A 57,671-nucleotide genomic window follows, 5' to 3' on the forward strand; every position below is an offset into this window, starting at 1 on the left:
AGCGGACGCAGAGCGTCCATTGAGGCATTCCCACGCAGAGCGTGGGAACGATCAGCAGACCCAGCGCTTGCCTCCCTGCGGCCATCTGTCGCATTAATTTGAATTAAAAGTCTGATTGTCATTTTTCCTGCTGTATCCTGCGCAGGCTTTGTAAAGCTGCGGAGCACCTGATCTATCAACAGACTTAGCGAGGAGCGCAACCATGCACGAGATTCCCAATCTCCCCTTCCCAAGCCTGCACGTACCTGAGCAGACGACCCCGCAACACGCCGGCGCTGAAAAGCCCGAGCCGCAAGAAGCCGCTGACAGCCGCAAAGCTGACAGCGAAGAGTAAGACCCGCCGTACAGACCGTGTGGAAAGCGCTAACATGCGCTTTCCACACTGCCTGAAACCCGAGCTCGCCATGACCGATGAATTCTCCGAAAGCCAAGCTGCCGTGCTGATCGGCGCCACCGAGAAAATGATCGAGATCTGGAATCGCCTCTCACCCGAGAAACAGGCCGCCCTGCTCGAGCGTTTCGGCAGCGAAGAAAACGCCCTCGCCGCCCTCGTCACCACGCAACTGGTCGCTCCGGCAAAATCCTGAAAACGCCACCCGGCAAATAGTTTTACTTTTCCCCGCCCGTGAGCGGTTCACGCCGGTATCATGAGCAGCCTATCTAATCTGCTGCTCCCGTGGATCGTTACCCATGTCGTCTATATCCGAGCCCCAGCGTCCGCTGGCGGTTACGCTGCAAGTAGTTTCCATCGTCCTCTTCACCTTCATCGGTTACCTGAACATCGGCATCCCGCTCGCCGTGTTGCCGGGCTATGTCCACAGTGACCTCGGTTTCGGTGCGGTGATCGCCGGGCTGGTGATCAGCGTGCAATACCTCGCCACCCTGCTCAGCCGCCCGTATGCCGGCAAGATCATCGACAACCAGGGCAGCAAACGCGCGGTGATGATCGGCCTCGCCGGCTGTGGCTTGAGCGGTGTGTTCATGCTGATTTCCGCGTGGACGCCGAACCTGCCGCTGCTGAGCCTGATCAGCCTGCTGATCGGCCGCCTGGTGTTGGGCAGCGCCGAGAGTCTGGTCGGTTCCGGCTCGATTGGCTGGGGCATCGGCAGGGTTGGCGCGGCGAATACAGCGAAAGTGATTTCCTGGAACGGCATCGCCAGTTACGGCGCCCTGGCGATCGGCGCGCCGTTCGGTGTCTGGCTGGTAAGCAGGCTGGGGCTGTGGAGCATGGGCGTGAGCATCATCCTTCTCGCCCTGCTCGGTCTGGCGCTGGCATGGCCGAAGACCGCCGCGCCGATCGTCGCCGGTGAACGCCTGCCGTTCATGCATGTGCTGGGCAAAGTCTTCCCCCACGGCTGCGGACTGGCGCTGGGCTCGATCGGTTTTGGCACCATCGCCACGTTCATTACCCTGTATTACGCGACCCAGCACTGGGACAACGCGGTGCTGTGCCTGAGCCTGTTCGGCGCCAGCTTCATCGGCGCGCGGCTGCTGTTCGGCAATCTGATCAACCGCCTCGGCGGCTTCCGCGTAGCGATTGCCTGCCTGTCGGTGGAAACGTTGGGTTTGTTGTTGCTGTGGATCGCACCGGATGCACATTGGGCATTGGCCGGTGCGGCGCTGAGCGGCTTTGGCTTCTCGCTGGTATTCCCGGCACTGGGCGTGGAAGCGGTGAATCTGGTGCCGGCCTCAAGCCGTGGCGCGGCGGTCGGTGCCTATTCACTGTTCATTGATTTGTCGCTGGGGATCACCGGGCCGCTGGCCGGGGCGATCGCAGCAGGATTCGGTTTTGCTTCGATCTTCCTGTTCGCCGCATTTGCAGCGTTGAGCGGCCTTGGCTTGAGTGTCTATCTGTACAAGCACACGGCGAAGTATCGCGAGGTTTAGAAGTCCACCTTGCCGCGCCCGGCCTTGATGCTGCCGCGCTTGGTTTTCGACTCCAGCCGACGCTTCTTCGAACCGAGGGTCGGCTTGGTCGGGCGGCGTTTCTTTTCGACTTTGGTGGCGCTGAGAATCAGCTCGACCAGCCGCTCCAGCGCATCGGCGCGGTTGGCTTCCTGGGTGCGATATTGCTGCGCCTTGATGATCAGCACGCCGTCGCTGGTGATACGACTGTCTCGCAGCGCCAGCAGGCGTTCCTTGTAGAACTCCGGCAATGACGAGTTGGGAATGTCGAAGCGCAAGTGCATGGCACTGGAGACCTTGTTGACGTTCTGTCCACCGGCGCCTTGCGCGCGGATGGCAGTCAATTCGATCTCGGCATCCGGAAGATGCACGTTGTTGGAAATCACCAGCATGGAAAAGCGTCCGTAATCAGAGGGTGCAGGATAACCTGATTCACTCAACCTCTGTGGGAGCGAGCCTGCTCGCGAAGGCGGTGTGTCAGTCGATGCAGATGTTTCTGATGGACCGCTTTCGCAAGCAGGCTCGCTCTCACAGGGTTCGGTGTGATGCCAGATTTTTCCATTTCAAAACAACAAACCCGGCACTCTGGCCGGGTTTGTCGTTTCTGCCTGCGAGGTTATTTCGCTGTTGCAGCCACCACCGCCTGCACACTGCGCTTGTTCTTGATCAGGTAGCAGACCCACATGAACACCACCCACACCGGAATCGCATACACCGAGATCTGAATCCCCGGGATCAGCAGCATCACGCTGAGGATGAACACCACGAACGCCAGGCAGACGAAGTTGCCGTACGGGTACCACAGCGCCTTGAACAATGGCGTCTGTTTGGTCTGGTTCATGTGCTGGCGGAACTTGAAGTGCGAGTAGCTGATCATCGCCCAGTTGATCACCAGCGTCGCAACCACCAGCGACATCAGCAGTTCCAGCGCGTGCTGCGGGATCAGGTAATTGAGCAACACGGCAACCAGCGTCACTGCCGCCGACGCCAGAATCGAACGCACCGGCACGCCGCGCTTGTCGATCTTCGCCAGACCTTTCGGCGCATCGCCCTGCTCGGCCATGCCCAGCAGCATGCGGCTGTTGCAGTAGGTGCCGCTGTTGTATACCGACAGCGCAGCGGTCAGCACGACGAAGTTGAGGATGTGCGCGGCGGTGTTGCTGCCGAGCATCGAGAACACTTGTACGAACGGGCTGCCGCTGTAGGAATCGCCCGACGCATTGAGAGTTTCCAGCAGGCTATCCCAAGGAGTCAGCGACAGCAGGATCACCAGTGCGCCAATGTAGAAAATCAGGATGCGGTAGATCACCTGATTGATCGCTTTCGGGATCACGGTTTTCGGCTTGTCCGCTTCAGCGGCGGTGAAACCGAGCATTTCCAGACCGCCGAAGGAGAACATGATGATCGCCATGGCCATCACCAGACCGCTCACCCCGTTGGGAAAGAAACCGCCGTGGGACCACAGGTTGCTCACCGACGCCTGCGGGCCGCCGTGGCCGCTGACCAGCAGGTAGCTGCCCAGCGCGATCATGCCAACGATGGCCACAACCTTAATGATCGCAAACCAGAATTCGGCTTCACCGAAGACTTTGACGTTGGCCAGGTTGATCGCGTTGATCAGCACGAAGAATGCAGCAGCGGAGACCCAGGTCGGGATGTCCGGCGCCCAGTAATGGATGTACTTGCCAACCGCCGTCAGCTCGGACATGCCCACCAGAATGTACAGAATCCAGCAGTTCCAGCCCGAGAGGAAACCGGCGAAACCGCCCCAGTATTTGTGCGCGAAATGACTGAAGGAACCGGCCACCGGCTCTTCGACGATCATTTCGCCGAGCTGGCGCATGATCATGAAGGCGATGAAGCCGCAGATGGCGTAGCCGAGGATCATCGACGGCCCGGCGGATTTCAGGACCCCGGCAGAACCGAGGAACAATCCGGTACCGATCGCGCCACCGAGGGCGATCAGTTGAATATGGCGATTTTTCAGGCCGCGTTTAAGCTCGCCTGATTGCGAGGGTTGTCCACTCATGAAAAAGGTCTCACGCAAGGTTTGATGATGTTCAGTAGACGTTGCTGCAAGGTTGCGATTTCAGGCAGCCCCGATCAAACCCCAGCGCAGGCACCAGGAGTTCAGCTCATTTACAACGGTCATGCGTCACCTGTTTGTTTTTATCTGTGACGAAATCGAACCCGGCACGCTTGTGGCGCGGCGGAGTGAACAAGGCGGATAGCCTCGAGATTTTTGCGATTACGCAGAGGGTCACAGTTAAAACGCGGCGCATTGTACACCGCTAACCCCCTGCTGCCAGACCCGCCTGATCAGCGTGTCGGTTGCCGGGATTGCATGTGTCCGCCTCGACAGTCTCGAGCGGCTGCAAAATGTGAGTCAGGCCTTTGCAGGCCATCGACGGGGACGAGGAGAAAACCGTCCCACGGGGAGAAGTGGAAATCAGTCGCGGCGTACATTGCGCCTCCTTCTTGTTATTCGCCTGCACGACAGGCATGGGGCGCATCACACCCTGCCTGAAGGCTGGAAACAAGCGCGCCAGAGCCCTGCGTGGCGCACGCTGCGTCGGCTTACGGAAGCTTTTCCTTACAACGGAGGGCGAGACGGGAAATCACCGGGTTGGCGGGCCAATATCGTCAGGTTTTCTTTACAACGCGTAACGAATATTTTCCGAATCAGAAATTTCTGTAGGACGTCTGCATATTGACGGTCGCTAGCTTGCTATCAATTTCGCCGACCTAGTTTTTTGTTTTCAAATAAGAAAATTCATCGCGAAAAACAGAATAAAAAGTCTATTTAAAAATTAAATGGATAAATTTTTGCATTCACAAAAACGCTCAACTAGGTTCTTCACGTCTCACCGGCCACCACGACCGGTCAGTCATAAACCGTGAAATTCTCTAGGAGATCGACCATGCAAGCACTGGAAAAAGACTTGGATACCGAACTGCAACTGGACGAATGGTTTGAAGCGCCAACCCATGAGGCCGCTGTGGAAATGATGCAAGCCGACGCGGTGGTTCCGTTCGGCACGGCGATGTGGCCTCTGTAAGACATCCCGGGCAGGCACGGTCCGGCCGGTCGTGCCTGCCGCTTCATTCCCCGGTCAGTCAGGGAGGATTCATGGACAAGCCCCGCGCCATCTCGCATTTCCTTTACTACCTCGAACATCACCCAGCCCTTGCCGGCCTCGACTCGGCGAAGGTCATGCTCGGCCATACCGCCGACTACGAAGCCCTGACCGGCGCCATTGCCGAACAGGCCGGCGAGCATCCGCGCTTTCAGTTCAGCGCCCGGCGCCTGGACCTGGAAAGTACCGCAACGCTGTCCGAGGCAATTGCCGACAGCGATCTGTACATTTTCTTCTACGACTCTTCCACCCTGCCCAACCCGCGCCCCGACGGCCCGGAATTCGTTCGTGCGCTGCAAGCGGTCATGGCGGAAAACTGGAAGAAGTCGCTGCTGTTCAAGGACTACGGCGACTATTTCTACGACACCTTCAGCATCACCCCGCAACGCATCGCCGGGCTCAACAGTCACCTGATCCAGCGCATGTCCCAGGCGACCACGCTGAGTTTCAAGGACGATCACGGCTCATGGTTCGAAACGCCGATGAGCAGCATCAAGAAGTGGACCGACATCAACGGCGTGGGCAATTTCGACTTGGCGCCGGGCGAAATCGCCACCCATAGCGAAGCCATCAATGGCCATGTGAAATTCAAGGGCACCTTCCTCAGCACCATCCCGTTCGCGCGCAAGTACGGCGTGCTGGAATCGCCGCTGGAATTGTGGATCGAGAACTCGACCATCAGCCGCATCGCCACCGACGTGCCGGGGCTGGAACATGATTTCAACAAGTACCTGGATGCCAACCCGTCGAACCGGCGAATTGAGGAGTTGGGGATTGGCACAAACGAAGGCGTGAAGGATCTGTATGCGCGCAATGCCGGGTTCGAGGAGCGGCACTGTGGGCTGCATCTCGGACTGGGCGGTGGCGCCAAGGGCAGTCATCACCTGGACCTGATCTTTTCTGGCGGGGTGTTGGCGCTGGATGACAAGCCGGTTTTCGATGGGCGATTTGTGTTTTAAGCGACTGGCCCCTTCGCGAGCAGGCTCGCTCCCACAGGGGATTTATGTAAGCCGCAGATGATCGTTCCCACGCTCCGCGTGGGAATGCAGCCCGGGACGCTCCGCGTCCCTTCCAAAGCCGAACGCGGAGCGTCCGTTGAGGCATTCCCACGCAGAGCGTGGGAACGATCGGTGTCAGCACAGACTTTCGTCCAGACAAAAAAACGCCAACCCTGAGGTTGGCGTTTTTGCTTCAGCTTGTAGCTTGTAGCTTGTAGCTTGTAGCTTGTAGCTTGCAGCTTGTAGCTTGCAGCTAGTAACTCACAGCTGCCTTATTCCGGTTTCTTGCGTCCAAAACCCGGACGCTGACCGGAACCGGCCGGTGCGCCGCGACGCTTGCCCGAGGGTTTGTCACCGTCGACCAGTTTAATCCCTGGACGCTTCGGCGCCGGTTTGGCCGGGCGCTTGTTGGTGGTATCGGCTGGACGATCCGCTACCGGCGTACCACGACCGGCTGGTGCACGACCTTCGCCACGCTCAGTGCGACCGTTGGCCGGACGCGGTGCGCGCTCGCCGTCACGGGCGACTGGCTTGCGACCTGGACGCTCGCCTTCGATCTGCGGCTCACGGCTCGGGCGCGGTGCGGTTGGTGCGCCAGCGGCTGGACGCAGGGTACGCACGCGCTCGGTCTTGGCCATCGGCCGCGACGATTTGCGCTGCATGCGTTCGAGCTTGTCCTTGCTCTTGGCGTTCAGCTGCGGCATTGCCACCGGGGTCAGGCCGACTTCGGCGCTGAGCACGTCGACTTCGTACTGGCTCATTTCGCGCCAGCGGCCCATCGGCAGGTCGGAGTTGAGGAACACCGGACCGAAACGCACACGCTTCAGACGGCTGACCACCAGACCCTGCGATTCCCACAGACGACGCACTTCACGGTTGCGCCCTTCCATGACCACGCAGTGGTACCAATGGTTGAAGCCTTCACCGCCCGGCGCCTGTTGAATGTCGGTGAAACGCGCCGGGCCGTCTTCCAGCACCACGCCGGCCTTGAGGCGTTCGATCATCTCGTCATCGACTTCACCGCGTACACGCACGGCGTACTCGCGGTCCATCTCGTAGGACGGGTGCATCAGACGGTTGGCCAGCTCACCGTCAGTGGTGAACATCAGCAGACCGGTGGTGTTGATGTCGAGACGGCCGATGTTGATCCAGCGGCCTTCTTTCGGACGCGGCAGCTTGTCGAACACGGTCGGACGGCCTTCCGGGTCGTCACGGGTGCAGATTTCGCCGTCGGGCTTGTTGTACATGATCACGCGGCGCACCGATTCGGCGGCCTCTTCGCGTTTGATCACCTTGCCATCGATGGTAATGGCGTCATGCATGTCGACGCGCAGTCCGAGGGTGGCGTCTTTGCCATTGACCTTGATCCGGCCCTGGCTGATCCAGGATTCCACGTCACGGCGCGAGCCGACGCCGATACGGGCGAGGACCTTCTGCAGCTTTTCGCCTGCTGGGCCGATTTCCTGGTCGTCTTTCTGATTGATGTCACTCATCTGGGCACCTCCCGGTGTGGTCTGTTCAGGCGGCGCCTGAAGTATTGAAAACTGGGTCCAGGCCGAAGGGATCGGCGAAGGGTCGCGAATCATACGCGGATGTGCGCCATCGCGCATCAGAGACTAGCTGATCGATTGCCGGTTATTTCTTTTTCCGCCGACCGGCACCACCGAGTTTGATCAGGCGCAGCGCGGCTTCGGCCAGCACGGTACGCTTGTCGTCCTTGTCGAGTTTCTTCCAGGCCTTGATCTCGCGCTTGCTGCGACCGCAACCCAAGCAGATGTCGTCGGAGAATTTGCAGAGGCTGATGCAGGGGTCTTTGGTTGAGCTCATCGCAATCTCCAGAACGACATTTCACCCTGTGGGAGCGAGCCTGCTCGCGAAGGCGCAGTGTCATTCAGTATTGATGTATCTGACACACCGCCTTCGCGAGCAGGCTCGCTCCCACAAGGGTCTTCACTGGTTTCTCAATAGGCGTCAGTCTTCGAACTCGCGCCGTTCGGCTTCAATCGCCTCAGCCAGTGCGCGGGCTTCGGCTTCTTCTTCGCTGAGTTCCGGTTCCGGCTGTTCGAGGGCGGCGACAGCGGCCAGGAGCTTCTCGCGGGCTTCGGCGACACCGAGAATGTCTTCTTCCGGTTCGGCGTCAGGCGCCGCTTCAAGTTCAACTTCAGCTTCAACAACCGGCTCGATGATCTCAGGCTCGGGCACCGGCGCTTCGCCATCCACCGCATCGCGCAGCAAATCGTCGAAATCGGTTTTGATGCCCTCTTCCATGCTGTCCAGCTCCAGCAGCAGGGAATGGAAACTGGTTTCTTCCTTCTCCTCCTCCGGCTCCGCGCTGGCGTCGGCCAGTTCCTGCAGACTCTGCGGCACCGGCGCGTCGTCGAAGTCGAGCACCGGTTCGGCTTCCATCTCGCGCAGTTCGGCCAGCGGCGGCAGGTCTTCGAGGTTTTTCAGGTTGAAGTGGTCGAGAAACGCCTTGGTCGTGGCGAACATCGCCGGTTTGCCCGGCACGTCGCGATAACCGACGACGCGGATCCACTCACGCTCGAGCAAGGTCTTGACGATGTTGCTGTTGACCGCCACGCCACGCACGTCTTCGATTTCGCCCCGGGTGATCGGCTGGCGATAGGCGATCAACGCGATGGTTTCCAGCAAGGCGCGGGAATAGCGCTGCGGGCGCTCTTCCCAGAGACGGCCGACCCACGGCGAGAACTTCTCGCGGATCTGCAAGCGATAGCCCGACGAGACTTCCTTGAGCTCGAAGGCACGGCCCTCGCAGGATTTGCCGAGCAGGGTCAGGGCTTTCTTGAAGACCGCCGGCTCCGGCCGCTCGCCTTCTTCAAACAGTTCATACAGGCGCTCAAGGGATTGCGGCTTTCCCGAGGCCAACAGAAAGGCTTCAAGCAGGGACGCCAGCTCGCGGGGTTCAGTCAGGTTCATACAGGGACTCGTTATTCGGCTCGGGCTCGCACGTGGATCGCGGCGAACGGCTCATTCTGCACCAGCTCGACCAAGGATTCCTTGACCAGTTCAAGGATCGCCATAAAAGTCACCACCACACCCAGGCGACCTTCTTCAGCGGTGAACAACTCGACAAACGGCACAAAACCGCCGCCCTTGAGCCGTTCCAGCACATCGCTCATGCGCTCGCGGGTGGACAGCGCTTCACGGCTGACCTGGTGGCTTTCGAACATGTCGCCACGGCGCAGCACCTCGGCCATGCACATCAGAATCTCTTCCAGCGCGACGTCGGGCAACAGCTTGCGCGCCCGCGCTTCCGGGGCGTCGAGCTTGGGCACGATCACATCGCGACCGACCCGGCTCAGACCATCAATACCTTCGGCAGCGGCCTTGAAGCGCTCGTATTCCTGCAAGCGGCGGATCAGTTCGGCGCGCGGGTCGTCTTCTTCATCTTCGACGGTTTCGGCGCGCGGCAGAAGCATGCGCGATTTGATCTCGGCGAGCATCGCCGCCATCACCAGATATTCGGCGGCCAGCTCCAGACGCACCGACTGCATCAACTCGACGTAGCCCATGTACTGGCGGGTGATTTCCGCCACCGGGATGTCGAGGATATTGATGTTCTGTTTGCGGATCAGATACAGCAGCAGGTCGAGCGGGCCTTCGAAGGCTTCAAGAAAGACTTCCAGCGCATCGGGCGGGATGTACAGGTCCAGCGGCATTTCCATGACCGCCTGACCATAGACCATTGCGAACGGCAGTTCCTGCTGGGCGCCGGCCTGGGGATCGACCACGGTTTCCACTGCGGACATTCAGGCCTCGACCATGAACGGCGTCGGATCGCCGCAACCAACGCGGACCACTTCCGGGTCGTCGCCGGTCAGGTCAATCACCGTTGAGGCCTTGATGCCGCCAAAACCGCCGTCGATGATCAGATCGACCTGATGCTCAAGCAACTGGCGCATTTCGTAGGGATCGCTGAGCGGGTCTTCATCGCCGGGCATGATCAGCGTCACGCTCATCAGCGGCTCGCCGAGTTCGGCCAGCAGCGCCAGCGCGATCGGATGGCTTGGCACGCGCAGGCCGATGGTGCGTTTTTTCGGATGCAGCAACAGGCGCGGCACTTCGCGGGTGGCGTTGAGAATAAAGGTGTAAGGGCCGGGTAGATGCGCCTTGAGAATGCGGAAGGTGCCGGTGTCGATCTTGGCGTAATTGCCCAGTTGCGACAGGTCGCTGCAGATCAGCGCGAAGTTGTGCTTTTCATCGAGCTGACGCAGACGTCGCACACGCTCGATGGCGGTCTTGTCGCCAATCTGGCAACCAATGGCGTAGGACGAGTCCGTGGGATAAATCACCACCCCGCCCTTGCGGATGATCTCGACCGCCTGTTTGATCAGGCGCGCTTGCGGGTTTTCCGGATGTATCTGGAAAAATTGACTCACATTCTCTACCTGTTCAGACGGCGGCAATATCTGTGTCATGTTTGAACCGACACCACAGGGGTGGAAGGTCCTCGGGAACCGGCCGGTACTGGCCGATCTCGGACCAGCCGCCAGGGCCATGGAAGTCACTGCCGGCGCTGACCAGCAGACCGAACTCACGGGCAAGGATCGCCAGGCTGCCCACCTGTTCTGCGGGCTGATGGCCATTGACCACCTCGATAGCATGCCCGCCTGCTTGAATATAGTCGGCAATCAGCTTTCGGCGCTTGCTACGGGTGAAATCGTAGTGCCATGGATGCGCCAGACTGACCCAGGCACCGGCGGCGCGCAGGGTGGCGACGGTGTCTTCCAGCGTCGGCCAGTGCAGCTTGACGTCGCCGAGCTTGCCGGCGCCGAGCCATTTGCGAAACGCCTCGGCGCGATCCTTTACATAACCTTCACGCACCATCCAGTCGGCGAAATGCGGCCGGGCCGGCGCGTTGCCGCTGTCGCCCAGTTCCTGCTGGATCTGCCGGGCGCCGTCGAGGGCACCGGGCATGCCCTTGAGGGCGAGCTTGCGGCTTATTTCTTCCGACCGCAGCCAGCGGCCATCGTGCAATTTGGCGATTGCTTCGACCAACGGCGCGGCGTTGACGTCGAAACCGTAGCCCAGCACGTGAATAGTCGCCCCGCCCCAGGTGCAGGACAATTCGACGCCGTTGACCAGTTGCATGCCCAACTCGGTGGCGGCAGTACGCGCCTCGGCGAGCCCCTCAAGGGTGTCGTGGTCGGTCAACGCCAGGACTCGCACGCCGTTTTCGAACGCTCGCGCAACCAGAACCGCAGGCGCCAGGGCGCCGTCGGAGGCCGTGCTGTGGCAGTGCAAATCAACATTCACGGGGAGTTGTAACCTCAAATCAGCTGGCGCTATCGCGCGCCCATATGTTTGTTATTATGCCGCCACATCCAGCTTCTGGCTCTCACTGTGAAACAATTCATCGATTTCATCCCGCTTCTGCTGTTCTTCATCGTTTACAAACTTGATCCACGGGTCGTCGACATTGCCGGCCAGCAAGTGACCGTAGGCGGTATCTACAGCGCCACGGCGATGCTGATCATCAGCTCGCTGGTGGTGTACGGCGCGCTGTTCATCAAGCAGCGCAAGCTGGAAAAGAGCCAATGGCTGACGCTGATCGCCTGCCTGGTATTCGGCAGCCTGACGCTGGCCTTCCACAGCGAAACCTTCCTGAAATGGAAAGCGCCGGTGGTCAACTGGCTGTTCGCTGCGGCGTTCATCGGTAGCCATTTCATCGGCGATCGCCTGCTGATCAAACGCATCATGGGCCACGCGCTGACCCTGCCAGACCCGGTCTGGACGCGCCTGAACATCGCCTGGATCGGCTTTTTCCTGTTCTGCGGCGCAGCCAACCTGTTCGTCGCCTTCACCTTCCAGAGCATCTGGGTCGACTTCAAGGTGTTCGGCAGCCTGGGCATGACCGTGCTGTTCCTGGTCGCACAGGGCGTTTACCTGTCGCGCCATCTGCATGACACCGATACCACAACGCCAAAAACCGAGGACTGACATGCTCTACGCCATCATTGCCACCGACGTTGCCAACTCGCTGGAAGCTCGCCTGGCCGCACGACCCGCTCATCTGGAACGCCTGCAAGCGCTCAAGGGCGAAGGCCGCATCGTGCTGGCCGGCCCGCACCCGGCCGTCGACAGCAATGATCCGGGCGCAGCGGGTTTCACCGGCAGCCTGATCGTCGCCGAGTTCGACTCCCTGAGCGCCGCACAGGCCTGGGCCGATGCCGATCCGTACATTGCCGCCGGCGTCTACGCCAATGTGATCGTCAAACCGTTCAAGCAAGTCCTGCCGTAACCGACCTGTTGGAACAGTGAGGGATTAATGTGGCGAGGGGATTTAGCGAAACGTCGCACCGCCCCGCTGGGTGGCGAAGCCGCCCCAAAACCCATCCAACGCGGTGTGTCTGACACACCGCATGCTCCCATTTCAGGACTGCTACGCAGCCCAACGGGGCGGTGCGACGTTTCGCTAAACCCCTCGCCACAGAATATTCATCAGCCACAAATTATTTGTCAGCCACCAACATCACCTCCTGCGCACTGAACCTTCTTGCTTCTCACCCATCTCAATCGCTCATTATTCTCGTTTGCCTGCCGACAACCTGCCCAATATCCATTTGGAAACAGGTGTCGCGATGCGCAAGGGTCCGTTGTGTCTGATGTTGCTCACGTTGTCGATCATGGCCCCCGCCCATGGTGAGGAAACCACCGAAAGCGGCAGCTCCACACCATTGTCATTGAGCGCCGGCAGCCAGATCACCGAGCTGCAACAGCGGCTCAAGGCCAGTGAGCAGCAGCGCGAAGAACTGAACAAACAACTGCAAAATGCCGACAACACTCGCGAAAGCGCCCAGCTCGCCCGGCTGCGCCAGGAGAACCAGCGTCTGAAGCTGCAACTCAAGGAAGCCCAGGCCAGCCCGCTGCCGCGTTTGCTGACCGATCAACAGCAGTGGTTCGTCACTGGCGCCGGGGTAGCGCTATTGGCGCTGCTCTGCGGTATCTTTGCCAGTGGTGCAAGCCGAAAACGTCGGCAATGGCTAAATTGAGTGAGTCATGAGCGAGCTGTTACTGATTGATGATGACCAGGAGTTGTGCGAACTCCTGAGTAGCTGGTTGAGCCAGGAAGGCTTCCAGGTGCGCGCCTGCCACGACGGCCAGAGCGCGCGCAAGGCGTTGGCCGAAACCGCCCCGGCGGCGGTGGTGCTGGACGTGATGCTGCCCGACGGCAGCGGTCTGGAACTGCTCAAGCAATTGCGCAACGACCACGCCGACCTGCCGGTGCTGATGCTGTCAGCGCGTGGCGAACCGCTGGACCGCATCCTCGGCCTCGAACTGGGCGCCGACGATTACCTGGCCAAACCCTGCGACCCCCGCGAACTGACCGCGCGCCTGCGCGCCGTGTTGCGGCGCAGCCATCCCGCCGCTGTGTCAACGCAACTTGAGCTGGGCGACCTGAGTTTCAGCCCGGTGCGCGGCGTGGTCAGCATCGACGAAAAAGAACTGACCCTGACCGTCTCCGAAAGCCGCCTGCTCGAAGCCCTCCTCAAGCAGCCCGGCGAGCCGCTGGACAAACAGGAACTGGCGCAACTGGCCCTCGGCCGCAAGCTGACCCTGTACGACCGCAGCCTCGACATGCACGTCAGCAACCTGCGCAAAAAAATCGGCCCCCACCCCGACGGCCGCCCGCGCATCGTCGCGCTGCGTAGCCGTGGTTACTACTACAGTCTATAAGACCTGCGCCGTGTAGAAGTGAGCCTGCTCGCGATGGCGGTGTGTCAGTCAACACATTCTTTTCTGGCACCGCCATCGCGAGCAGGCTCACTCCTACAGAGGGGTATCTGATCGTTTCCGCGCTCTGTAGGAAATGCAGCCATCGGTGGCTTTGCAGTGGTTAATCGGGCATCGAACGAATAATGTCGGCCAAATCGTCCTTGGTTATCTCGTTGGCCTTAATGGCAGCGGCAATGTCTTTTTTGGAAAGTGGGAAACGCTTGAAAATTTCTTGCAAAGTATTCGCATCAACATTTGCCAGCCAGAGCGGATCAATGAAAGAACCGCCGTACTCAGGCTTCATCGGTACTTCTTCGTGGGCAATCGTACCCTTATGATTGAGATACACCACATAACGATCATGCCCTTCAGGAAAGCTTTTATCGTGATATAGCGTAGTACCCTGCGGCAGCACGTAGTAATTTTCGTCGCCGTTTGGACCCTCGATCAGCAACGGTTCTTTAGTTTTGATCATCTTCTTATCGTGCCCCTGCGAACCATGATCAAAAATCAGGAATGCCAAAAAAATCGCATTGACCGATAAAGCTGCCATCAGCCATGGGCCGAGTTGCCTGGTAAACGTTTTATTAGTCATAGGGAAGCTCGGTATTCGCTTTGTTAAGGCACGCAGCCGTTGTTCTTTCGCTGAGCGACAATGTCGTATAAATGAGGATCACAGCCTGGGCCCGTGCATTATCCAAAAGATCGCAGCCTTCAGCACCTCCTGCACTGGATATGTGTAAGGCCGGGCACGAAGCGTCTTTACCGAAGCTTTACGCTGCGCTGACCGCCGCTGACCTTGATCTGCGTAATCTGCACTCATCCGGAACGTACCGGGAACGAGACAAGGAGATACACCATGCGCAAGACTCTTATCGCTCTGATGTTCGCTGCCGCTCTGCCAACCGTGGCCATGGCCATGCCGCAAGATGGCGGTCCGCTCGGTGGTCCACTGGATGGCCCGCGCCACGGCGGTCAGATGCACGGCGGCATGCACGGCAAAGGCCCGTACAGCCAGCTCGACCTGACCCGCGAACAGCGCGAGCAGATTCGCAAGATCATGGGCGAGCAGATGCACGAGCGTAAGCAGGTGGTCGACAAGTACCTGGAGAAACTCTCGCCGGCCGACCAGAAAGCCATGAAGGACGAGATAGCGGCCAACCACAAGAAAGCCGAGTCCGATGTCCGTGCACTGCTTAAGCCCGAGCAACAGAAGCAGTTCGACGAGATCCAGAAGAAACGCGCCGAACGCCGCGCCGAATGGGCCGAGTTCAAGGCCTGGAAAGCGCAGCAGGCACAAAAGGCGCAATAATGGCTTAACCCTGGGCCCGACGACTTACCTCGTCGGGCCTGTTCCATTCAAATCGAATGTGGGAGCGAGCCTGCTCGCGAAGGCGGTGTATCAACCAGCGATGGTTTGACTGACACTACGTCTTCGCGAGCAGGCTCGCTCCCACATTTGAACGGTGTGATTTTCGAGGAGTTTCTGTGCGTTCACTGTTCTGGCGGATTCTTGCGAGCTTCTGGCTGGCCATCGCTCTGGTAGCCGGGCTGTCGATTCTGCTCGGGCACATGCTCAATCAGGACGCGTGGATTCTCAGCCGCCATCCCGGCCTCAACACGCTGGCGGCAGAATGGACGCAGACTTACGAAACCCAAGGCGAAGAAGCCGCGCAGGACATCCTCGAACAACGCAAACGCCAGTATCACATCGACGTTCAGGTGCTCAACGAAACCGGCGATCCGGTGGTGCGTGGCACTTTCCCGCGCCGCGCCGCAGCATTCGAAGCGCGGCAGAACAACGATGACCGCCGCTTGCCGTGGCGGCGTCTGACCGACGAAATCACCAGCGAAAAAACCGGTGATACCTACCTGTTCATCTACCGCATCCCGCACCCCGAACTCGACGCCTGGCACCGCGAAAGCCTGCTCTGGCCGCTGAGTGCGCTGGGCATCGCGCTGGTGGTGTTGACGCTGTTCAGTTTGCTCGTGACTTTCTCCATCACCCGCCCACTGAGTCGCTTGCGCGGCGCGGTGCATGATCTGGGGCAGACCACATATCAGCAGAACAGTCTGGCGAAACTGGCCAACCGCCGTGACGAATTCGGCGTGCTGGCCACCGATTTCAACCGCATGGGCGCGCGCCTGCAAAGCCTGATCGGCAGTCAGCGCCAGTTGCTGCGCGATGTCTCCCACGAACTGCGCTCACCACTGGCGCGCCTGCGCATCGCGCTGGCTTTGGCCGAGCGCGCCAACCCTAAAGAGCGTGAGAAACTGTGGCCACGGCTGACCCGCGAATGCGACCGGTTGGAGGCGTTGATCAGTGAAATTCTGGTGCTGGCGCGAGTCGATGCCGACAATGCCAGCGCTGAAGAAGTGGACCTGAATGCGTTGCTCGCCACGCTGCAAAAGGATGCGCAGCTCAGCTCCCCCGAGCAGACCGTACGCCTGCAAGCCGAGCCGCAGCTGAATCTCAAAGGCTGGCCAACGATGATCGAACGCGCGGTAGATAATCTGCTGCGCAACGCCCAGCGCTTCAACCCGAGCGATCAGCCGATCGAATTGCACGCTACGCGGCAGGGAGAGCGGATTGTCATCAGCGTGCGCGACCACGGGCCGGGGGTGCAGACCGAACATCTGAGTCAGTTGGGCGAGCCGTTTTATCGCGCGCCGGGGCAGACCGCTGCCGGGCATGGCCTGGGGCTGGCGATTGCCAAACGGGCAGCGGAACGGCATGGCGGCACGCTGACGCTGGCCAATCATCCGCAGGGCGGCTTTGTGGCGAGTCTGGAATTGCCGTTGGTACCGGGAGTCGTGGTCCAGCCCTGAAAAAGCCCCTCACCCCAACCCTCTCCCGGAGGGAGAGGGGGCCGACCGAGTTGTCTGCCGTTGTGCATCGACCTTATGGATTCGCAGAAACTAGACGTCCGGTATCCCGACGCTGGATTCAGCGAAGGTCGCTCAGGTCGGTGTAACTCCAAAGCATCCCCCAATCAGTCCCCTCTCCCTCTGGGAGAGGGTTAGGGTGAGGGGCTTTTGATCTTCAGGCCTTACCGGGCCAGGCGCTGACGAACTCAGCCAGATCAACCTTCTCCGCCACGCGCGGCTCTTTCTGCGGCGTGCCGAGATAGAGAAACGCGATCACCTCCTCGCCTTCCACCAGCCCCAAGCCTTCGGCCACATGCTTTGAGTACGCCAGATCCCCGGTGCGCCACACTGCGCCAATCCCCTGCGCATACGCCGCCAGCAGAATCCCGTGAGCCGCACAGCCGGCCGTAAGCAGTTGCTCGGCCTTCGGATATTTCACGTGTTCCTGCAATTTCGCGATGACCACAACCACCAGCGGCGCGCGCAGTGGGCCGTTGCGCGCCTTGTCGATCATCGCGTCGGTGACTTCGCCGCTCTGCTGGCGGGCCGCCTCGGCCAGCAACTCGCCCATTTGCTCACGCGCTGCGCCTTCGACGGTCAAAAAGCGGTACGGCTGCAAGTGCCCGTGATCCGGGGCACGCAAGGCCGCGCCGAACAGGGCTTCGCGCTGCTCGGCAGTGGGGGCCGGTTCGACCAGTCGGGGAACGGAAACACGGTTGAGCAACGCGTCGAGAGCCTGCATCGGCCACCTCCTTTGAAAAATGTGCGGCTATTCTAGCTTCATCTGCGCAGCGCCTGCCGGTTTACATGCCTTGCCCCACAGGTAGAATGGCGCCCTTCTCCCACCAGCCCGAGCGGATTTCATGGCGTTGCCGACCTTACGGATCATTGGTTTTATCATCGGCATCTTCCTGATCACGCTGGCTGTGGCCATGGTCGTGCCGATGGCCACGCTGGTGATTTTCGAGCGCACCAGCGATCTGCCGTCGTTCCTCTGGGCGAGCATGATCACCTTTGTCGCCGGCCTCGCTCTGGTGATACCCGGCAGACCAGAACACATTCACCTGCGCCCGCGCGACATGTACTTGCTGACGGTCAGCAGCTGGCTGGTGGTGTGCATCTTCGCCGCGCTGCCGTTTCTGCTGACCCAGCACATCAGCTACACCGACTCGTTCTTCGAAAGCATGTCCGGCATCACCGCCACCGGTTCCACCGTGCTCAACGGCCTGGACAACATGTCGCCGGGGATTCTGATGTGGCGGTCGCTGCTGCACTGGATCGGCGGCATCGGCTTCATCGGCATGGCCGTGGCGATTCTGCCGCTGCTGCGCATCGGTGGCATGCGCCTGTTCCAGACCGAATCCTCCGACCGCTCGGAAAAGGTCATGCCGCGCTCGCACATGGTGGCGCGGCTGATCGTGGCGGCCTACGTCGGCATCACCATTCTCGGCAGCCTGGCGTTCTGGTGGGCCGGGATGAGCCCGTTCGATGCGATCAACCACGCGATGTCGGCGATTTCCACCGGTGGCTTCTCGACCTCCGACCAGTCGCTGGCCAAGTGGACGCAACCGGCAGTTCATTGGGTGGCGATTGTCATCATGATCCTCGGCAGCCTGCCGTTCACCCTCTACGTGGCGACGCTGCGCGGCAACCGCCGTGCGTTGATCAGGGATCAACAGGTGCAGGGTTTGCTGGCGATGTTGCTGGTGACCTGGCTGGTGCTCGGCACCTGGTACTGGTGGACCACCAAGCTGCATTGGCTGGAAGCGCTGCGGCATGTGGCGCTGAACGTGACCTCGGTAGTCACTACCACCGGTTTCGCCCTCGGCGACTACAGCCTGTGGGGCAACTTCTCGCTGATGCTGTTTTTCTACCTGGGCTTTGTCGGCGGTTGCTCAGGTTCGACGGCGGGCGGGATCAAGATTTTCCGTTTCCAGGTCGCCTATATCCTGCTCAAGGCCAACCTCAATCAGCTGATCCACCCGCGCGCGGTGATCAAGCAGAAGTACAACGGTCACCGCCTCGACGAAGAGATCGTCCGTTCGATCCTGACCTTCTCGTTCTTCTTCGCCATCACCATCTGCGTAATCGCGCTGCTGCTGTCGCTGCTCGGGGTCGACTGGATGACCGCGCTGACCGGCGCCGCCAGCACCGTGTCCGGCGTCGGCCCGGGCTTGGGCGAAACCATCGGCCCGGCCGGCAACTTCGCCACCCTGCCGGATGCGGCGAAGTGGATTCTGTCGTTCGGCATGCTGCTCGGCCGACTGGAGATCATTACGGTGTTTGTGCTGTGTATTCCGGCGTTCTGGCGTCATTGACCGCGTCCGGCACCTGCGTCAGGCGCAAGCGGTACTCGCCGGGCGTGGTGTCGAACCAGCGGCGAAACGCGCGAAAGAAGTTGCTCGGGTCGGCAAAGCCCAACAGGTAAGCGATTTCCAGCAAGGTCATGCTCGGTTGCGCCAGATATTGCTCGGCCAGCTCGCGCCGGGTGTCGTCGAGCAACTGCTGAAAACTGGTGCCCTCCTCCTGCAAGCGCCGCTGCAAAGTGCGCTGCGACAGGTGCAGCGTCTGCGCCACGGTGTCACGCTTGGGCTCGCCCTGGGGCAATAAACGACACAGCACCTGCCGTGCCCGGTGCGTCACGCGACTTTCGGAAAACCGCGCCAGATATTCCCCGGCAAAGCGATCATGCAACAGCGCCATGGCTTCGTTGGCGGTCGGCAGCGGCGCCTCCATATCGGCACGTTCGAAGATCAACGCATCGTAAGGCGCGTTGAACACCAGCGGCGCGTGAAAGGCTTCTTTATAGGGTTGCAGGTTTGTCGGCTGATCACCCTGAACCAACACTTTGACCGGGTGCAGCGGGCGCCCGGTCAGCCAGCCGCACAGCGCCAACGCGCAGGCCAGTGACGCTTCGGCGCTCTGCCGGGTCGGCGGCAGGTGATCGCCGTGCACGGTGAGAATCAGCGCGTAACCTTCATCGAGCAAGCGAAAGCTCAAGTCGGCGCTTTCGGCAATGATGCGTTGATAGCGCACCAGACGCTGGAAACCTTCGGCCAGGGTATTGCTCGACATCAGCGCGTAGCCGGCGACATGAAACGAGGCCGGGCGCACCACTTTGCCCATGTTCAGGCCGATCGCCGGGTTGCCGGACACCTCGACCGCGCGCTGCCAGAGCCGGGTCATGGAATCCTGCGGGAAACGCGCATCCGGATCTTCCAGGGCAGTGAAATCCAGCCCCAGTTGCTTGAACAGAACCCGGCAATCCAGGCCGTCCATCTCCAGTGCTTTGACAATCCCCATCGCCCAGCTTGCAGAAGTCGTTCGTTCGCTCATGGTTGTTATTCTTTTACATGACGGGCTGCAGATAACCGCCCTATTTGCGAAGGATACTAAAGTGGCGCCGATTGTCACTGGCCCACGCCAATGATCACTCTAGACTCAAATAAGCTCCCCGCCGAACAACTTGTTGCCAGAACAATCACCACAGAGAGCGCGGTCGTGGAAAACATCAAGCAGTTCAACAGCTTCGCCGAGTTCTATCCGTATTACCTCGCCGAGCACAGCAACAGCACCTGCCGTCGTCTGCATTTCATCGGCACTTCTCTGGTCATCTTCATCCTCGCCCTGAGCATCGCCAAAGGCGCCTGGCTGCTGTTGCTGGCATTGCCTGTGGCCGGTTACAGCTTTGCCTGGATCGGCCATTTCTTTTTCGAGAAAAACCGCCCGGCGACGTTTCAGCATCCGCTGTACAGCCTGCTCGGCGATTTCGTCATGTACCGCGACATGATTCTCGGTCGCGTGGCGTTCTGAATGAGGGTCTGCCAATGAATGCCCATGCTCGCTTCACCCATATGAAGGACGGCACCGAGGAAGACTGGGCGATTATCGCCGCCGATTTCAGTGCCTATGCCAGACAGCTGCCATCGCGGATCCTCGCGCATTTGAAGCTGCTTGAGGGCGACTTCGGCGGTTTCCCCGTGGACCGCCTGACCCACTCGTTGCAAACCGCGACCCGCGCCTTTCGCGACGGGCGTGACGAGGAATACGTGGTCTGCGCGCTGTTGCACGACATTGGCGACACCCTCGGTTCCTACAACCATCCGGACATCGCCGCAGCGATTCTCAAGCCGTTCGTGAGTGCGGAAAATCTGTGGATGGTGGAGAAGCACGGCATCTTTCAGGGCTATTACTTCTTTCATCACCTGGGCATGGACCGGCACTTGCGCGAGCAATTCAAGGATCATCCGCAGTTCCAGGCCACTGCCGAATTTTGCGCCAAGTACGATGCGGCGGCGTTTGATCCGGCGTATGACACGCTGCCGCTGAGTTTCTTCGAGCCGATGATGGAAAGGCTGTTTGCGCAACCGAAGAACTCGATTTACAAAGCCGCGATGCAAGAACACAGCCCGGCCTGAGAACACATGTGGGAGCGAGCCTGCTCGCGAAAGCGCGGTATCAGGCACAGAAGTTTTGTCTGACACTACGCCTTCGCGAGCAGGCTCGCTCCCACAGGGTTCTCTTTCGCTCAGGCGATTTCGGCAACTTTGGCAGCTTTCAATTCCGCCTCCCGCGCCTGGGCATCCGCCAATCGATACAACTCGATCGTGCCGTCCCAATGCTCGATCAGCGCTGTGCACGATTCGACCCAGTCGCCGCAATTGAGGTAGTCCACCTCCCCCACCTTGCGAATCTCGGCATGGTGAATATGCCCGCAAACCACGCCATGCAGTTCGCGCTTCACACACTCGTGGGCGATGGCTTCTTCAAAGTCGCTGATGAAACTCACCGCTGTCTTGACCTTGTGCTTCAGGTACGCCGACAGCGACCAGTATCCGTAGCCATAACGGGCACGCCAGTGATTGAGCCAGCGGTTGAGGGTCAGGGTGAATTCATAAGCCGAGTCGCCGAGAAACGCCAGCCAGCGGTGATAACGGGTGATCACATCGAACTGATCGCCGTGGATCACCAGCAAATGCCGGCCATCGGCGGTGACATGCACCGCTTCGTCGACCAACTGGATATTGCCCAGAATCAGCTTCGAATAGCGCCGCAGGAATTCGTCGTGGTTGCCGGTGACGTAGATTACCTCGGTGCCGCGCTTGCTCATGGTCAGCAGGCGGCGGATGACGTTGGTGTGGGCTTGCGGCCAGTACATGCCGCTGCGCAGTTTCCAGCCATCGATGATGTCACCGACCAGATAAACCTTGTCGGCGTGGTAGCCCTTGAGAAATTGCGACAAGTGCTCGGCCTGGCAATCCCGCGTGCCCAGGTGCACATCGGAGATCCACAGGGTTCGCACCCGTTGTTTGCGGCTGGGTCGGGCGAGCTCGGCGCTGGTCATGGGCAACCCTCTGCGATGTTTTCGCCAGCTTGCGCGCGCCCGGTTAATCGACCGTGACAGGCGTGAGTCAGTCGTGTGACAGCGCATCCGGCGTACGGCGGTGTAGACTGACGGCCACTTCGGAGACAACCTGCCATGCGACCGATCCTCACCCTGCGCCAGTACACCCACGACTTGATTGTGCACAGCCACGAGCACGCGCAGTTGGTGTTCGGGCTGTCCGGTGCGCTGGATTTCGAGGTCGAGGGCTGTGGCAGCCAAGTGCGTCAGCAGAGTGTCGTGGTGGTTCCGTCCGGCGCTCATCATGCCTGCGACAGTCCCCAAGGCAGCAGCTGCCTGGTGCTCGACATCCCTGAAGGGCAATGGGCGCAGGACTCGCTGGGCGCGCATGCCGAGGCCAGTCGCCGCTTGCTCGATCATCCGGGGCGGCTGTCGCTGGACTCGGGGCAGAGCCAATTGGTCAACTGGCTGGCGAACAGTCCGGTCAGCGATCCGTTGATAGCGCAGCAAGGCGCAGTGTTGCTGCTGGCCAGTCTCAATCACGCGCAACCTGCCGAACTCCGCGCGCGTCGCCTGCCCTACGCCGCGCTGGATGCGCACATCGAGCAATACGCCGGCTATCCGCTGCAAGTCGCTGACCTGGCGCGCGTGGCCGGGTTGTCCAGCGCGCGCCTGCACGCACGGTTCATGGCCGAATGCGGACAGACGCCGATGGATTACATCCGCAGTCGACGCCTGCATCTCGCGGTGCAACTGCTGCGCGACACTGCATTGCCGATTGGTGAAGTAGCCAGTCGCGTCGGTTACAGCTCGCAAAGTGCGTTCTCGGCCGCAGTCCTACGTGAGTTCGGCTCCTCGCCCGGACATCTTCGGCGCGATTCCTGCGACAAAAGACGATAGCCTGCCGACAGACTTGCAGGTCGAGACGCGGTTCAATGGCCCCATGAAGTTAAACCTGAAAAAAGGAATGCAATGACTCCGCGTACCGCCCTCGGCGCTCTGCATATTGGCGCTTTGATGTTCGGCCTGACCGGTGTGTTCGGCAAACTCGCTGCCGCATCCCCTGCTGTGATCGTCTTTGGACGTGCGGCTTTTGCCGTGCTCGCCCTGGCATTTTTCGCCCGTTTCGCCAGCCAGCATGGTTGGCAGAAACTTCAGGCCGTGGACTGGCGGCGCCTCGCCCTCAGCGGCGTTTTGCTGGCCGGGCACTGGGTGAGTTTTTTCGTATCGGTGAAGATCGCCGGGGTGGCCATCGCCACCTTGGGCTTTGCCAGTTTCCCGGCGTTTACGGTGATTCTCGAAGGACTGATTTTCCGCGAACGCATCCGTGCCAATGAAATCGTCCTGGTGGTATTGGTCAGCATCGGTCTGGTGCTGGTGACGCCCGCATTTGATCTGGGCAGCGGCGCCACCGTCGGCTTGCTTTGGGCCGTACTGTCCGGCCTGCTGTTTTCCCTGCTGTCGCTGACCAACCGCGCCAGTTCCGGACGCATCCCGGCGGTGCAGGCGGCGTTGTGCCAGAACGTCGTCGTGGCGCTGTGTCTGTTGCCGGTCGCGGCGCCGCAGTTGAGTCAGGTCCGAGCGCTGGACTGGTTGTGGATCGCCCTGCTCGGAGTGTTCTGCACGGGCGTGGCGCACAGCCTGTTCGTCGCCAGTCTGGCGGTGATCAAGGCACGCACGGCGGCAGTGGTGTTCGCCATGGAACCGGTCTACGGCATCACCATCGCCTGGCTGCTGTTCAGTGAAACCCCAACCCTGCGCATGCTCATCGGTGGCGCGCTGATCATCGTCGCGATTGTGGTGTCGGCGCGGATGTCAGGCTCGGCCGACAAGAAAACCGTCGCCGCCGAGGCCGCCTCTCACTGAGAGCGGTCGTTGTGGCCGAGGTCGCGGTCAGGATCGATCTGATCGCGCACTCGCTGCTTCAATACCTTGGCCTCAGGGAAACCACCGTCGGTCTTGCGCTCCCAGATCTGCACACCCGCACAAGTGATATGAAACACCCCACCGGTGCCCGGCACCAACGACACTTTGCCCAAGTCGTCAGCGAAGGTGCTGAGCAGTTCCTGAGCCAGCCACGCCGCGCGCAGCAGCCACTGGCATTGGGTGCAATAAGTGATGACAACTTCGGCTTTGGCAACGGTCATGATCGCTGAAACTCCTGAGACAGAGGGCGCCGCTATAATAGCCGGCTTTACCGCTTGCCCCGAGACTCACAATGCGCCGTTTGTTGCTCTGCCTGCTGCTTGGTTTCCTTCCCCTGCTGGTTCTCGCCAGTGAGGCGCCACGACCGAAAGTCGGCCTGGTGCTGTCCGGCGGTGCTGCGCGCGGGCTGGCGCACATCGGCGTGCTCAAGGCGCTGGAAGAACAAGGCATCAGGATCGACGCGATTGCTGGCACCAGCATGGGCGCGGTAGTCGGCGGCCTGTACGCCTCGGGCTACAAGGTCGACGAACTGGAAAAACTCGCCCTGAGCATCGACTGGCAAGCGGCGCTGTCCGATGCGCCGCCGCGTGAGGACGTGCCATTTCGACGCAAGCAGGACGACCGCGATTTTCTGGTGAAGCAGAAACTCAGCTTCCGCGACGACGGCAGTCTCGGCCTGCCATTGGGGGTGATTCAGGGCCAGAACCTCGCACTGTTGCTGGAAAGCCTGTTGGCGCACACCAGCGACACCCGCGACTTCGACAAACTGCCGATCCCGTTTCGCGCCGTGACCACTGACATCGCCAATGGCGAAAAAGTGGTGTTTCGCAAAGGTCACCTGCCGCAAGTGATCCGCGCGAGCATGTCGATCCCGGCGGTGTTCGCCCCGGTCGAGCTCGATGGGCGCCTGCTGGTGGACGGCGGCATGACCGACAACATCCCGCTGGATGTCGCGCGGGAGATGGGCGTCGACATCGCCATCGTCGTCGATATCGGCACACCTCTGCGCAATCGCAAGCAACTGACTACCGTGGTGGACGTGCTCAATCAGTCGATCACCTTGATGACCCGGCGCAACTCCGAAGAACAACTGGCGACTCTGCATGCCAATGACGTGTTGATCCAGCCTGCGCTGGCCGCGTTCGGCGTGACCGATTTCGGCAAGGCTCAAGAGATGATCGACGCCGGTTATCGCGCCACGCGAATCCTCGATGCGCGGCTGGCGCAGCTGAAGCCGACTCAAACCCAGGACGCGGAATTGAACGCCGCCCGCCAGCCTGGGCAACGCACGCCGATCATTACCGGGATCCGCATCGAAAATGACTCGAAAGTCGACGATGACGTGATTCGCTATTACATCCGCCAACCGATCGGCGCGCCGCTGGACCTGGGCCGCCTGCATTCGGACATGGGCACGCTGTACGGCCTCGATTACTTCGATCAAGTACGTTACCGCGTGGTGCACAAAGGCCAGGATCACACCTTGGTCATCAGTGCCAGCGGCAAGCGCAGCGGCACCGATTATTTGCGGGTCGGCCTCAATCTGTCGGACGACATGCGCGGCGACAGTGCTTTCAACCTTGGTGCGAGCTATCGCGTCAACGGCATCAACCGCCTCGGTGCGGAATGGCTGACCCGCGCGCAGATCGGCGACAAGCAGGAGCTGTACAGCGAGTTCTATCAGCCGCTGGACGTCGGCTCGCGTTACTTCGTCGCACCCTACGGGTCGTTCGAGGCGCAGAACGTTGACTCGGTGCTGGATAACGATCCGATCGCCCAGTATCGCGTCGAGCGCTACGGCTTCGGCCTCAATCTTGGGCGGCAGATCGGCAACAACGGTGAAGTGCGACTCGGCGTCGGCCAGGCCTGGGGCAAAGCTGATGTGCGCATCGGTGATCAGGATCTGCCGAGCGAGAGTTTCAACGAAGGCTTCTATACCGTGAAGTATTCCTACGACTCGCTGGACAACGTCTACTTTCCGCACGAGGGCAAGGACGTCAGCCTGACGTTTGCCCAGTTCGAACCGGGCCTGGGTTCAGACAATCGCTATCGCCAGTGGGAACTGAATTTCGACAAGGCCATGAGCCACGGGCCGGATACGCTGATTCTCGGCGGGCGCTACGGCCGCACGCTGGACGATGCCAATGTGGTCACCTCAAGCTTCCTGCTCGGCGGCGCGCGGCAGTTGTCGGGGTTCCGTGAGGACGCGCTGTCCGGGCAGAATGTCAGCCTGATGCGCGCGGTGTACTACCGCCGCCTGACGCCGCGCTCGTATCTGCCGCTGGACTTCCCGCTGTACGCCGGCGCCTCGCTGGAACGCGGTCGGGCGTGGAACAACGACAATGAGTTCGACAGCGGCTACATCAATGCCGCGAGTGTGTTTATCGGCTTCGACACGCCGCTGGGGCCGTTGAACTTCACGTATGGGTTGAATGATGCGGATGAGCAGGCGGTTTATCTGAATCTGGGGCAGACGTTCTGACGCCTTCGCGAGCAGGCTCGCTCCCACAGGGAAAGCACATTCCATTGTGGGAGCGAGCCTGCTCGCGAAGGCGGTGTCGGATGAACGCGAAATCCGTTGGCGCTCAGCGAATCCCCGCCAACAACGTCCTTGCCGTCTGCTTCAACGGCTCATCCCCTTCCCTGAGCAATTCATTGAGCAGCGCGATCGCACTGTCGATGTCGCCATCGTCGATGCAGGTTTGTGCCTGTTCGAGCTTGCCGGCGGCCTCGGTGTCAGTGTCGGTGGACTCGGGTAATTGCAGATCCAGAGGTTCCAGCACCAGCGACGGCTCGGGATCGCCGAACTCGTTGAGAAAGTCATCGTCGAGCGGCTGGGCGTCGGGTTCGGGGATCCATTCAAGTTCGGCTTCTTCGGCAGATGCAGCCTGTGGCAGTTCGAAATCGACAGGTAGCACCGACAGGCTGGTGCCCAGCTCTGGATCATCAATCGGCGGTGCGGCGGCATCAGTGCGGCTATCGTTCAGATCCCAATTTGAATCCATCGACAGCTCGCCCAGATTCAATTCGAAATCATCCTCGAGAGCGCTGGGCGACGCTGCAAGCGGCGCGGCTGCGGTCGCTGCCGAGGCCACGGGCAGTTCGGGCGCGATTGGCGTTGCTGCAAATGCCGCCGGTGCGGCGCCTGCCAGTTTTGCATGGCGAGCGCGGATTTCAATCAGTTCACGGTCATCGACGCCAAGCGCACGCAGGCGGTTTTCCTGCTGTTCAAAAGCGCCGCTGTCACCCTGGCGCCCAAGAACCTCCAGCAACTGCAGACCGAGATCAATGCGTTCAGGCTCCTTGTGCAAGGCATCGCGCAGCAGCCCGGCCGCTTCGCTGAGTCGACCGTAGGCCAGATAGATGCCCACGGCCTCCAGCACGTCGCCGGCACCGGGCTCGTCACGATGATCAGCGGCCGCGTGCGCACCGACAGATTGTTGAAGCTCGGGCTCGTCGACGTCTTCTTCGGCGCTCACGGGCAGTAGCGGCAGCGGCGTGCCATCTGCTGTCGAACGTTGCTGACGGCGACGTATGAGCAACGCAGCCAGCACGCCCAGTAGCAATATCAGTCCGCCGAGCAGCGGCCAGTTCACGCCATCGTCTGCCGCCTCGACCGGGGCTGAAACAGCGGCCGGAGCCGGCGCGACCACAGGTGGTGGCGGCGCTTTCTGCACTTCGGCCAGACGGGTTTGCAACTCCTCGATCTGCTTCTTGCCGTCGGCTATTTGCACTTGCTGCTCTTGCAGCCTGAGGTTCTGTTCGTCGAGGGTCTTTTGCAGTTGCTGGGTGAGCAGCACGCTGGCGGCCAGTTGCTCGGCCTGCGCATCGTTGGCAGGTGCCGCCGGCGTTGGCGGCACAGGCGCCGCAGTGCGTTTGCCCTGGGCAGCCTGAGGCGGTGCGGTAACCGGTTCGACGGTTGGAAATTCGGAGGATTGCGGGCGCGGATCCGGCTCGTCGGTGGCGGGCACGATGCCCGGCGAACCCGGCGGGTCGATCAGCACCGTGTACTCGCGCAACAGACGGCCGTTGGGCTGATCGAGCTGCACGAGGAAGTTCAGGAAAGGTTCGTTGACCGGTTTGCCGGACGTCACCCGGATCATCTGGCGGCTGCCGCGCAGGATCGGGGTGAACTTGAGATCATTGAGAAAGAACACCCGCTCGACGCCCGCCCGGCCGAACTCATCCGCCGAAGCCAGGCTGGCCGAGAGATCGTTTTGCGTCAACGTGCCGACATCGACCAGCGCGATGTCGGCCTTGAACGGCTGATTGAGGGCTGAGTGAACAGTGATCTCGCCCAACCCCAACGCCATCGACCAGGTCGAATAGCTGAATACGCCAGCGAGCAGCAGCCATTTGGCGCCCCCGCGCAGCACGTGCCGACTTGCGAGCATGAGCATCCCTTAAATAAGCAAAACCGGTTTCTATGCGTTCGCACATCCGGTACGAACACGATATTGCCCAGTAGTTCTTATAGTCGGCTCAGCGCGATCTCTCAAAAAATCACTGGCGGGATGTGCCTCAAGATTTTTCCAGGTTGGCCAGAATGTGCCCGTGTACGCGCATGCACACCTTCAAATCCGCCTCATCGACGCCCTCGAACAATTCGTGGCGCAGTTGCGTGGCAATGGTTTCGATTTGTTCGATCAGAGGCAAGGCAGGTGCACAGAGCACGATTTTTTTCGCCCGACGGTCTTCCATCACTGACTGGCGTTGCACCAGTCCCTGGTTCTCCAGACTATCGAGCAAGCGCGCCAGGGTCGGGCCTTCGACGCCGACACTCTGCGCCAGTTCGCGTTGGGTCGGCGCCTCTTCGAAACGCGCCAGATGCAGCAGCACCAGCCAGCGCGCCTGCGACAGGCCCAGCCCGGCGAGACGACGATCCAGTTCGGCACGCCAGCCACGGGACATCTGGGCCAGTTGCATACCAAAGCGATGTTGATCGGTTAACGGCATAAAACACTCACGGTTAGACTGAAAATACGGAAAATCTAATTATTAGTCAGCTAAGCATGGGCGGCAGTTATAGGCAAGAGTCGCTCTGTACTGAATCGTTACAACTGCACGGGGCTTGGCGCATACGTCGTTTCACATCTCGAATTCAGACTGCAAAGCCGCCCGCACGCAATACAGCACGCCTTCCGGCACACGCCCGGCAAACAGCTCAGCCACTTCAGCGACGGACGGCAACTCGCCCTCCCCGTCGAGAAACGCGTCCTGCACTTCGCCCATCAATTCCTCAGGCAAATCCAGCGCCTGCTCCAGCGACAATTGTTGCTTGCCGATGGCTTCGGCGAGCATGGCGTAGACGTTCTTCTCCGAGCATTGCAACTGCCCGGCGATCTGCAGCGGGGTCATGCCGGCGCGGGCCAGGGTGATCAGCTCGTGACGGACATCGGCGACCACCTTCGGCGCCTCCGCCTCGCCGCCGAGTACTTCGAGGAAGGCTTCGCCGTAACGTTCCAGCTTGCGTGCGCCGACGCCGCTGACCCGGGCCATTTCCGCCAGCGAGGTTGGCTGGCTGCGGAGCATTTCCAATAGCGTCGAGTCGGGGAAGATGACATATGGCGGCACGCCGTGTTCTTCGGCGAGTTTGCGCCGTAGTGCGCGCAAGGCTTCCCACTGTTCGCGTTCCTCGCCGCGCACCAGTTGGCTGGCCTGGCTCTTGCTGCCCGTTTTGGCAGTGACTTGCGGTTTCAGGTCGCGGCGCAGTTCCAGCTTCACTTCGCCTTTGAGCAGCGGCCGGCAACTGTCATTCAAGCGCAGACCGCCATAACCCTCGTGATCGACATCGGCCAACCCACGCGCCACCAACTGGCGAAACAGCGAGCGCCACTCGCTCTCGCTCAACGCCTTGCCAACGCCGAACACCGACAAATGCTGATGGCCGAAGCTGCGCACCTTTTCGTTGTCCTTGCCCAGCAACACGTCGACCAGATGACCGACGCCATAACGCTGGCCGGTGCGGAAAATCGCCGACAATGCCTGACGTGCAGGCTCGGTGGCGTCCCAGGTCTGCACGCCGTCGACACAGTTGTCGCAATGCCCGCACGGTTCGGGCATGTCTTCGTCGAAATAGGCCAGTAACGCCTGCCGGCGGCAGCGGGTTTCTTCGCACAGCGAGAGCATGGCGTCGAGCTTGTGCTGCTCCAGACGCTTGTGCCGCTCGTCGCCTTCGGAGTTCTGCAGCATCTGCTTGAGCATCACCACGTCTTGCAGACCGTAAGCCATCCACGCATCCGCCGGCAGCCCGTCACGGCCGCCGCGCCCGGTTTCCTGGTAATACGCTTCGAGGGATTTAGGCAGATCAAGGTGCGCGACAAAGCGTACGTTGGGCTTGTCGATGCCCATGCCGAACGCCACGGTCGCAACCATGATCAGGCCTTCCTCATTGAGGAAGCGCTTCTGGTGATAGGCGCGCAGATCGTTGGGTAGACCGGCGTGATACGGCAGCGCCGGAAAACCCTGTTCGCTGAGGAACGCCGCAACTTCTTCAACCTTCTTGCGCGACAGGCAATAAACGATGCCTGCATCGCTGCGCCGTTCGGCGAGGAAGGCCAGTAACTGCTTGCGCGGCTGCTCTTTCGGGACGATGCGGTAAAAAATATTCGGACGGTCGAAGCTCGACAGGAAGCGCTCGGCATTCTGCAGGTGCAGGCGATCGACAATTTCTTCGCGGGTGCGCTTGTCGGCGGTCGCGGTGAGGGCAATGCGCGGAACGTTGGGAAACAGCTCTGCCAATTGACCCAGTTGCAGGTATTCGCGGCGGAAATCGTGGCCCCATTGCGATACGCAATGCGCTTCGTCGATGGCGAACAAAGCGATTTCCAGGCTTTGCAGGAACGCCAGCATGCGCGGCTGCACCAAGCGCTCGGGCGCCAGATAGAGCATTTTCACTTCGCCGCGTTTGATCCGCAGAGCGAGGTCGCGCTGCTGCTCGGCACTCAGCGTGGAGTTCAGCGCAGCGGCGGCCACGCCCAGTTCTTCGAGGGTGGCGACCTGATCGTCCATCAGCGCGATCAACGGCGACACGACCACCGCCAGACCTTCACGCAACAGCGCCGGCACCTGGAAGCACAACGACTTGCCGCCACCGGTAGGCATCAGCACCAGCGCATCACCGCCGCTGGCCACGCGCTCAATGATCGCACCCTGACGGCCACGGAAACTGTCGTAGCCGAAGATGTCCTTGAGGACGCGTTGAGCCTGTTCGAGCATAAAAACTCCAAAAATCTACCGATACATCCCTGCTCAGGCTGGTTCAGAGCAGCTTCGGCTGCTTAAACAAAACGTAAGAACACATTGCATGACCAGCGCAGCGCCGGCAGGGATCGCAAAACGCGGCAGTATACCCGAGGCCTTCGCCGCAGAGGGTGCCGCTGAGAAGACACTGATAAACCTGCCACACACAAAACCCTGTGGGAGCGAGCCTGCTCGCGAAAGCGACCTGTCAGTCGATAGAAAAGTGCCTGATACAGCGCCTTCGCGAGCAGGCTCGCTCCCACAGGGTTATTCATCTTTCCAGTGAGGCCGGTAATTCGGGCAAATCTGCCAAGCGGCTGGCTAGAGCGCGCAAGAAGGCCTAGAATTCCCGCATTGTTTATTCCCCAAGGTAGCCCCGTAATGTCCTTCGCTGAGCAACTGACCCGCCTGCAAGTCTTCCTCGACGCCGACGAGCTGCACGACGAGGCGCTGGATTACGTCGCCGCCCACGGTTACCTGACCGCGCTGTCGATCTGCTCCGAAGACGTTCCGGAGCGCGAGTGGATCGACGCGCTGTTCGCCGAAGAGCCGCATTACATCGACGAAGCCCAGCGTGCCGAAATCGAAGCCACGCTGATCGGCCTCAAGGCGCACATCGCTCGCCAACTGGCCTCGGATGAAGAATTCGAATTGCCGTGCGAACTGGATCTGGGCGAAGAGCCGGACGACTCCGAACTGCGCGGCTGGTGCATCGGTTTCATGGAGGGCGTGTTCCTGCGTGAAGCGGCCTGGTTCGAAACCGCCGAAGAAGAAGTCAGCGAAATGCTCCTGCCGATCATGGTCGGTTCCGGCCTGTTCGACGAGCAGCCTGAGTTCGAAGACATCGCCAAGGACGCCAACCTGATGGACGACATGATCGTTCAGATCCCGGAAGCCCTGACCGCGCTGTACCTGCTGTGCCAGGCCCCCGACGAAAAACCGGCGATCCTCAAGCCTCGTCACCACTAAGACCCGGCCTATGGACAACCCCATAGGCAACCGCCCCCTGATGTTGCGCTACGTCCTGCTGGCCATCGGCTGGCTCAGCGTCGCATTGGGGGTGATCGGCATCTTCCTGCCGGTCCTGCCCACCACCCCCTTCCTCCTGCTCGCCGCGGCCTGCTTCGCGCGCAGCTCTCCGCGCTTCTATCGCTGGCTGGTCGAACACCCGCGCCTCGGGCCATGGATTCGCGACTACCTCGAAGGCAACGGCATCCCGCTCAAAGGCAAGGTCTACGCGATCGGGCTGATGTGGGTGAGCATCCTGTTCTCGTGTTATCTGGTGCCGCTGGTTTGGGCGCGGGGGTTCATGTTGACCAGTGCGGTGCTGGTGACGGTGTATATTTTGCGGCAGAAGACGTTGCGTAAAACTTGATACCTCCCAGTTGATCATGCTTGGCGAACTGGCAGTGAGTCGGGTGCTGGATAATCTGGAGTTGCCGAAGTGATGTTGGTCTGCTGAGTTACTTGGTGATCAACCCGGCCTCTTCGCGAGCAAGCTCGCTCCCACAATTGATCCTGGTCGGACACATATTCTGCATCCACTGAAGAACCCTGTGGGAGCGGGCTTGCCCGCGAAGGCGGACTCACAGCCAACACATCTGTACAGACACAAAAACCCGCCGCCCCCGAAACAACCGGGGCGGCGGGTTTTGTCGTTTCAGACCTCAGGTCAGACCGTATCCACCTTCAACGAATGATCATTAAGCATGCCGCTGATGATCGTCGCCGTGTCATGCCCCCCAGCCACCATGCCGCCCGCCCCCGGTGTCACGCCGTAATGGCTGGCGAGGTTGACGCCGGCCAGGTCGATAGTCTGGTTCGGCGTGCCGCCGGCCATGGCGCTGACGTCGATGCTGGTCATCACCGAGGCGCCGCTGCCGCTGACGGTGAAGTGCAGATAGTCGTCCAGCGACGCGGTGCTGGCGTTTTCGCCTTGCAGCAGTTGCGACAGGTCGAGCTTGTCGGTACCGGGGGTGAAGTCGGTGATCAGGTCGTGGCCGCTGTTGCCCTTGAGCCACTGGAAGGTGTCGGCCCCTGCCCCGCCCGTCAGCGTATTGTTGCCCATGCCACCGATCAGATAGTCATCGCCAGCGCCGCCATTGAGGAAGTCGTTGCCGAGGCCGCCGTTGATCACGTTGTTGTTGCCGTCGCCGGTGAGGCTGTCGTTGAAGTTCGAGCCGATCAGGTTTTCGATACCGGTCAAGGTGTCAGTACCGGCGCCGAGGGTGTTCTGCGCACCGAGCAGGCCGAGATTGACGGTGACCGCGGCCGTGGCGTGGGCGTAGCTGGCGGTGTCGCTGCCAGTGCCGCCGTCGAGCAGATCGTTGCCCGCGCCGCTGTAGAGCAAATCGTTGCCGCCGTCGCCGTGCATTTCGTTGTTGCCGGAGCCTGCGCTGAGCACGTCATTGCCGTCGCCGGCGTTGATAACGTTGTTGCCGCTGCCCGCTACCAACACATCGTCGCCAGCAGTGCCGGTCAGGGTGTGGCCGTCCTGATAGCTGATGCTGACGTTGGCCGTGTCGCTGCCGCCGTGGTTGTCGTTGGCGGTGTAGGTGCCGTGGTAGTCCGGTGTAGTGTCATGGGCCCCGGCGTAGTTGAGGGTCATGGTCAGTTGGTAGTTTTCCGCCGCGTTCGGGTTGCCGCCACCATTTCCAATGTTGGTGATGTGGATCTGGTAGACGCCGTCCGCCGAGGCGCTGAGGGTCTGGCCGTCCGCCAGCGCCATCCAGGCACCGCCATTGAGCGAATATTCCATGCTGATCTTACCGGCACCCAGATTGTGATCCAGATTGAGGGTTTCGCCCTGACGCAGATTGACGGTAATGCGGTCTTCATCGTTGGCATTGCTGTTGCTCACCATGCCCAGATAACCGCTGACCACCAGCGCGGCGGTCATGGTCGCGGCATTGGCGCTGAAGGCGCTGCGCACGTTGGCCAGGTTCTGGTTGGCCGCATTATTGTTCTGCCCAGTGAAACCGATCAGGCCGCTGCCGGTGAAGTCTGCCGCTTTGGAAATCCAACCAGTATTGAAACTGGTGGGTGTGGCGTTGAGGGTGTCGCCGTTCGGATCGCTGTCATTGGCCAGCAGCAGCTCACCCGGCACCACGATGTTGCCCGAGAGCACGTTGGTGATGACGTGATCGTCCATCGCCACCAGTGGCGCGTTGGGAATCACTTTCACGGTCAACGTTGAGCTGGCCAGATCGCCGTCGTTGTCGCTGACGGTGAAGCCGATGTTTTCGGTGATGACCACGGCGGTGGTTTTCTGCGAGGTGTAGCTGTATTCGCCGGTATCGAGGTTGATCACCAGCCTGCCGCTGTTGTTGGTGGCGATACTGACGGTGTTGTTGGCGGTATTGAAAGTGCCGTGGTTGGCGCCGCCGCTCGCAGTCAACGAACCCTGGCCACTGAGGGCTTTCGGATCGTAGGTGTAGGTCGTGCCGTCGACCACGATCGACTTGATGAAACCGCCATCGGCACCGAACGAGCCGCCCTCGCCCAGCAGCGAACCGGTGACCGGCGCGCCCTGCACAGTGCCGGAGAGCACCGAGTTGAGCTGGTTGAGATCGGTGACCACCACCGCATTGGTGTTGGTGTGGTTGATGCCGTCGTAGGCCAGGGGATCGAGGTTGGCGTTGCTCACGCCACTGCCCAGACCAATGGCGTAGTTCTTGATGTTGTTGGCGTCGAGGAAGTTTTTCAGCGCGGCTTCGTCAGCCGTGCCGATGTCGCCCTCGTTGGGCTTGCCGTCGGAGAAGAAGTAGCCGACGTTCTGTGCCCCGGTGAGTTTGCCGGAGGTGTTGAACGCGGTCTGCATTACCGATACGGCAGCATCGTAGTTGGTGCCGCCGCCGGCGTTGAGGCCGGCGAGCAATGTCTTGGCAGTAGCGACATCGACCCACACCGTGGTGCGGTCGGCGGCACTGCTGCTGAACGTCACCAACTGCACTTTCACATCGCCCAGATCATCGTACTTGTCGAGCAAGGCGCCAATGGCCTGCTTGGCCAGTGCCAGCCGCGACAGGCCCGGCACGCCAGAGGGATCGGCCATGCTGCCGGAGATGTCGAGGACGATGAGGATGTTGGAATCAATCTCCACTGCGGTAACCGAGCGATCCGAGGCAACGGCTTTCGGTACGTCGTCGACGATGTTCACCACAAGCGTGCTGGTGGTGCTGTTGCCCAGTGCATCGGTGGCTTTGTAGGTGAACGTTTCGCTGAGCGTGTTCGGCCCGTCGTTGGCGTTCGGCGCGGTTTTCGGTGCCGAGGTCAGCGTGTAGGTGTAGGTGCCGTCAGCGTTGAGCAGCAGTTGCCCGTAGCTGCCGGTGGCGTTGCCGACCAGGGTGTACGTGATCGCGCCGCTGCCGCCACTGACCGAACCGACCAGCGTGCCGCTGGCGGTTTCGCCGGTGTTGCCCGGTTCGCTGCCGGTGACTGTGCCGGGGGCGAGATCCTGGCCATCCTTGCTCAGGTCGAGGGCTTTTTCATAGACCGTGACATCCTGATCCACCGAGGCGACCAGCTTGCTGTCGGCGACGTTGATGGTCAGCGTCGTGGTGCTTTCATCGCCATCGCTGTCACGGATGGTGTAGGTGAACGTGTCGGTCGCGCCCGGCGGGCTCACCGAGTTCGGGTTGCTGTGGTAAACCGCGTTGCCCGCCGCGTCGAGGGTCAGGTAGCCGTAGTTGCCGTTGATGTTGCTGTTGAGCCCGCCGCTGGCCGACGTCGCGGTGTTGCTGCCGGCGCGCACGCCGACCACCGTTGCGGCCCCATCGGCGCCGCTGAGGTCATTGCCGAGCACACTGACATTGACCGTGCCGCCCTCCGCTACCGAGCCGGTATCGGCGTTGGCAGTCGGCAGATCGTCGACGATATTGACGTTGATCTGACCGCTGGCGGTACTGCCATCGGTATCAATGGCGACCACGTCAAAGCTCTCGCTGAGGCTGTTGGCACCGTTGGCGTTCGGATGAGCTTCATTGTCGACCAGGGTGTAGCTGTAGCTGACCACTCCGGTGGCCGGGTCGTAACCGGTGATGGTGAACGTACTGCCCAATGGCGAGACCACCGATTGCGGCAAACCGGCGGCGACGCCATTGCTGATCACCGCAATGCCGCCGACCGTGAGGGTTTGCAGGCCATCAAGCGCAGTGACGGTGAAGCTGCCGCTTTGGGTCAGCGCCGAGGTGTTGGGGCTGCTGCCGTCGCTGAGGTTTTTCTCGTAGACGGTGATTTCGCCGCCCTTCACATCGAGGCCGTCGAGGCACACCGGATCGTCGTTGTTATGGATGTTCAGCACCAGATTGGCGGTGCTGGTGTCGCCGTCGGCATCGGTGATGGTGTAGGCGAAGGTTTCCGTGCCGTTGCCGCCGCCCTGGAGGTTTTTGAAATCGGCGTCGTTGGCGTCCAGCGTGTAGGTGTAAGTGCCGTTGGCGTTGAGCACCAGCGTGCCGTAAGTGCCAGTGAAAGTACCGGCGGTTACCGGGCCGCTGGCGACGCGGTCGGCGCCCTGCACGTCGTTGTCGAGGACGTTGCCGGTCAGGGTCACCTGGGCTTCGGTCGCGTTGTCGGCATTGCTGTCATTCAGCGCTTTCGGCACGTCATCGACGATGCTCACGACGATTGTGCTGGTGACGACGTTGCCGAGAGAGTCGGTCGCCTGATAGGTGAAGGTTTCGCTCAGGCTGTTGGCGCCGTCGTCAGCGTGCGGCGTAGTGGTAGCCGGCGAAGTCAGGGTGTAGGTGTAAGTGCCATTGGCGTTGAGGACGATCTGCCCGTAATTGCCGGTGGCGCTGCCGACCAGTGCATAACTGATCGCGCCGACCGCACCGGTGACCGAGCCGACCAGGGTGCCGGAAGCGGTTTCGCCAGTGCTGTTCGGATCGCTGCCGACCACACTGCCCGCTGCCAGATCCTGGCCATCCTGGTTCAGGTCGAGGGCTTTTTCGTAGACGGTGACATCGGTGTCGCTGACCGCTTTCAGGCAGCTGTTGTAGACGTCGATGGTGATCGTCGTGGTGCTTTCGTCACCGTCGGCATCGCGCACGGTGTAGGTGAACACATCCACCGCGCCCGGGCCGTTCACCGTGTTCGGATTGCTGTGATAAACGGCGTTGCCGTTGGCATCAAGCGTGAGGTAGCCGTAGGTGCCGTTGATCTGCGAATTGAGCCCGCCGATGGCCGAAGTCGAGGTGTCAGCACCGGCGCGCACGCCAACCACTGCACCGGTGACCGCCGGGCCGTCAGCGCCACCGATATCGTTGTTGAGTACGTTACCGCTGACAGTACCGCCCTCCGCCACCGAAGCCGCGTCCGCATGCGCGGTCGGCAAATCGTCGACGATGTTGACGTTGATCTGGCCGCTGGCGGTGCTGCCATCGGTGTCCGTCGCCACCACGTCGAAGTTCTCGGTGAGGCTGTTGGCGCCGTTGGCGGTTGGATGGGCTTCGTTGTCGGCCAGGGTGTAGCTGTAGCTGACCACGCCGGTCGTCGGGTCATAACCGCTGATGGTCAAGGTGCTGCCCAGCGGGGTGACGATTGATTGCGGGAAGCCTGCGGCCACGCCATTGGTGATCACCGCGATGCCGCCGACTGTGAGGGTCTGCAGACCATCGAGAGCGCTGACGGTGAAAGTGCCGTTCTGGGTCAGCGCCGGGGTGTTGGGGCTGGTGCCGTCGCTGAGGTTTTTTTCGTAGACGGTAAGTTCGCCGCCGTTGACGTCGAGGCCATTGAGCAGCACCGGATCGTCGTTGTTGTGGATGTTCAATACGAGATTGGCAGTGCTGGTATCGCCGTCGGCATCGGTGATGGTGTAGGCGAAGGTTTCGGTGCCGTTACCGCCGCCGGTCAAGGCTTTGAAATCGGCATCGCTGGTATTCAGCGTGTAGGTGTAAGTGCCGTCGGCGTTCAGAACCAAAGTGCCGAACGTGCCGGTGAAAGTGCCCGGCGTGACTGGGCCGGTCGGTACGCGGTCGGCGCCTTGCACGTCGTTGGCCAGGACGTTGCCGGTCAGGGTCAGTTGGCTTTCCGAGGCGGTACCGTTGCTGTCGTCGTTGGCTTTCGGCAGGTCATCGACGATATTCACGTCGAGGGTACCGGTGGCGGTGGTGCCGTTGTCATCAACGACCGTGACCGCGAACTGCTCAGGCAGATTGTTCGCGCCGTTGGCGTTCGGATGCGCTTCGTTATCAGCCAAGGTGTAGCTGTAACTGACCACGCCGGTTGCAGCGTTGAAACCAGTAATCGCCAACGTGCTGCCCAGTGGCGTGGTGATCGATTGCGGGAAACCTGCGGCGACGCCATTGGTCACCACGGCGATGCCGCCGACAGTCAGCGTGGTGACGCCGTCCAGTGCAGTGATGGTGTACGTGCCGTTTTGTGTCAGCGCGGTGGCGTCCGGTGCGCTGCCGTCGCTGAGATTTTTCTCGTAGATCGTCAGCTCGCCGCCAGCGACGTTCAGGCCGTCGATGATGACTGGATCGTCGTTGTTGTGGATCTGCAGAATGAGGTTGGCGGTGCTGCTATCGCCGTCGGCATCGGTGATCGTGTAGGCGAAGGTTTCGGTTCCGTTGCCACCGCCGGTCAAGGCTTTGAAATCGGCATCGCTGGTATTGAGCGTGTAGGTATAAGTGCCGTCGGCGTTCAAAACCAACGTCCCGAACGTGCCGGTGAAAGTGCCCGGAGTAACCGGGCCGGTAGGTACGCGGTCGGCACCTTGCACGTCGTTGGTCAGGACGTTGCCGGTCAGGGTCAGTTGGCTTTCTGATGCGGTACCGTTGCTGTCATCGTTGGCGTTCGGCAGGTCGTCGACGATGTTGACGTCGAGGGTGCCGGTGGCCGTCGTGCCGTTGTCATCAACGACCGTGACTGCGAACTGCTCAGGCAGATTGTTCGCGCCGTTGGCGTTCGGATGTGCTTCGTTGTCGGCCAGGGTGTAGCTGTAACTGACCACGCCGGTCGCAGCGTTGAAACCAGTAATCGTCAGCGTGCTGCCCAATGGCGTGGTGATTGACTGCGGGAAGCCTGCGGCGACGCCGTTGGTCACCACGGCGATGCCGCCGACGGTCAGCGTGGTGACGCCGTCCAGTGCAGTGATGGTGAACGTGCCGTTTTGCGTCAGCGCACCAGCATCCGGGGCGCTGCCATCGCCAAGGTTCTTCTCGTAAACCGTCAGCTCGCCACCGGCGACGTTCAGGCCATCGATGGTGACTGGATCGTCGTTGTTGTGGATCTGCAGAACCAGATTGGCGCTGCTGCTATCGCCGTCGGCATCGGTGATCGTGTAGGCGAACGTTTCGGTTCCTTTGCCTCCGCCGGTCAAGGCTTTGAAATCGGCATCGCTGGTATTGAGCGTGTAGGTGTAGGTGCCGTCGGCGTTCAGCACCAACGTGCCGTAAGTACCGGTGAAAGTACCCGGCGTGACCGGTCCGGTGGGTACGCGGTCAGCGCCTTGTATGTCGTTGGTGAGGACGTTGCCGGTCAGGGTCAGCAAGGTTTCCGAGGCAACGCCGTTGGCGTCATCAAACGCTTTGGGCACGTCGTCGGTGATATTCACGTCGAGGGTGCCAGTGGCGCTGTCGCCATTGCTGTCAGTGGCGATCACGGTGAATTGTTCGCTGAGATTGTTCACGCCGTCGCCGGCCGCGTGGGTTTCGTTGCCGTTGAGGGTGTAGCTGTAGCTGACCGTACCGGTCGCCGCGTTGTAACCGGTGATGGTCAGGGTGTTGCCCAGTTGCGTGGTGATCGACTGGGGAAAGCCGATCGGCACGCCGCCAACAATCACGTTGATGCCGCCGATGCTCAGGCTGTTCAAACCATCCGCTGCCGAGACCGTGAAGCTGCCACTTTGCGTCAGCGCGCCTGGATTGGCCGCTGTACCTTCAGGCAGATTGGCTTCATTGAGGTTGAGTTCGCCATCCGCCCCATTGAGGCCGTTGAGGATGACCGGATTGTTCACCGGTGGCGGTGGCACCACGACCGGCGCTGGCGTGTCGTCGCCATTGTCGATGTCCGCGTCGCGACGATACTCGGGAAATTCGGGAATGCCGTTGAAGCCGGCGGTAGGGAAACCAATGATCGGATCGACTCGGCCGCCGACTTCGGTGAGCAGAACGAAACTGTGCCCGCCGCCCAGTTCACCGGTATTGCCGGTGGGCGCGTTGGGGCCGGCAGCGGTGGCTTCGGCGGTTTTGCTCGGGTCTTCACCGGCGGCGATGGCTTGCTGGATCTGCTCGACATCGGTCAGTTGCGCCTGGCTCGGGGTCTGCGCTTCGTCGACGTTCACCGGCACAGCCTGGTCGGCCAGCAATTGCCCGGTCATGGTGATGCTGCTGCCGCGGCCGAGGGTCAATTGCTCGCCGTTTTGCAGTTTCACTGCCACCGCGCCTTCCGCGCCGGTGATCAGTTGATCGCCAGCGTACAAACGATCGCCTTCGAACAGCGGACGCTTGATGCCGTCGCTCGCCTGGGCGAACACCTGACCAATGACTTTTGTGACCGTACCAATGAGCGCTGCCATGTGAAATCCTCCGCTGCCGACCACCGTCGGCACTGGTTCGCGAAGCAGCCCATGGCTCAATCGGGTTGCCGGGGGCGACGCTCGCACCCTCGACAGTTCGTTTCGCAGGCCCGGTTTGAGGTGAATTGTCAGTGCTATCAAGCACTTGCCAACCCTGTTCAATCCATCGACCCACTAGCGCTACGTAACGGTGGTGAATCACCCGAGTGACAAAAATCTGTCGCTCATTCCCCGCTACGCGTCCCTCCCCTTCAGCAGTACTTCGCAGTGTCTCGCAAAGTGAATGGAACTTTCCTCAAGCCTTTTCGAGCTCCCTAAAGCGCATAAAACAAAGGCTTTCGAGCTGAACAATGTGCTGCTTTTGAAAAACCGCATAAGTTTTTTTTGGAATAAACCTTATGAAAATTTTTTCTTAGCTACGCTCTAGGATGTTCTTAGCTCTGTTGTTACAAGAGTGAAACGCTTACACCCTAAATTTACGTCAAATATTTGGCGACGGTAACACAACATTGAGATCCAGGGAGATGCACCCATGCGCGTTCTAACCCCCCTCTGCAGCGCGGTTTTGCTGGCCATGGCTTGCACTTCCCAAGCCCAGGCGATGAACCTCACCGAGGCGATTCAAAGCACCATCGCCACCCACCCGGAGCTGGCTTCGCGCGTGGACGCTCGCCTGTCTGCGGATGAACAGGTCAAAGTGGCAAAAGGCGGGTTTTATCCGTCGGTCGATCTGAACGCTGCCTACGGGCGCGGCTACAGCGACAACACCAACACTCGCGCCTTCGGTAATCACAACACCGAAATCCTCAATTACACCCAGTCGGAGCTGCGCTTGCGGCAGATGATCTTCGACGGCTTCAACACCGCCAACGAGGTCGAGCGCACCAAGGGCGTGTCCAACTCGCGCGCCTACTACGCGCAAGGCACCGCGCAGGATCTGGCCCTGCGCACCATCGAGGTCTACCTCGAAGTGCTCAAGCGTCGGGAACTGGTGACGCTGGCGAAGAACAACCTGCAGGCGCACTTGCGCGTAAACGATCAGATCGGCCTGCGCACGGAGCGCGGCATCGGCAGCACCGCCGACTCCGATCAATCGGTTGCCCGTCGTGCACTGGCGCAGAACAACCTCGACACCGCCGAAGTCGATCTGGCCGACGCCGAATCGAATTTCTACAGCGTGGTCGGACGCATGCCCGATGAGCTGGAAACCCCGGCCTCGACTCGCGGTGAGATGCCGCCGGACCTGCGTGAAGCGCAGCAGAGCATGGTCGACAACAACCCGTACCTGAAATCGGCCCAGGCTGACGTGCAGTCCGCCGAGAGCCAGTACGAAGTGGCCAAGTCGCCGTTCTACCCGCGCTTCGACGCGGAAGCGGCAGTGGGCGCGAACAACAACGTGCAGGGCGACGAAGGCCACGACAACGAATGGCGTGTCGGTGTGGTGATGAACTACAACCTGTTCCGTGGCGGCAGCGACAAGGCACGTCTGGCCGCGAATGCCCACGACATCAACCAGGCGATGGACATCCGCAACAACGCCCTGCGTCAGCTCAACGAGAACATTCGCCTGGCCTGGAACGCCATGGAGAACGCCAAGAAGCAGACGCCGACCGCTCGCGAATACGCCGAAACCACCAAACGCGTGCGCGCCGCTTATCAGGACCAGTTCGGCCTCGGCCAACGCACCCTGCTCGACCTGCTCGACAGCGAAAACGAGCTGTACAACGCCAACCGTCGCTACACCGAAATCCGCTACACCGAGGAATACTCGATGTACCGCGTGCTGGCGAACATGGGCCAGTTGCTGAGCAAGCAACGCGTGGTGCTGCCGGCTGATGCGATTGCCACGACCGAAGTGAAAAACCAGGCGCGCCTGCCCGAGTTGAAATAGATCCTGCAGGACCTGCCGAAGGCTGCGATCTCTGATCGTTCCCACGCTCTGCGTGGGAATGCAGCCCGTGACGCTCCGCGTCACTGGACGCAAAGCGTCCCTAGAGGCATTCCCACGCAGAGCGTGGGAACGATCCGATAACCGAGCCCGTTCAACAGAGGCAATCACTATGACCAGCATGGAACCCGGCGCCACCGGGGTCGATCCGCGCCTGAGCTTCGACGACCCGTTACTCGACGGTCTGCTGATCCTCTGCAAACTGCATGGCGCCACGGTCAGTCGTGCCAGCCTGAGCGCCGGGCTGCCTCTGAACAAACAACGCCTGAGCCTCGATCTGCTGCCCCGTGCAGCCGCGCGGGCCGGATTACAGGCGCGCTTGTTGCGCCGTGAATTGAAAGACATTTCACCGCTGAACCTGCCGATCCTGCTGCTGCTCAACGACGGCCGCACTGCCGTGCTGCGGCGCTTTGGCGAGGACGGCAAAGCCCTGCTGCTGCCCAGCGAAGCCGACGGCGGCGAGCAATGGGTCAGCCGCGAAGAACTCAACGAGCACTACAGCGGCCAGGCCTTGTTCGCCCGTCCGCGCCACGAACTCGAAGACCTGCGCGCGCCGCTGGTGCCACGGGTAAACGCGTGGTTTCGCGACACTCTCAAACTGTCGAAATGGCTGTACAGCGATGCGATTCTCGCCAGTTTTCTGATCAACCTGCTCGGCCTGATGGTGCCGCTGTTCCTCATGCAGACCTACGATCGCGTGGTGCCCAATCAGGCGACCTCGACGCTGTGGGTGCTGTCGATCGGTTTGCTGATCGGCACCGGTTTTGAATTGGTGCTGCGCGTGGTGCGTGCGCACCTGCTCGACACCGCCGGCAAGAAAACCGATGTGATCCTCTCGGCAACGTTGTTCGAGCGCATCACCGGCATGTCGATGAAAGCGCGGCCGGCGACCATCGGCGGCTTTGCCCAGAGCATTCACGACTTTCAGGGCCTGCGTGAGTTTCTCACCGCCGTGACCCTGACCAGCCTGATCGACTTGCCCTTCGTGGTGTTGATGCTGGTAGTGATCGGCCTGCTCGGCGGCTGGCTGGTGGTGATTCCGCTGCTGGCGTTTCCGATCACCATCATCTTCGCCATGGCGATTCAGGTGCGCCTGCGTGACACCGTGCAGAAAAGCCTGAGCCTCGGCGCCGAGCGTCAGGCAGTGCTGATCGAAACCCTCGGCGGTCTGGAAACCCTCAAGGCCTGCGGCGCCGAAAGCGAGCGCCAGCACAAATGGGAAAGCACCCACGGCGCCCTCACCCGCCTCGACAGCCACGCACGCAACCTGTCGGCCCTGGCCACCAACGGCACTTTGTTCATCCAGCAGTTTTCCGGGATGGCGACGATTGTTGCCGGGGTCTACAGCATCATTGCCGGCAACCTCAGTGTCGGCGCGCTGGTTGCCACCTACATGCTTGGCAGTCGTGTGCTCGCCCCGCTCGGGCAGATCGCCGGGCTGATCACCCGCTACCAGCAAGCGCAACTGACCATGAAAAGCACCGACGCGCTGATGGCCCTGCCGCAGGAACGCGACGGCAAACAACGGCCACTGGAACGCACGCAGCTGCAAGGCGCCCTCGACGTCAGCGGCGTGACGTTCCACTACAACGGCCAGAACGCACCGGCGCTGAGCGAGGTCAGCTTCAGCCTGAAACCCGGCGAGCGGGTCGGCATCATCGGCCGCAGCGGCTCCGGCAAAAGCACGTTGGCGCGATTGGTCATGGGCTTCTACGAAGCGGAGCAAGGCCAATTGCTGCTCGACGGCCTCGACCTGCGCCAACTGGACGTGGCTGACCTGCGCCAGCAGATCGGATATGTCGCCCACGACCTGCCGCTGCTGGCCGGCAGCCTGCGCGACAACCTGACCCTGGGCGCGCGTTACATCAGCGATTCACGCATGCTCGAAGTCGCCGAACTGACTGGCGTCACCGAGCTGGCCCGACAACATCCGCAAGGCTTCGACCGACCGGTGGGCGAACGCGGACAACTGCTATCCGGCGGCCAGCGCCAGGCGGTGTTGCTGGCGCGCGCGTTACTGCTCGATCCGCCGATCATGCTGCTCGACGAACCCACCAGCGCCATGGACAACAGCAGCGAAGATGCACTGCGGCAGAAACTGCATGGCTGGGTGCAAGGCAAAACCCTGCTGCTGGTCACCCACCGCACCTCGATGCTGAGCCTGGTGGACCGGTTGCTGGTGCTGGACAACGGCCGGGTCGTCGCTGACGGCCCGAAAGAAGCGGTCATCGATGCACTGCGCAAGGGCCGTGTCGGCTCGGCGGCGGTCTAGGAGTTACGCCATGCCTGCTTCCTCCGATAGCAACAAACGCGGTTACTTCGACAGTTTCAGCAAAAGCGCCGAAGCCGAGTTCATGCCGGAAACCGCCGGCGCAGCATTGCAGGATTCGCCGCGAAAATCGCGGATCACCGTGTGGCTGGCGGCAGCGCTGCTGATCGCCGCCCTGGTCTGGGCCGAATTTGCCGTGCTCGAAGAAGTGACCATGGGCGAAGGCAAAGCGATCCCGTCAAGCAAGGTTCAGGTGATCCAGAACCTTGAGGGCGGCATCGTCACCGAGATTTTCGTTCGCGAAGGCCAGATGGTCGGCAAGGGCGACACCCTGCTGCGTCTGGATGACACGCGCTTTCGCTCGAACAAGGGCGAAAGCGAGGCCGACCGTTACGCGCTGACCGCGCAGGTTGAACGCTTGTCAGCGGAGGCCGAGGGACGCCCCTTCAAACTCTCCGCCGAAGTGATCGCCAAGGCGCCGCAAGTCGCCGAGGACGAACGCTCGCTGTACGAGCAACGCCAACGCCGACTGGCCAGCGAGCAGCGCACCCTCAGCGAACAGCTGCGGCAGAAAACCCAGGAACTGGCGGAGTTTCGCTCCAAGCAAGGCCAGTTCAGTTCCAGCCTGGCGTTGCTGCAGCAAGAGATGAACATGTCCGAACCGCTGGTCAAAACCGGCGCGGTGTCACCGGTGGAAATCCTCCGCCTCAGGCGCAGCGCGGTGGAGATCCGTGGTTCGCTGAACGCCACCACGCTAGCTATTCCCCGGGCCGAATCGGCCATCGCCGAGATCCGCAGCAAGATCGACGAATCCGAGCAGACCTTCCGTTCCGAGGCCGCCAAAGAGCTGAATGAGAAACGCACCGACCTGTCGAAAATCACCGCGTCGAGCATCGCCATCGACGATCGCGTCAGCCGCACTACGGTGACGTCGCCGGTACGCGGGGTGATCAAGCAGATGAAGGTCAACACCATCGGCGGCGTGGTCCAGCCGGGCAGCGACATGGTCGAAATCGTGCCGCTGGAAGACAACCTGCTGATCGAAGCCAAGGTCCGCCCGCAAGACGTCGCGTTCCTGCATCCGGGCCAGAAAGCCATGGTCAAGTTCAGTGCCTACGACTACACGATTTACGGCGGGCTGAGCGCCAAGCTCGAACTGATCGGCGCCGATACGATCACCGATGACAAGGGCAACAGCTTCTATCTGATTCAGGTGCGCACCGACAAGAATCACTTGGGCGGCGACGTGAAACCACTGCTGATCATCCCGGGGATGGTAGCGACGGTGGACATTATTACCGGTGAGAAAAGCGTCTTGGATTACCTGCTCAAACCGGTGCTTAAAGCGCGGACCGAGGCGATGCGTGAGCGTTAGCCAATGATCGTTCCCACGCTCCGCGTGGGAATGCCGCCCGGGACGCTCCGCGTCCCTTCACGACGTTGACGCAGAGCGTCACTGGATGCATTCCCACGCAGAGCGTGGGAACGATCATCTGTCGCCATGGTTACGCTGGAAAACCTCCTCCCCCATCGCCGCAATCTGCCCTTCGATCAGCGCTTCAAACGGCTGGAGCAACGGCGCAAACGTCGTCGGCGCTTCGAGGGTTTCCAGCGCCTGCACGATCGCCTCGATCGTCGATAGCGCCCCCGGCCCCGGTGCCTTGCGCAAGCGATAGCGCGACACGCCGCCCTCGGTCAGGGTCACCCGTGGCAGTGCTGCCAGCAGCGGATTGAGGTGCAACATCTTGCGCGCCTTGCGCCAGGTGCCGTCCGGGACGACCAGCAAAATTGGCTGATCATTCGGTGCGTAAGCCTGCAGCGGCTGCGCATCGTCAGCCGGGAACAACAAGCGCGCGTGATAGCCCGGCCGGTTCAACAGTTTCGGCAAATCCTCGAATACCTCGCCGACAATCAGCTCGGCATTGCTCAGCCCCAGCGCCGCCAGCCGCGCGGTATTGAGCGCGTGACTGACCTCGCTCGGATGCTGCAGCAGCAATACTCGGGTGCGGCTATCGAGGTGCGGAATCAATGGGCACAGGCAATGGGTCTGGGGGCGCAGGCAGCGCGGGCATTGGGCTCGGGACATGATGGGTTACGCCTGATTCAATTGCGCTTTGAGCAAATCGCGGAAAGTCTGGATCAGCGGCTCGCGGCTGCGGCCCCTGCGCATGATCATCGAAAACGGCGCCTGATAACCGAAGGTCGCCGGCAGCAGAACGCGCAGATCACCCTTGTCGGCCCAGGCCTGCGCGTAGTGCTCGGGCAGGTAACCGATGTAGGCGCCGGAGAGCACCAGAATCAGCTGCGCTTCCATGCTTTCCACGGTCGCGGCACTGTGTTTGAAACCGTGCCGGGCCAGTTCCGCCTGACTCCAGTAACCGCGCCCGACCATCCGTTGCTGGGTGATGACCTGCTCGGGGATGCGCCGTTCGTTGAACAGTGGATGGCGACTGCTGCAATACAGCCAGTGCTGCTCGCGGTACAGCGGCATGTAGACCAGACCGCTCATGCGCGTGGAAAACGCACCGATGGCCAGATCGAGGCGATTGTCCTGCACGCCGAGTTGCAACTCATATGGACTCATTACCGACAGGTGCAAATGCACCGCCGGGTGTTCCTGACTGTAGGCGCCGATGGCTTCGGCGAACGGCAGGGCCTTGTCGCTGACCGTGGAATCGATCACCCCGAGATTGAGCGTGCCGCGCAGTTCGCCCTTGAGCGCGGCAGCGTATTGCTCGAAGCCTTCAAGCTCGGCGAGCAGGCGCAGGGTTTCCTGATGGAACAGCTCGCCTTTGCTGGTCAGGCTGAAGCCACCGCGCCCACGATGGCACAGCACCAGACCGAGCGCGGCTTCGAGCTGGCTCATGTAAGTGCTGATCGCCGACGTCGACAGGTTGAGTTCCTGCTGCGCATTGGCAAAACCCTGATGGCGCACGACGCTGACGAAGATGCGCAGGAGTTTCAGGTCGGGTAAAGCGTTGGCCATGTCTACTCCGGGCTTTGCAACTATGTGTCTGTGGGAAAAGCCCCTCACCCCAGCCCTCTCCCCGAGGGAGAGGGAGCTGATCTCCATGGCTTTCAAATCCTGAGTTCAACTCGATTTTTCAGGTCGATGCAGATTCCGCCAAAAACTCGGTCGGCCCCCTCTCCCTTGGGAGAGGGCTGGGGTGAGGGCAACAATCTTCAGCCCTACACTTCATTCGAACCCACCAAAGTCTAATCCCACCTCTCCCATTAGTTTAGAAAAATCTGAACTAAGTTTTTGCCCGTAGCGATTCTTCCCCGTCACTACATTTCGCATCATCGGGCCACACAGCGGCGTCCGAACCTGTGCTCAACGGCGCGCCGGCATAAATAAAACAAAGACGATGAGGCCCTACCCGTGGACAAGATTCTTCACCAACCACTGGGCGGCAATGAAATGCCGCGCTTCGGCGGCATCGCCACCATGCTCCGACTTCCCCATGTACCGACCGCTGCCGGCCTCGACGCTGCCTTTGTGGGCGTGCCGCTGGACATCGGCACTTCGCTGCGCCCCGGCACGCGCTTCGGGCCGCGCGATATCCGCACCGAATCGGTGATGATCCGCCCGTACAACATGGCCACCGGTGCCGCGCCGTTCGACTCGCTGTCGGTGGCCGACATTGGTGACGTGGCGATCAACACCTTCAACCTGCTCGACGCCGTACGCATCATCGAAGAAGCCTACGACAATATCCTCGAGCACAACGTGATCCCGATGACCCTGGGCGGCGACCACACCATCACCCTGCCGATCCTGCGAGCGATTCATAAAAAACACGGCAAGGTAGGCCTGGTGCACATCGATGCCCACGCTGACGTCAACGATCACATGTTCGGCGAGAAGATCGCCCACGGCACCACGTTCCGTCGTGCCGTCGAAGAAGGTCTGCTCGATTGCGACCGCGTGGTGCAGATCGGTTTGCGAGCGCAGGGTTACACCGCCGACGACTTCAACTGGAGCCGCGATCAGGGCTTCCGTGTGGTGCAGGCCGAAGAGTGCTGGCACAAGTCGCTGGCGCCGTTGATGGCTGAAGTACGCGAGAAAGTCGGTGGCGGTCCGGTGTATCTGAGTTTCGATATCGACGGCATCGACCCGGCCTGGGCGCCCGGCACCGGCACCCCGGAAATCGGCGGCCTGACCACCATTCAGGCGATTGAAATCGTCCGTGGCTGCCAGGGCCTCGACCTGATCGGTTGCGATCTGGTAGAAGTCTCGCCCGCTTATGACACCACCGGCAACACCTCGCTGCTGGCCGCCAACCTGCTGTACGAAATGCTCTGCGTACTGCCTGGCGTGGTTCATCGCTGAGGGTCGGGTCATGCACGCACGTGATCAGGTTCTGCATGCGGCCGCCGAGTTGGTCGCCGCGTTTGCCCGTAATGATCGCGAAGCCTACTTCGGTGCGTTCAGCGCCGATGCCAGCTTCGTTTTCTACACCCTCGACCAGCCATTGCTGTCGCGCGATGCCTATCAGGCGTTGTGGGACCGCTGGCGTGCCGAGGATGGATTCGAGGTGCTGTCGTGCACCTCGAGCAACGCCTTTGTCAGCCTGCAGGGTGACGTGGCGATTTTCATCCATGACGTGGCCACCGAGCTGCGCATGCAAGGGGAGCAACACTTCAGCCAGGAGCGCGAGACGATTGTTTTCAGAAGACAAGCGTCGAGCCTAGAACAACAAGGCCTATGGCTGGCCTGTCACGAACATTTGTCCGCAATGCCGGAAGGGCTGCCACCCCCTTAGCCAATGGTGACGCTCACGCACGATGAGCGCGCCTGATGATCGGAGCAGATCATGAATAACAACAACAACGAAAAAAGCCTTAGCAGCATCGAAACAAACGGGGTCGAACAGATCCCGGATCATGAGCGCGACGCCCGACCCAGCGACTTGTTTCGCTTGATCTTCGGCGGCGCCAATACGTTTGCCACCGCTGTGCTCGGCAGCTTCCCGGTGCTGTTCGGCCTGTCGTTTCAGGCGGGTGTCTGGGCGATTTTGCTGGGTGTGGTGGTCGGTGCGCTGATCCTCGCGCCGATGGGCCTGTTCGGCCCGCTCAACGGCACCAACAACGCCGTGTCTTCCGGTGCGCACTTCGGCGTGCACGGGCGGATTGTCGGTTCGTTCCTGTCGTTGTTGACGGCGATCGCGTTCTTCTCGCTGTCAGTGTGGAGCTCGGGTGATGCGCTGGTCGGCGGTGCCAAACGCCTCGTCGATCTGCCGGAAACCGACCTGACCCTGGGCCTGGCCTACGGCCTGTTCGCGCTGCTGGTGCTGACCGTGTGCATCTACGGTTTCCGCATCATGCTGTGGGTCAACCGCATCGCCGTGTGGGCCGCGAGCCTGTTGTTCCTGCTCGGCATCTTCGCCTTCGCCCCTGCTTTCGACAGCCAGTACGCCGGCAGCGTGGCGCTGGGTCAGGCCGGGTTCTGGGCGGCATTCATCGGCGCGGCGCTGGTGGCGATGAGCAACCCGATTTCCTTCGGTGCGTTCCTCGGCGACTGGTCGCGCTACATCCCGCGTGAGACGCCGAAGGGCCGGATCATGCTGGCGGTGATCGCCGCGCAACTGGCGACGTTGATTCCTTTCCTGTTCGGCCTCGCCACCGCCACTATCGTCGCGATCAAGGCGCCGAACTACATCGCCGCGAACAACTATGTCGGCGGCTTGCTGGCCGTCTCGCCGAGCTGGTTCTTCCTGCCGGTGTGCCTGATTGCGGTGATCGGCGGCATGTCCACTGGCACCACGTCGCTGTATGGCACCGGGCTGGACATGTCCAGCGTGTTCCCGCGCGTGCTCTCCCGGGTTAAGGCGACTTTGCTGATCGGCGTGCTGTCGATCGCCTTCATCTTCATCGGCCGTTTTGCGGCGAACCTGGTGCAGAGCGTGTCGACCTTCGCCGTGCTGATCATCACCTGCACCACCCCGTGGATGGTGATCATGATCATCGGTCTGCTGGTGCGGCGCGGCTTCTACTGCCCGGATGACCTGCAAGTGTTCACTCGCGGCGAACAGGGCGGACGCTACTGGTTCAACCACGGCTGGAACTGGCGCGGTCTGGGGGCGTGGATTCCGAGTGCGCTGGTCGGCCTGTGCTTCGTCAACCTGCCGGGGCAGTTCGTCGGCCCGCTGGGCGAACTGGCCGGTGGCATCGACATCAGCTTGCCGGTGACATTGGGCCTGGCGTCGGTGGTGTATCTGACGCTGCTGCGCCTGTTCCCCGAACCTCGGGAGGTGTTCGGGCCAACGGATGTGCGCAGTGAAGCCGCAATAAAACCTCAACTGCGTCAGGCCGCCTGACACGAATCCCCTGTTGGAGCGAGCCTGCTCGCGAAGACTTCAGCACATCCAACATTGGTGTGACTGACAGACCGCCTTCGCGAGCAGGCTCGCTCCCACAGGAAGCCTTGCAGACCCCATTTGCTTGACCATAAAAAAGACAATCGGAGACACGCCATCATGGCTTTGGATTTATTCGTCGTACTCATTTATGCCGCTGCGATGCTGATTCTCGGCTACTACGGCATGCGCAAGGCCAAGACCCACGAAGACTATCTGGTTGCCGGGCGCAATCTGGGGCCATCGCTGTACATGGGCACCATGGCAGCAACCGTACTCGGCGGCGCGTCCACCGTCGGCACGGTCCGTCTGGGTTACGTGCATGGCATCTCCGGATTCTGGCTGTGCGCGGCACTGGGCTGCGGCATCGTCGCGCTGAACCTGTTCCTCGCCAAGCCCTTGCTGAAACTCAAGGTATTCACCGTCACCCAGGTCCTGGAGAAGCGCTACAACCCGATGGCGCGCACCGCCAGTGCGACGATCATGCTCGCTTACGCGCTGATGATCGGCGTGACCTCGATTCTGGCGATCGGCACCGTGCTGCAAGTGTTGTTCGGTCTGCCCTTCTGGATTTCCGTACTGCTGGGCGGCGGTATCGTGGTGACTTATTCAACGATCGGCGGCATGTGGTCGCTGACCCTGACGGACATCGTCCAGTTCGGCATCCAGACAGTGGGCCTGATGTTCGTGTTGTTGCCGATCTGCCTGTACCGCGTAGGCGGCTGGGATCAACTGGTCGCGCAACTGCCGGCGGCCAGCTTCAACTTCACCAGCATCGGCTGGGACACGATCATTACCTACTTCATGATCTACTTCTTCGGCATCCTGATCGGCCAGGACATCTGGCAGCGGGTGTTCACCGCCAAAAGCGAAAAAGTCGCCAAGTACGCCGGCACTTCCGCGGGGATCTACTGCATCATTTACGGCTTGGTCTGCGCCTTGATCGGCATGGCTGCGCATGTGCTGATTCCGGATCTGGACAACGTCAACAACGCCTTTGCCGCCATCGTCAAAGTCTCGCTGCCCGACGGCATCCGTGGTCTGGTGATCGCTGCCGCACTGGCGGCGATGATGTCCACCGCCAGCGCCGGCCTGCTCGCCGCGTCCACCACGCTGACCGAAGACCTGCTGCCGAAACTGCGCGGCGGCAAACAATCCAACGTCGCGGTCAGCCGTCTGTTTACGCTGCTGACGGGGATCGCGGTGTTGGGCATTGCTCTGGTCGTCAATGACGTGATCAGCGCGCTGACCCTGGCTTACAACCTCTTGGTCGGCGGCATGCTGATTCCGCTGATGGGCGCGATTTTCTGGAAGCGTGCGACCACTGCCGGGGCGATCAGCGCGATGACGCTGGGCTTTATCACCGCGCTGGTGTTCATGGTCAAGGACGGCATGGACGCGAACACGCCGATCTATTACAGCCTGGGTGTCAGCCTGGTGAGCTTTGTACTGGTCAGCCTGTTCTCGCCGCGCCCGGCGACCGTGGCAACGGCGGTGTGAATCGGCTGTAACGACTTGATGTTTTCTTCAGCGGGTGTGGCGTCGGTGGCCACACCCGTTTTTTTTGCCTGATAAAAAACAAAAGATCGCAGCCTTCGGCAGCTCCTACACTTTGTAGAAACTGCCGACGGCTGCGATCTTGAAATCTCTGATCGCAGGTATTAACGGCGACGTGGCTGGCGTCGGCGCTGTTCGTCGTCCGTGCGAATCGGTACCGGTTGCAGAGGCGGTTCGATCAAACCGAGGGCAACTCCCAAATCGTGCAGCCAGTTCTGGATTTTCTCTTTCATCGTCATGCCCCCTTCAGGGTGGTGCTGAGCGGCCGGAATTCTGAGGCCGCTTCGCACTGATAATAGTCCGAAGTCCTACGCAATGCTCGGCCAAATCCGCAATGATCTGTTACTGAATTGAACAGAATCTGTTGCGATTGGTTCACGCTGTTTCACGGACTTCATGCAAAGCCACGGGATAGACCGCTTGCTGCACGTCGATCCAGGCATTCAGGTTGGCCCCGGCCATACCCTTGCGCCACATGAGCCACGTTGTCGCACCCGCGAACGGCTCGGCCAACGGATGCACGGCGACGCTTTCGCGACCCGGCAGGCTGGCCAGCATCGACTCGGCCATCAACGCCACACCACTGCCGGCAATCACACAGGCGAGCATGCCCTGATACGACTCGATCTCCATCGGCCGGCCCATCGCCGCGTGGTAGTGAGAGAACCACGCTTCCAGACGCATGCGATATGAACAGCCCTGGCGAAAAGTGAACACCGAGCGCCCTTCCACGTCCCGCGCGGTGCGTACTGGCGGATGGTCGATTTCAGTGATCAGCACCAGCCGCTCCTCGCACAACGGCACGCCATCGAGCCCGGCCAGCTCCAACGGTCCGTCGACCAACGCCGCGTCGAGGCGGCCGGTGAGCAACCCTTCAAGCAGTTCGCCGGTCGGCGCCGATTGCACCTGCAAATTCACTGTCGGGTATTGCTTGTGATACCGCGCCAGCAGCGCCGGCAGATGGATCGCCGCCGTGCTGTACATGGTGCCCAGCACGAAGTCGCCGGCCGGTTGCCCGCCCATCACCGCCGCACTGGCCTGATCGCGCAGAGCGAAGAGTTTGCCGGTGTAGTCGAGCAGCACCTTGCCCGCCGGCGACAGCTGCAAGCGCTGCCGTTCGCGCACGAACAGTTCGACGCCCAACTGCTCTTCAAGCTGTTTCAGAGGCGTCGACAGATTCGACGGCACACGATGCAAGCGCTCGGCGGCGCGGGTGATCGAGCCTTCCTCGGCGACCGCCTGGAATATCCGCAGTTGGCTGAACTCCACTGCTTTCTCCTTAACAGAACAAGTTACTCACTATTATTCAATTTTAAAGAAAGTCAATCGATCCTAGCCTGACGGTCATTGCTGCTTTGAAGGAAGCCCGACCATGTCGCCGCTGATACGTTTATCCGCCTGTTTCGTTGCCCTGATGATGGCCATGGGCATTGGCCGTTTCGCCCTGACACCTCAGATGCCGCACCTGCTCAGCGAAGGGCAGATCGATCTCACCGCCGCCGGGCTGATCGCGGCGGCCAACTACTTCGGCTATCTGCTCGGTGCCGTGGATGCGATGTTCGCCCAGCGGCCGCAGCAGGTGCAGCGTCGCCTGCATGGCGGGCTATGGCTGTGCGTGCTGCTCACACTGGCGTCGTTCTGGGCCAACGGTTTCTGGTCGCACTTGCTATTGCGCTTTGGCACCGGGGTGGCGAGTGCCTGGGTGCTGGTGATGATCACTTCACTCAGTCAGCCGCTGGCGGCGGCAGCGGGTCGCCCGCGCTGGGGTGCTCTGGTTTTTGCCGGGCCGGGTCTGGGGATTTTTCTCACAGGCTTGCTGGCGCTGGTCTCACACCGCTTGCAGCAGACATCGGCAACCCTGTGGCTGATTTACGCAGCCGCCGGGTTGCTGATGATGCTTGGCGTCTGGCGGTTGTTGCCGCAGCCCGCAGAGGTAACGAAGTCGGCGGTCGTCCCGGCGACATCAGCGAACCGAGGCATTGGCAGGCTGGCGCTGGTGTATGCGCTGTACGGCATCGGCTACATCATTCCGGCAACGTTCCTGTCGCAGATGGCTAACGCGCAGTTTCACGGCCAGTGGCAGGCGGATCTGTTCTGGCCGTGTTTTGGCCTCGGCGCGGCAATCGGTGTGTGGTTGGTGAGTCTGCGCCGACATGATCCCGAGACCACGCGGCACTGGCTGATGGCGACGTTGTGGCTGCAAGCGGCCGGAGTGTTTGCCTGTCTGCTGGGCAGCGGCGTCGGCCTGGCGTTGGGGGTGATCCTCTGCGGCACGCCGTTGCTGGCCTGCATGCAACTGGTCATGCAGCGTTCGCGAGAGCTGGCGCCCCACGCCACTCAGCGCAACGCCGGGATGCTCACGGCGTGCTTCGCTGTCGGCCAACTGAGCGGCCCGCTGCTGGCGGCGCTGAGCAGCCATTTCAGCGGCGGCTTGCAGCCGGCGCTGCTGATCGCCGGTGCCGGCCTGCTGCTGGCCGGCGCGCTGGCGATGCAGGCCAGGGCTACTGGCCCAGCGCCTTGCGCAAACGCCGACGCAGCCACTGTTCGGCGCTGACGAAAGTGATGCCGAGCAGCACCAGCACGGCGCCGATGACGAAATTCAGGCTCAACTGTTCGCCGAGCAGCAGCACGCCGAAGGTCACGCCGAATAACGGCGTCATGAACGAGAACACCGCAAGGTTGGCCGCCAGATAACGGCGCAGCAGCCAGAACCACACCAGGTAGCTGAAGAACGACACCACCAGCCCTTGGAACAGCACACTGGCCACCGCCACGGTAGTCAGGCTGACGTGGGTGATCTGGCCGCTGAACAACGCGATCAACAGCAGACCGAGGAAACCGACCATCAGCTGATAAAACAGGGTCAATGTCACCGGCGCTTCCGACAGTCGCGAGGCGCGCACCACCACGGTGGTCGCGCCCCAACAGGCGCCGGCCAATACGCCGAAGGCATCGCCCAGCAGCATGCGCCGATCAAGGTTGTCCCACGACACACCGCCGGCGAAGGCAATCGCGATGCCGATGAACGCCAGCAGAATCCCCAGCCATTGCAACGGGCGCAAACGCTCGCTGGCCAGCAGGAAATGCACGCCGAGTGCGGTGAAGATCGGCGCGGTATACAAGAACACCGACATATGCGCGGCGGTGGTCAGTTGCAGACCTTCGGCGATGAACAGGAATTCCAGACCAAACAGCGCACCGGCCAGCAAGCCGCCGCGCCAGGTGCTGCCGACCTGATCCCAACCGCCCTTCCAGCAGATCAGCAAACCGACCAGCAACGCAGAAATCCCCGAGCGCCCCGCCGCTTGCATCACTGGCGCGATGTCCGTTGCCGCCCACTTGATCAGGACTTGCTGCACACCCCAGATCAGGCACAGGCCGATCATCACTTGCAGGGCAAAACCGTCGGCATTGCGCCGCTCGGCACTCACCGCAACACCTCGAACACACACAACATGGCAGGCCATCCAATGGTCAGAAAACAGTGTCGGGGATTATCAATCAGATGCGCGGAAAAAGCCGTCTGGAAAAGACATTAAGTTGGTCAGTGGCGTCAGCGCTGAATGGTTGACGGCTGCGCCGTCATTCGCGAGCAAGCCCGCTCCCACAGAGGGTTCGGTGAACATGTGGGAGCGAGCCTGCTCGCGAAGAGGCCAGCATTGCCAACACAACTGCCGGATCAGCTCAGGCAAACCGCTTCGCCACCAAAAAACCCACCGTGCAAGCAACCGCCGTCGCCACTGTCCCCCACGCCCAGTCCATCAAACTCACCTGCACCGACCAGTCGCGCAAGGTCGCCCAATTGGTCAGGTCATAAGTGCCGTAGGCCACCAGCCCCAACAGCGCACCCAGCTTCGCCGCCCTCTGCCAGCTCAGAGCCGGCAACACGACAAACACCACGCAGCCAATAACGTACAGGCAATAAAAAACCGCTGCGGGCAACAGCAGCGGTTTTTCCAGCATCAGCGAACCGAGCAGTTCGCGATAGGTCGGCGCCATCAGCAGCCCGAGCCAGATGCCGTCGAGCAGCAGAAACGTCAGCAGCGTTGCGACGTAAGCGATCAGCGCCTTTTTCATCGATCCAACCTCTTGTGTGGCCTGCAACATGGGCCACTCAAGGCTCAGGTTAGTTCAATGCGATCGGCGTGAATGACGATCTTGCCTTCCTTGTACAGCGAACCGATGGCTTTCTTGAAGTTGCCCTTGCTGACGCCGAACAGGCTGCTGATCAACGCCGGATCACTCTTGTCACTGACCGCCAGGGTGCCGTCGTTTTTGCGCAACTTGCCGAGGATCTTCGAACTCAGGCTGCTCGCCGCTTCCTGACCAACCGGTTGCAGGCTCAGGCTGATCTTGCCGTCGGCGCGCACTTCCTTGATGAAGCCTTTCTCGCGCATGCCCGAACGCATGAACTTGAAGATCTCGTTCTTGTGGATCAGGCCCCAGTGCTTGTTGTTGATGATCGCCTTGAAGCCCATGTCGGTGGCTTCAGCCACCAGCAGATCAACTTCCTGGCCCGGGCTGTAGGTAGCCGGGATCTTGTCCAGGTAACGATCGAGGCGCGCGGTGGCGGTGATGCGGCGCGTATGTTTGTCGAGGTAGACGTGCACCACGCAGTATTCGCCAGCGGTCATCTGGCGCTTTTCTTCCGAGTACGGCAGCAGCAGATCTTTCGGCAGGCCCCAGTCGAGGAACACGCCGATGCTGTTGACTTCAACCACTTTCAGGCTAGCAAATTCGCCGACCTGAACTTTCGGTTTTTCCGTGGTGGCGAGAAGTTTGTCTTCGCTGTCCAGATAGATGAATACGTTGAGCCAGTCTTCATCTTCGCTGGGAATATCTTTGGGGATATAACGGTTGG

The 57,671-nt window shown here is 61.0% G+C and carries 51 protein-coding genes (1 of these 51 running past the window's edge); 27 read left to right on the forward strand and 24 right to left on the reverse strand.

The features are described 5' to 3' along the window. The first annotated feature begins 202 nt into the window (after window positions 1-202). The 3 genes from D8U71_RS28740 (at window position 203) to D8U71_RS03710 (ending at window position 1,887) form a co-directional block, all read left to right on the forward strand. Window positions 203-334, forward strand: a complete 132-nt coding sequence (locus tag D8U71_RS28740) for a hypothetical protein (protein WP_016771117.1) — start codon at window positions 203-205, stop codon at window positions 332-334. Between the two features lie 70 nt (window positions 335-404). Further along, entirely contained in the window at window positions 405-587 is a 183-nt protein-coding gene (locus tag D8U71_RS03705; protein WP_039761215.1) for a hypothetical protein, read from the forward strand. Window positions 588-699: 112 nt separating this feature from the next. Next, on the forward strand, window positions 700-1,887 hold the full coding sequence (locus tag D8U71_RS03710) for an MFS transporter (RefSeq protein ID WP_041479047.1): 1,188 nt from the start codon (window positions 700-702) through the stop codon (window positions 1,885-1,887). On the opposite strand, the gene arfB is transcribed toward D8U71_RS03710, so the two are convergent. Together arfB and D8U71_RS03720 are read right to left on the reverse strand one after the other, a co-directional pair. Then, window positions 1,884-2,297: an alternative ribosome rescue aminoacyl-tRNA hydrolase ArfB gene (gene arfB, locus D8U71_RS03715; protein ID WP_016771119.1), complete on the reverse strand. Its 414-nt coding sequence runs from the start codon at window positions 2,295-2,297 to the stop codon at window positions 1,884-1,886. The two genes, D8U71_RS03710 and arfB, sit on opposite strands and share 4 nt — an antisense overlap. Window positions 2,298-2,521: 224 nt before the next feature. Further along, a complete protein-coding gene (locus D8U71_RS03720) occupies window positions 2,522-3,934 on the reverse strand; it encodes an amino acid permease (RefSeq protein ID WP_123442870.1) in 1,413 nt (470 codons plus the stop codon). 892 nt (window positions 3,935-4,826) lie between these two features. Between D8U71_RS03720 and D8U71_RS28320 the strand changes: the two genes are divergently transcribed. Both D8U71_RS28320 and D8U71_RS03725 read left to right on the forward strand, forming a co-directional pair. Further along, window positions 4,827-4,964, forward strand: a complete 138-nt coding sequence (locus tag D8U71_RS28320) for a hypothetical protein (protein WP_003222780.1) — start codon at window positions 4,827-4,829, stop codon at window positions 4,962-4,964. Window positions 4,965-5,035: 71 nt separating this feature from the next. Further along, on the forward strand, window positions 5,036-6,001 hold the full coding sequence (locus D8U71_RS03725) for a leucyl aminopeptidase (RefSeq protein ID WP_130887181.1): 966 nt from the start codon (window positions 5,036-5,038) through the stop codon (window positions 5,999-6,001). Between the two features lie 311 nt (window positions 6,002-6,312). Here D8U71_RS03725 and rluB read toward each other — a convergent pair whose 3' ends face one another. From rluB to D8U71_RS03755, 6 genes are all read right to left on the reverse strand, one after another. Further along, entirely contained in the window at window positions 6,313-7,533 is a 1,221-nt protein-coding gene (gene rluB / locus D8U71_RS03730) for a 23S rRNA pseudouridine(2605) synthase RluB (protein WP_024012076.1), read from the reverse strand. A gap of 142 nt (window positions 7,534-7,675) precedes the next feature. After that, the gene (locus tag D8U71_RS03735) at window positions 7,676-7,867 is read right to left on the reverse strand and encodes a DUF1289 domain-containing protein (protein ID WP_016771121.1); all 192 of its coding nucleotides are present in this window, start codon (window positions 7,865-7,867) and stop codon (window positions 7,676-7,678) included. Between the two features lie 144 nt (window positions 7,868-8,011). Next, window positions 8,012-8,977, reverse strand: coding sequence for an SMC-Scp complex subunit ScpB (gene scpB, locus D8U71_RS03740; protein ID WP_130887182.1), 966 nt, complete (start codon window positions 8,975-8,977; stop codon window positions 8,012-8,014). 11 nt (window positions 8,978-8,988) lie between these two features. Further along, entirely contained in the window at window positions 8,989-9,687 is a 699-nt protein-coding gene (locus tag D8U71_RS03745; RefSeq protein ID WP_172828192.1) for a ScpA family protein, read from the reverse strand. Between the two features lie 123 nt (window positions 9,688-9,810). After that, window positions 9,811-10,440, reverse strand: coding sequence for an L-threonylcarbamoyladenylate synthase (locus D8U71_RS03750; protein ID WP_016771124.1), 630 nt, complete (start codon window positions 10,438-10,440; stop codon window positions 9,811-9,813). Window positions 10,441-10,453: 13 nt separating this feature from the next. After that, a complete protein-coding gene (locus tag D8U71_RS03755; protein WP_016771125.1) occupies window positions 10,454-11,317 on the reverse strand; it encodes a PHP domain-containing protein in 864 nt (287 codons plus the stop codon). Between the two features lie 87 nt (window positions 11,318-11,404). Between D8U71_RS03755 and D8U71_RS03760 the strand changes: the two genes are divergently transcribed. The 4 genes from D8U71_RS03760 to D8U71_RS03775 all read left to right on the forward strand — a co-directional run bounded on the left by D8U71_RS03760 (window position 11,405) and on the right by D8U71_RS03775 (window position 13,738). Continuing rightward, window positions 11,405-12,001, forward strand: a complete 597-nt coding sequence (locus D8U71_RS03760; RefSeq protein WP_016771126.1) for a septation protein A — start codon at window positions 11,405-11,407, stop codon at window positions 11,999-12,001. Between the two features lies 1 nt (window position 12,002). Beyond that, window positions 12,003-12,302 carry a YciI family protein gene (locus D8U71_RS03765; RefSeq protein WP_016987935.1) on the forward strand — a complete coding sequence of 100 codons (300 nt, stop codon included), beginning with the start codon at window positions 12,003-12,005 and terminating at the stop codon, window positions 12,300-12,302. 340 nt (window positions 12,303-12,642) lie between these two features. Then, window positions 12,643-13,053, forward strand: coding sequence for a translation initiation factor 2 (locus D8U71_RS03770; protein ID WP_016771128.1), 411 nt, complete (start codon window positions 12,643-12,645; stop codon window positions 13,051-13,053). 7 nt (window positions 13,054-13,060) lie between these two features. After that, a complete protein-coding gene (locus tag D8U71_RS03775) occupies window positions 13,061-13,738 on the forward strand; it encodes a response regulator transcription factor (protein WP_016771129.1) in 678 nt (225 codons plus the stop codon). A gap of 160 nt (window positions 13,739-13,898) precedes the next feature. Here D8U71_RS03775 and D8U71_RS03780 read toward each other — a convergent pair whose 3' ends face one another. Next, window positions 13,899-14,372 (reverse strand): hypothetical protein, encoded by a 474-nt coding sequence (locus D8U71_RS03780; protein WP_130887183.1) that lies wholly within the window; start codon window positions 14,370-14,372, stop codon window positions 13,899-13,901. Between the two features lie 264 nt (window positions 14,373-14,636). On the opposite strand from D8U71_RS03780, the gene D8U71_RS03785 reads away from it, so the two are divergent. Together D8U71_RS03785 and D8U71_RS03790 are read left to right on the forward strand one after the other, a co-directional pair. Further along, a complete protein-coding gene (locus tag D8U71_RS03785) occupies window positions 14,637-15,089 on the forward strand; it encodes a Spy/CpxP family protein refolding chaperone (RefSeq protein WP_042607494.1) in 453 nt (150 codons plus the stop codon). Between the two features lie 176 nt (window positions 15,090-15,265). Beyond that, entirely contained in the window at window positions 15,266-16,606 is a 1,341-nt protein-coding gene (locus D8U71_RS03790; protein WP_130887184.1) for a HAMP domain-containing sensor histidine kinase, read from the forward strand. Between the two features lie 214 nt (window positions 16,607-16,820). On the opposite strand, the gene D8U71_RS03795 is transcribed toward D8U71_RS03790, so the two are convergent. Continuing rightward, complete coding sequence (locus D8U71_RS03795; protein ID WP_016771132.1) at window positions 16,821-17,387, reverse strand: nitroreductase family protein; 567 nt, start codon at window positions 17,385-17,387, stop codon at window positions 16,821-16,823. 121 nt (window positions 17,388-17,508) lie between these two features. On the opposite strand from D8U71_RS03795, the gene D8U71_RS03800 reads away from it, so the two are divergent. After that, window positions 17,509-18,963 (forward strand): TrkH family potassium uptake protein, encoded by a 1,455-nt coding sequence (locus D8U71_RS03800; RefSeq protein WP_024012066.1) that lies wholly within the window; start codon window positions 17,509-17,511, stop codon window positions 18,961-18,963. Here the strand turns inward: D8U71_RS03800 and D8U71_RS03805 are convergent. Beyond that, window positions 18,920-19,981: an AraC family transcriptional regulator gene (locus D8U71_RS03805; RefSeq protein WP_201278847.1), complete on the reverse strand. Its 1,062-nt coding sequence runs from the start codon at window positions 19,979-19,981 to the stop codon at window positions 18,920-18,922. The genes D8U71_RS03800 and D8U71_RS03805 overlap by 44 nt on opposite strands. Window positions 19,982-20,146: 165 nt before the next feature. Here D8U71_RS03805 and D8U71_RS03810 point away from each other — a divergent pair, with 165 nt between their 5' ends. Both D8U71_RS03810 and D8U71_RS03815 read left to right on the forward strand, forming a co-directional pair. Next, window positions 20,147-20,458: a DUF962 domain-containing protein gene (locus D8U71_RS03810; RefSeq protein WP_122611674.1), complete on the forward strand. Its 312-nt coding sequence runs from the start codon at window positions 20,147-20,149 to the stop codon at window positions 20,456-20,458. Window positions 20,459-20,472: 14 nt separating this feature from the next. Further along, entirely contained in the window at window positions 20,473-21,063 is a 591-nt protein-coding gene (locus D8U71_RS03815) for an HD domain-containing protein (protein WP_016771136.1), read from the forward strand. A 110-nt stretch (window positions 21,064-21,173) separates the two neighbouring features. On the opposite strand, the gene D8U71_RS03820 is transcribed toward D8U71_RS03815, so the two are convergent. Continuing rightward, entirely contained in the window at window positions 21,174-21,989 is an 816-nt protein-coding gene (locus tag D8U71_RS03820) for a UDP-2,3-diacylglucosamine diphosphatase (protein WP_024012063.1), read from the reverse strand. Between the two features lie 135 nt (window positions 21,990-22,124). On the opposite strand from D8U71_RS03820, the gene D8U71_RS03825 reads away from it, so the two are divergent. Together D8U71_RS03825 and D8U71_RS03830 are read left to right on the forward strand one after the other, a co-directional pair. After that, window positions 22,125-22,889: an AraC family transcriptional regulator gene (locus D8U71_RS03825; RefSeq protein ID WP_125925336.1), complete on the forward strand. Its 765-nt coding sequence runs from the start codon at window positions 22,125-22,127 to the stop codon at window positions 22,887-22,889. 72 nt (window positions 22,890-22,961) lie between these two features. Continuing rightward, window positions 22,962-23,855 carry a DMT family transporter gene (locus tag D8U71_RS03830; protein ID WP_016771138.1) on the forward strand — a complete coding sequence of 298 codons (894 nt, stop codon included), beginning with the start codon at window positions 22,962-22,964 and terminating at the stop codon, window positions 23,853-23,855. Here the strand turns inward: D8U71_RS03830 and D8U71_RS03835 are convergent. Continuing rightward, entirely contained in the window at window positions 23,849-24,136 is a 288-nt protein-coding gene (locus D8U71_RS03835; protein ID WP_130887185.1) for a SelT/SelW/SelH family protein, read from the reverse strand. The genes D8U71_RS03830 and D8U71_RS03835 overlap by 7 nt on opposite strands. A 71-nt stretch (window positions 24,137-24,207) precedes the next feature. On the opposite strand from D8U71_RS03835, the gene D8U71_RS03840 reads away from it, so the two are divergent. After that, window positions 24,208-26,397, forward strand: coding sequence for a patatin-like phospholipase family protein (locus D8U71_RS03840; RefSeq protein WP_130887186.1), 2,190 nt, complete (start codon window positions 24,208-24,210; stop codon window positions 26,395-26,397). Window positions 26,398-26,500: 103 nt separating this feature from the next. On the opposite strand, the gene D8U71_RS03845 is transcribed toward D8U71_RS03840, so the two are convergent. From D8U71_RS03845 to recQ, 3 genes are all read right to left on the reverse strand, one after another. Beyond that, on the reverse strand, window positions 26,501-28,309 hold the full coding sequence (locus D8U71_RS03845) for a FimV/HubP family polar landmark protein (protein ID WP_130887187.1): 1,809 nt from the start codon (window positions 28,307-28,309) through the stop codon (window positions 26,501-26,503). 127 nt (window positions 28,310-28,436) lie between these two features. Then, on the reverse strand, window positions 28,437-28,871 hold the full coding sequence (locus D8U71_RS03850; protein ID WP_016771142.1) for a MarR family transcriptional regulator: 435 nt from the start codon (window positions 28,869-28,871) through the stop codon (window positions 28,437-28,439). A gap of 132 nt (window positions 28,872-29,003) precedes the next feature. After that, a complete protein-coding gene (gene recQ / locus D8U71_RS03855; protein ID WP_024012058.1) occupies window positions 29,004-31,133 on the reverse strand; it encodes a DNA helicase RecQ in 2,130 nt (709 codons plus the stop codon). 405 nt (window positions 31,134-31,538) lie between these two features. Here recQ and D8U71_RS03860 point away from each other — a divergent pair, with 405 nt between their 5' ends. Together D8U71_RS03860 and D8U71_RS03865 are read left to right on the forward strand one after the other, a co-directional pair. Next, window positions 31,539-32,126, forward strand: a complete 588-nt coding sequence (locus D8U71_RS03860; RefSeq protein ID WP_130887188.1) for a YecA family protein — start codon at window positions 31,539-31,541, stop codon at window positions 32,124-32,126. Window positions 32,127-32,136: 10 nt separating this feature from the next. Further along, entirely contained in the window at window positions 32,137-32,532 is a 396-nt protein-coding gene (locus D8U71_RS03865) for a YbaN family protein (protein WP_024012057.1), read from the forward strand. Window positions 32,533-32,829: 297 nt separating this feature from the next. Here the strand turns inward: D8U71_RS03865 and D8U71_RS03870 are convergent, their stop codons facing one another. Then, complete coding sequence (locus D8U71_RS03870; RefSeq protein WP_130887189.1) at window positions 32,830-40,677, reverse strand: retention module-containing protein; 7,848 nt, start codon at window positions 40,675-40,677, stop codon at window positions 32,830-32,832. A gap of 532 nt (window positions 40,678-41,209) precedes the next feature. Here D8U71_RS03870 and D8U71_RS03875 point away from each other — a divergent pair. From D8U71_RS03875 to D8U71_RS03885, 3 genes are all read left to right on the forward strand, one after another. Then, window positions 41,210-42,568, forward strand: a complete 1,359-nt coding sequence (locus D8U71_RS03875; RefSeq protein ID WP_016771146.1) for a TolC family outer membrane protein — start codon at window positions 41,210-41,212, stop codon at window positions 42,566-42,568. A 169-nt stretch (window positions 42,569-42,737) separates the two neighbouring features. Then, window positions 42,738-44,897: a type I secretion system permease/ATPase gene (locus D8U71_RS03880; protein WP_130887190.1), complete on the forward strand. Its 2,160-nt coding sequence runs from the start codon at window positions 42,738-42,740 to the stop codon at window positions 44,895-44,897. A gap of 10 nt (window positions 44,898-44,907) precedes the next feature. After that, on the forward strand, window positions 44,908-46,269 hold the full coding sequence (locus tag D8U71_RS03885; RefSeq protein WP_130887191.1) for an HlyD family type I secretion periplasmic adaptor subunit: 1,362 nt from the start codon (window positions 44,908-44,910) through the stop codon (window positions 46,267-46,269). Window positions 46,270-46,383: 114 nt separating this feature from the next. Here D8U71_RS03885 and D8U71_RS03890 read toward each other — a convergent pair whose 3' ends face one another. Continuing rightward, window positions 46,384-46,980, reverse strand: a complete 597-nt coding sequence (locus tag D8U71_RS03890; protein WP_130887192.1) for a DTW domain-containing protein — start codon at window positions 46,978-46,980, stop codon at window positions 46,384-46,386. A 6-nt stretch (window positions 46,981-46,986) separates the two neighbouring features. Next, entirely contained in the window at window positions 46,987-47,880 is an 894-nt protein-coding gene (locus tag D8U71_RS03895) for a LysR family transcriptional regulator (protein WP_007956593.1), read from the reverse strand. A gap of 396 nt (window positions 47,881-48,276) precedes the next feature. Between D8U71_RS03895 and speB the strand changes: the two genes are divergently transcribed. From speB to D8U71_RS03915, 4 genes are all read left to right on the forward strand, one after another. Then, on the forward strand, window positions 48,277-49,227 hold the full coding sequence (speB, locus tag D8U71_RS03900) for an agmatinase (RefSeq protein WP_003222717.1): 951 nt from the start codon (window positions 48,277-48,279) through the stop codon (window positions 49,225-49,227). Between the two features lie 10 nt (window positions 49,228-49,237). Further along, entirely contained in the window at window positions 49,238-49,660 is a 423-nt protein-coding gene (locus D8U71_RS03905; RefSeq protein WP_122505894.1) for a nuclear transport factor 2 family protein, read from the forward strand. Between the two features lie 51 nt (window positions 49,661-49,711). After that, on the forward strand, window positions 49,712-51,214 hold the full coding sequence (locus tag D8U71_RS03910; protein WP_130887193.1) for a cytosine permease: 1,503 nt from the start codon (window positions 49,712-49,714) through the stop codon (window positions 51,212-51,214). Between the two features lie 159 nt (window positions 51,215-51,373). Continuing rightward, entirely contained in the window at window positions 51,374-52,753 is a 1,380-nt protein-coding gene (locus D8U71_RS03915; RefSeq protein ID WP_071174740.1) for a sodium:solute symporter, read from the forward strand. 161 nt (window positions 52,754-52,914) lie between these two features. Here the strand turns inward: D8U71_RS03915 and D8U71_RS28745 are convergent, their stop codons facing one another. Together D8U71_RS28745 and D8U71_RS03920 are read right to left on the reverse strand one after the other, a co-directional pair. Beyond that, window positions 52,915-53,043 (reverse strand): PA1414 family protein, encoded by a 129-nt coding sequence (locus D8U71_RS28745; RefSeq protein WP_003184145.1) that lies wholly within the window; start codon window positions 53,041-53,043, stop codon window positions 52,915-52,917. Between the two features lie 142 nt (window positions 53,044-53,185). Continuing rightward, complete coding sequence (locus D8U71_RS03920) at window positions 53,186-54,079, reverse strand: LysR family transcriptional regulator (protein WP_130887194.1); 894 nt, start codon at window positions 54,077-54,079, stop codon at window positions 53,186-53,188. 103 nt (window positions 54,080-54,182) lie between these two features. Here D8U71_RS03920 and D8U71_RS03925 point away from each other — a divergent pair, with 103 nt between their 5' ends. Continuing rightward, window positions 54,183-55,364, forward strand: coding sequence for an MFS transporter (locus D8U71_RS03925; protein WP_130887195.1), 1,182 nt, complete (start codon window positions 54,183-54,185; stop codon window positions 55,362-55,364). On the opposite strand, the gene D8U71_RS03930 is transcribed toward D8U71_RS03925, so the two are convergent. The 3 genes from D8U71_RS03930 to D8U71_RS03940 all read right to left on the reverse strand — a co-directional run. After that, entirely contained in the window at window positions 55,312-56,241 is a 930-nt protein-coding gene (locus tag D8U71_RS03930; RefSeq protein WP_130887196.1) for a DMT family transporter, read from the reverse strand. The genes D8U71_RS03925 and D8U71_RS03930 overlap by 53 nt on opposite strands. 253 nt (window positions 56,242-56,494) lie before the next feature. Beyond that, window positions 56,495-56,887, reverse strand: coding sequence for a DUF2177 family protein (locus D8U71_RS03935; protein WP_130887197.1), 393 nt, complete (start codon window positions 56,885-56,887; stop codon window positions 56,495-56,497). Window positions 56,888-56,931: 44 nt separating this feature from the next. Beyond that, window positions 56,932-57,671 carry the 3' portion of a S1-like domain-containing RNA-binding protein gene (locus D8U71_RS03940; RefSeq protein WP_130887198.1) on the reverse strand. The gene runs 97 nt beyond the window's last position, so 740 of the gene's 837 nt are visible here — the last part of the coding sequence; the start codon falls outside the window, past its right edge; the stop codon is at window positions 56,932-56,934.

The organism is Pseudomonas sp. Sample_21 (genome assembly GCF_004307525.1).
Lineage (GTDB): Bacteria > Pseudomonadota > Gammaproteobacteria > Pseudomonadales > Pseudomonadaceae > Aquipseudomonas > Aquipseudomonas atacamensis.

What these genes read in the sequence shown, in the direction of transcription:
- D8U71_RS28740 (WP_016771117.1), top strand. Translation starts at nt 203, where the DNA reads ATGCACGAGATTCCCAATCTCCCCTTCCCAAGCCTGCACGTACCTGAG.
- D8U71_RS03705 (WP_039761215.1), top strand. Translation starts at nt 405, where the DNA reads ATGACCGATGAATTCTCCGAAAGCCAAGCTGCCGTGCTGATCGGCGCC.
- arfB (WP_016771119.1), bottom strand. Translation starts at nt 2,297, where the DNA reads ATGCTGGTGATTTCCAACAACGTGCATCTTCCGGATGCCGAGATCGAA.
- D8U71_RS03720 (WP_123442870.1), bottom strand. Translation starts at nt 3,934, where the DNA reads ATGAGTGGACAACCCTCGCAATCAGGCGAGCTTAAACGCGGCCTGAAA.
- D8U71_RS28320 (WP_003222780.1), top strand. Translation starts at nt 4,827, where the DNA reads ATGCAAGCACTGGAAAAAGACTTGGATACCGAACTGCAACTGGACGAA.
- D8U71_RS03725 (WP_130887181.1), top strand. Translation starts at nt 5,036, where the DNA reads ATGGACAAGCCCCGCGCCATCTCGCATTTCCTTTACTACCTCGAACAT.
- rluB (WP_024012076.1), bottom strand. Translation starts at nt 7,533, where the DNA reads ATGAGTGACATCAATCAGAAAGACGACCAGGAAATCGGCCCAGCAGGC.
- D8U71_RS03735 (WP_016771121.1), bottom strand. Translation starts at nt 7,867, where the DNA reads ATGAGCTCAACCAAAGACCCCTGCATCAGCCTCTGCAAATTCTCCGAC.
- scpB (WP_130887182.1), bottom strand. Translation starts at nt 8,977, where the DNA reads ATGAACCTGACTGAACCCCGCGAGCTGGCGTCCCTGCTTGAAGCCTTT.
- D8U71_RS03765 (WP_016987935.1), top strand. Translation starts at nt 12,003, where the DNA reads ATGCTCTACGCCATCATTGCCACCGACGTTGCCAACTCGCTGGAAGCT.
- D8U71_RS03770 (WP_016771128.1), top strand. Translation starts at nt 12,643, where the DNA reads ATGCGCAAGGGTCCGTTGTGTCTGATGTTGCTCACGTTGTCGATCATG.
- D8U71_RS03775 (WP_016771129.1), top strand. Translation starts at nt 13,061, where the DNA reads ATGAGCGAGCTGTTACTGATTGATGATGACCAGGAGTTGTGCGAACTC.
- D8U71_RS03780 (WP_130887183.1), bottom strand. Translation starts at nt 14,372, where the DNA reads ATGACTAATAAAACGTTTACCAGGCAACTCGGCCCATGGCTGATGGCA.
- D8U71_RS03785 (WP_042607494.1), top strand. Translation starts at nt 14,637, where the DNA reads ATGCGCAAGACTCTTATCGCTCTGATGTTCGCTGCCGCTCTGCCAACC.
- D8U71_RS03795 (WP_016771132.1), bottom strand. Translation starts at nt 17,387, where the DNA reads ATGCAGGCTCTCGACGCGTTGCTCAACCGTGTTTCCGTTCCCCGACTG.
- D8U71_RS03800 (WP_024012066.1), top strand. Translation starts at nt 17,509, where the DNA reads ATGGCGTTGCCGACCTTACGGATCATTGGTTTTATCATCGGCATCTTC.
- D8U71_RS03805 (WP_201278847.1), bottom strand. Translation starts at nt 19,981, where the DNA reads ATGAGCGAACGAACGACTTCTGCAAGCTGGGCGATGGGGATTGTCAAA.
- D8U71_RS03815 (WP_016771136.1), top strand. Translation starts at nt 20,473, where the DNA reads ATGAATGCCCATGCTCGCTTCACCCATATGAAGGACGGCACCGAGGAA.
- D8U71_RS03820 (WP_024012063.1), bottom strand. Translation starts at nt 21,989, where the DNA reads ATGACCAGCGCCGAGCTCGCCCGACCCAGCCGCAAACAACGGGTGCGA.
- D8U71_RS03825 (WP_125925336.1), top strand. Translation starts at nt 22,125, where the DNA reads ATGCGACCGATCCTCACCCTGCGCCAGTACACCCACGACTTGATTGTG.
- D8U71_RS03830 (WP_016771138.1), top strand. Translation starts at nt 22,962, where the DNA reads ATGACTCCGCGTACCGCCCTCGGCGCTCTGCATATTGGCGCTTTGATG.
- D8U71_RS03835 (WP_130887185.1), bottom strand. Translation starts at nt 24,136, where the DNA reads ATGACCGTTGCCAAAGCCGAAGTTGTCATCACTTATTGCACCCAATGC.
- D8U71_RS03840 (WP_130887186.1), top strand. Translation starts at nt 24,208, where the DNA reads ATGCGCCGTTTGTTGCTCTGCCTGCTGCTTGGTTTCCTTCCCCTGCTG.
- D8U71_RS03845 (WP_130887187.1), bottom strand. Translation starts at nt 28,309, where the DNA reads ATGCTCGCAAGTCGGCACGTGCTGCGCGGGGGCGCCAAATGGCTGCTG.
- D8U71_RS03850 (WP_016771142.1), bottom strand. Translation starts at nt 28,871, where the DNA reads ATGCCGTTAACCGATCAACATCGCTTTGGTATGCAACTGGCCCAGATG.
- recQ (WP_024012058.1), bottom strand. Translation starts at nt 31,133, where the DNA reads ATGCTCGAACAGGCTCAACGCGTCCTCAAGGACATCTTCGGCTACGAC.
- D8U71_RS03860 (WP_130887188.1), top strand. Translation starts at nt 31,539, where the DNA reads ATGTCCTTCGCTGAGCAACTGACCCGCCTGCAAGTCTTCCTCGACGCC.
- D8U71_RS03865 (WP_024012057.1), top strand. Translation starts at nt 32,137, where the DNA reads ATGGACAACCCCATAGGCAACCGCCCCCTGATGTTGCGCTACGTCCTG.
- D8U71_RS03870 (WP_130887189.1), bottom strand. Translation starts at nt 40,677, where the DNA reads ATGGCAGCGCTCATTGGTACGGTCACAAAAGTCATTGGTCAGGTGTTC.
- D8U71_RS03875 (WP_016771146.1), top strand. Translation starts at nt 41,210, where the DNA reads ATGCGCGTTCTAACCCCCCTCTGCAGCGCGGTTTTGCTGGCCATGGCT.
- D8U71_RS03880 (WP_130887190.1), top strand. Translation starts at nt 42,738, where the DNA reads ATGACCAGCATGGAACCCGGCGCCACCGGGGTCGATCCGCGCCTGAGC.
- D8U71_RS03885 (WP_130887191.1), top strand. Translation starts at nt 44,908, where the DNA reads ATGCCTGCTTCCTCCGATAGCAACAAACGCGGTTACTTCGACAGTTTC.
- D8U71_RS03890 (WP_130887192.1), bottom strand. Translation starts at nt 46,980, where the DNA reads ATGTCCCGAGCCCAATGCCCGCGCTGCCTGCGCCCCCAGACCCATTGC.
- D8U71_RS03895 (WP_007956593.1), bottom strand. Translation starts at nt 47,880, where the DNA reads ATGGCCAACGCTTTACCCGACCTGAAACTCCTGCGCATCTTCGTCAGC.
- D8U71_RS03905 (WP_122505894.1), top strand. Translation starts at nt 49,238, where the DNA reads ATGCACGCACGTGATCAGGTTCTGCATGCGGCCGCCGAGTTGGTCGCC.
- D8U71_RS03910 (WP_130887193.1), top strand. Translation starts at nt 49,712, where the DNA reads ATGAATAACAACAACAACGAAAAAAGCCTTAGCAGCATCGAAACAAAC.
- D8U71_RS03915 (WP_071174740.1), top strand. Translation starts at nt 51,374, where the DNA reads ATGGCTTTGGATTTATTCGTCGTACTCATTTATGCCGCTGCGATGCTG.
- D8U71_RS28745 (WP_003184145.1), bottom strand. Translation starts at nt 53,043, where the DNA reads ATGAAAGAGAAAATCCAGAACTGGCTGCACGATTTGGGAGTTGCCCTC.
- D8U71_RS03925 (WP_130887195.1), top strand. Translation starts at nt 54,183, where the DNA reads ATGTCGCCGCTGATACGTTTATCCGCCTGTTTCGTTGCCCTGATGATG.
- D8U71_RS03935 (WP_130887197.1), bottom strand. Translation starts at nt 56,887, where the DNA reads ATGAAAAAGGCGCTGATCGCTTACGTCGCAACGCTGCTGACGTTTCTG.